At 44.0% G+C, this 57,671-nt stretch carries 51 protein-coding genes and 1 tRNA gene (1 of these 52 cut by a window edge); 24 read left to right on the top strand and 28 right to left on the bottom strand.

The window, feature by feature from the left end:
* Positions 1-366, bottom strand: partial view of a phosphopyruvate hydratase gene (gene eno / locus EO98_RS02760; RefSeq protein WP_048140593.1) — the start only. The gene continues 921 nt to the left of window position 1, outside the view; 366 of the gene's 1,287 nt are visible here — the first part of the coding sequence; it begins with the start codon at positions 364-366; its stop codon lies beyond the left edge, outside the window.
* A 636-nt stretch (positions 367-1,002) separates the two neighbouring features.
* On the opposite strand from eno, the gene EO98_RS02755 reads away from it, so the two are divergent.
* Complete coding sequence (locus tag EO98_RS02755) at positions 1,003-1,392, top strand: transcriptional regulator (protein WP_048140595.1); 390 nt, start codon at positions 1,003-1,005, stop codon at positions 1,390-1,392.
* On the opposite strand, the gene EO98_RS19510 is transcribed toward EO98_RS02755, so the two are convergent.
* The 3 genes from EO98_RS19510 to EO98_RS02745 all read right to left on the bottom strand — a co-directional run bounded on the left by EO98_RS19510 (position 1,360) and on the right by EO98_RS02745 (position 2,775).
* Entirely contained in the window at positions 1,360-1,560 is a 201-nt protein-coding gene (locus tag EO98_RS19510; protein ID WP_156160992.1) for a pentapeptide repeat-containing protein, read from the bottom strand. The two genes, EO98_RS02755 and EO98_RS19510, sit on opposite strands and share 33 nt — an antisense overlap.
* Positions 1,561-1,625: 65 nt before the next feature.
* Positions 1,626-2,081 (bottom strand): PPC domain-containing DNA-binding protein, encoded by a 456-nt coding sequence (locus EO98_RS02750; protein ID WP_048135507.1) that lies wholly within the window; start codon positions 2,079-2,081, stop codon positions 1,626-1,628.
* Between the two features lie 10 nt (positions 2,082-2,091).
* Positions 2,092-2,775: an ABC transporter ATP-binding protein gene (locus EO98_RS02745; RefSeq protein ID WP_048140598.1), complete on the bottom strand. Its 684-nt coding sequence runs from the start codon at positions 2,773-2,775 to the stop codon at positions 2,092-2,094.
* Between the two features lie 26 nt (positions 2,776-2,801).
* Here EO98_RS02745 and EO98_RS18135 point away from each other — a divergent pair, with 26 nt between their 5' ends.
* From EO98_RS18135 to EO98_RS02735, 3 genes are all read left to right on the top strand, one after another.
* Positions 2,802-2,945: a hypothetical protein gene (locus EO98_RS18135; RefSeq protein WP_156160991.1), complete on the top strand. Its 144-nt coding sequence runs from the start codon at positions 2,802-2,804 to the stop codon at positions 2,943-2,945.
* A 194-nt stretch (positions 2,946-3,139) separates the two neighbouring features.
* Positions 3,140-5,284, top strand: coding sequence for a formate dehydrogenase subunit alpha (fdhF, locus tag EO98_RS02740; RefSeq protein ID WP_082098444.1), 2,145 nt, complete (start codon positions 3,140-3,142; stop codon positions 5,282-5,284).
* Positions 5,281-6,483 carry a Coenzyme F420 hydrogenase/dehydrogenase, beta subunit C-terminal domain gene (locus tag EO98_RS02735; protein WP_048140600.1) on the top strand — a complete coding sequence of 401 codons (1,203 nt, stop codon included), beginning with the start codon at positions 5,281-5,283 and terminating at the stop codon, positions 6,481-6,483. Before fdhF ends, EO98_RS02735 begins: the two co-directional genes overlap by 4 nt.
* Here EO98_RS02735 and EO98_RS02730 read toward each other — a convergent pair.
* The 5 genes from EO98_RS02730 to EO98_RS02715 form a co-directional block, all read right to left on the bottom strand.
* On the bottom strand, positions 6,469-7,389 hold the full coding sequence (locus EO98_RS02730) for a DMT family transporter (RefSeq protein ID WP_048140601.1): 921 nt from the start codon (positions 7,387-7,389) through the stop codon (positions 6,469-6,471). The two genes, EO98_RS02735 and EO98_RS02730, sit on opposite strands and share 15 nt — an antisense overlap.
* Complete coding sequence (locus tag EO98_RS19505) at positions 7,344-7,547, bottom strand: pentapeptide repeat-containing protein (protein WP_369799018.1); 204 nt, start codon at positions 7,545-7,547, stop codon at positions 7,344-7,346. The genes EO98_RS02730 and EO98_RS19505 overlap by 46 nt, the downstream gene beginning before the upstream one ends.
* Positions 7,548-7,569: 22 nt before the next feature.
* Positions 7,570-8,547 (bottom strand): DMT family transporter, encoded by a 978-nt coding sequence (locus EO98_RS02725; RefSeq protein ID WP_048140602.1) that lies wholly within the window; start codon positions 8,545-8,547, stop codon positions 7,570-7,572.
* A gap of 171 nt (positions 8,548-8,718) precedes the next feature.
* Entirely contained in the window at positions 8,719-10,386 is a 1,668-nt protein-coding gene (locus EO98_RS02720; RefSeq protein WP_048140604.1) for an adenosylcobalamin-dependent ribonucleoside-diphosphate reductase, read from the bottom strand.
* A gap of 722 nt (positions 10,387-11,108) precedes the next feature.
* On the bottom strand, positions 11,109-11,576 hold the full coding sequence (locus EO98_RS02715; protein WP_048135491.1) for a peptidylprolyl isomerase: 468 nt from the start codon (positions 11,574-11,576) through the stop codon (positions 11,109-11,111).
* 804 nt (positions 11,577-12,380) lie between these two features.
* On the opposite strand from EO98_RS02715, the gene EO98_RS02710 reads away from it, so the two are divergent.
* The 7 genes from EO98_RS02710 to EO98_RS02680 all read left to right on the top strand — a co-directional run bounded on the left by EO98_RS02710 (position 12,381) and on the right by EO98_RS02680 (position 22,330).
* The gene (locus tag EO98_RS02710) at positions 12,381-12,944 is read left to right on the top strand and encodes a hypothetical protein (protein WP_048140606.1); all 564 of its coding nucleotides are present in this window, start codon (positions 12,381-12,383) and stop codon (positions 12,942-12,944) included.
* Between the two features lie 745 nt (positions 12,945-13,689).
* The gene (locus EO98_RS02705) at positions 13,690-14,232 is read left to right on the top strand and encodes a hypothetical protein (RefSeq protein ID WP_235283611.1); all 543 of its coding nucleotides are present in this window, start codon (positions 13,690-13,692) and stop codon (positions 14,230-14,232) included.
* Positions 14,233-14,752: 520 nt separating this feature from the next.
* Positions 14,753-16,267, top strand: coding sequence for a type I restriction-modification system subunit M (locus EO98_RS02700; RefSeq protein ID WP_048140609.1), 1,515 nt, complete (start codon positions 14,753-14,755; stop codon positions 16,265-16,267).
* A 473-nt stretch (positions 16,268-16,740) separates the two neighbouring features.
* A complete protein-coding gene (locus EO98_RS02695) occupies positions 16,741-18,027 on the top strand; it encodes a restriction endonuclease subunit S (RefSeq protein WP_048140610.1) in 1,287 nt (428 codons plus the stop codon).
* The gene (locus EO98_RS02690) at positions 18,027-21,068 is read left to right on the top strand and encodes a type I restriction endonuclease subunit R (protein ID WP_052734518.1); all 3,042 of its coding nucleotides are present in this window, start codon (positions 18,027-18,029) and stop codon (positions 21,066-21,068) included. The genes EO98_RS02695 and EO98_RS02690 overlap by 1 nt, the downstream gene beginning before the upstream one ends.
* Before the next feature lie 60 nt (positions 21,069-21,128).
* The gene (locus tag EO98_RS02685) at positions 21,129-21,857 is read left to right on the top strand and encodes a M48 family metallopeptidase (protein WP_048140611.1); all 729 of its coding nucleotides are present in this window, start codon (positions 21,129-21,131) and stop codon (positions 21,855-21,857) included.
* Between the two features lie 113 nt (positions 21,858-21,970).
* Positions 21,971-22,330: a carboxymuconolactone decarboxylase family protein gene (locus EO98_RS02680; RefSeq protein WP_048140613.1), complete on the top strand. Its 360-nt coding sequence runs from the start codon at positions 21,971-21,973 to the stop codon at positions 22,328-22,330.
* 452 nt (positions 22,331-22,782) lie between these two features.
* Here the strand turns inward: EO98_RS02680 and EO98_RS18695 are convergent, their stop codons facing one another.
* A complete protein-coding gene (locus EO98_RS18695) occupies positions 22,783-23,799 on the bottom strand; it encodes an HRDC domain-containing protein (RefSeq protein ID WP_052734519.1) in 1,017 nt (338 codons plus the stop codon).
* 235 nt (positions 23,800-24,034) lie between these two features.
* Here EO98_RS18695 and EO98_RS02670 point away from each other — a divergent pair, with 235 nt between their 5' ends.
* From EO98_RS02670 to EO98_RS02640, 7 genes are all read left to right on the top strand, one after another.
* A complete protein-coding gene (locus EO98_RS02670) occupies positions 24,035-24,838 on the top strand; it encodes an indole-3-glycerol-phosphate synthase (RefSeq protein ID WP_048140615.1) in 804 nt (267 codons plus the stop codon).
* Between the two features lie 207 nt (positions 24,839-25,045).
* Positions 25,046-26,257, top strand: coding sequence for a tryptophan synthase subunit beta (gene trpB, locus EO98_RS02665; protein WP_048140617.1), 1,212 nt, complete (start codon positions 25,046-25,048; stop codon positions 26,255-26,257).
* 13 nt (positions 26,258-26,270) lie between these two features.
* Entirely contained in the window at positions 26,271-27,086 is an 816-nt protein-coding gene (gene trpA / locus EO98_RS02660) for a tryptophan synthase subunit alpha (protein ID WP_048140689.1), read from the top strand.
* Positions 27,087-27,114: 28 nt separating this feature from the next.
* A complete protein-coding gene (trpD, locus tag EO98_RS02655) occupies positions 27,115-28,227 on the top strand; it encodes an anthranilate phosphoribosyltransferase (RefSeq protein WP_082098447.1) in 1,113 nt (370 codons plus the stop codon).
* Complete coding sequence (locus EO98_RS02650) at positions 28,224-28,928, top strand: phosphoribosylanthranilate isomerase (protein WP_048140619.1); 705 nt, start codon at positions 28,224-28,226, stop codon at positions 28,926-28,928. Before trpD ends, EO98_RS02650 begins: the two co-directional genes overlap by 4 nt.
* Positions 28,915-30,588 carry an anthranilate synthase component I gene (gene trpE, locus EO98_RS02645; RefSeq protein WP_048140621.1) on the top strand — a complete coding sequence of 558 codons (1,674 nt, stop codon included), beginning with the start codon at positions 28,915-28,917 and terminating at the stop codon, positions 30,586-30,588. Before EO98_RS02650 ends, trpE begins: the two co-directional genes overlap by 14 nt.
* A gap of 187 nt (positions 30,589-30,775) precedes the next feature.
* Positions 30,776-31,378 carry an aminodeoxychorismate/anthranilate synthase component II gene (locus tag EO98_RS02640; protein ID WP_048140624.1) on the top strand — a complete coding sequence of 201 codons (603 nt, stop codon included), beginning with the start codon at positions 30,776-30,778 and terminating at the stop codon, positions 31,376-31,378.
* A 132-nt stretch (positions 31,379-31,510) separates the two neighbouring features.
* Here the strand turns inward: EO98_RS02640 and EO98_RS02635 are convergent, their stop codons facing one another.
* The 4 genes from EO98_RS02635 to EO98_RS02620 form a co-directional block, all read right to left on the bottom strand.
* Positions 31,511-32,257, bottom strand: a complete 747-nt coding sequence (locus EO98_RS02635) for a hypothetical protein (RefSeq protein WP_048140626.1) — start codon at positions 32,255-32,257, stop codon at positions 31,511-31,513.
* 762 nt (positions 32,258-33,019) lie between these two features.
* Complete coding sequence (locus EO98_RS02630) at positions 33,020-33,619, bottom strand: hypothetical protein (protein ID WP_048140630.1); 600 nt, start codon at positions 33,617-33,619, stop codon at positions 33,020-33,022.
* Positions 33,620-33,833: 214 nt separating this feature from the next.
* Entirely contained in the window at positions 33,834-34,289 is a 456-nt protein-coding gene (locus EO98_RS02625; RefSeq protein ID WP_048140631.1) for a transposase, read from the bottom strand.
* Positions 34,290-34,583: 294 nt separating this feature from the next.
* Positions 34,584-35,861: a hypothetical protein gene (locus tag EO98_RS02620; protein ID WP_048140633.1), complete on the bottom strand. Its 1,278-nt coding sequence runs from the start codon at positions 35,859-35,861 to the stop codon at positions 34,584-34,586.
* Positions 35,862-36,080: 219 nt separating this feature from the next.
* On the opposite strand from EO98_RS02620, the gene EO98_RS02615 reads away from it, so the two are divergent.
* Positions 36,081-36,980 (top strand): mechanosensitive ion channel family protein, encoded by a 900-nt coding sequence (locus EO98_RS02615; RefSeq protein ID WP_048140635.1) that lies wholly within the window; start codon positions 36,081-36,083, stop codon positions 36,978-36,980.
* A 190-nt stretch (positions 36,981-37,170) separates the two neighbouring features.
* On the opposite strand, the gene EO98_RS02610 is transcribed toward EO98_RS02615, so the two are convergent.
* Positions 37,171-37,533 carry an Mth938-like domain-containing protein gene (locus EO98_RS02610; protein ID WP_048135022.1) on the bottom strand — a complete coding sequence of 121 codons (363 nt, stop codon included), beginning with the start codon at positions 37,531-37,533 and terminating at the stop codon, positions 37,171-37,173.
* 212 nt (positions 37,534-37,745) lie between these two features.
* Between EO98_RS02610 and EO98_RS02605 the strand changes: the two genes are divergently transcribed.
* On the top strand, positions 37,746-38,468 hold the full coding sequence (locus EO98_RS02605) for an AIM24 family protein (RefSeq protein WP_048140637.1): 723 nt from the start codon (positions 37,746-37,748) through the stop codon (positions 38,466-38,468).
* Positions 38,469-38,541: 73 nt separating this feature from the next.
* On the opposite strand, the gene EO98_RS02600 is transcribed toward EO98_RS02605, so the two are convergent.
* The gene (locus tag EO98_RS02600) at positions 38,542-39,354 is read right to left on the bottom strand and encodes a DUF166 domain-containing protein (protein ID WP_048140642.1); all 813 of its coding nucleotides are present in this window, start codon (positions 39,352-39,354) and stop codon (positions 38,542-38,544) included.
* 349 nt (positions 39,355-39,703) lie between these two features.
* Between EO98_RS02600 and EO98_RS18130 the strand changes: the two genes are divergently transcribed.
* Entirely contained in the window at positions 39,704-39,868 is a 165-nt protein-coding gene (locus EO98_RS18130; RefSeq protein ID WP_156160990.1) for a hypothetical protein, read from the top strand.
* Here the strand turns inward: EO98_RS18130 and EO98_RS02595 are convergent.
* Both EO98_RS02595 and EO98_RS02590 read right to left on the bottom strand, forming a co-directional pair.
* Positions 39,851-40,237, bottom strand: a complete 387-nt coding sequence (locus EO98_RS02595) for a 4Fe-4S binding protein (protein ID WP_048135013.1) — start codon at positions 40,235-40,237, stop codon at positions 39,851-39,853. The genes EO98_RS18130 and EO98_RS02595 overlap by 18 nt on opposite strands.
* A gap of 2 nt (positions 40,238-40,239) precedes the next feature.
* On the bottom strand, positions 40,240-41,742 hold the full coding sequence (locus tag EO98_RS02590; protein WP_048140643.1) for an L-aspartate semialdehyde sulfurtransferase: 1,503 nt from the start codon (positions 41,740-41,742) through the stop codon (positions 40,240-40,242).
* A gap of 328 nt (positions 41,743-42,070) precedes the next feature.
* On the opposite strand from EO98_RS02590, the gene EO98_RS02585 reads away from it, so the two are divergent.
* Positions 42,071-42,526 carry an adenylyltransferase/cytidyltransferase family protein gene (locus tag EO98_RS02585; protein WP_048140644.1) on the top strand — a complete coding sequence of 152 codons (456 nt, stop codon included), beginning with the start codon at positions 42,071-42,073 and terminating at the stop codon, positions 42,524-42,526.
* A gap of 72 nt (positions 42,527-42,598) precedes the next feature.
* Here the strand turns inward: EO98_RS02585 and EO98_RS02580 are convergent, their stop codons facing one another.
* From EO98_RS02580 to EO98_RS02530, 10 genes are all read right to left on the bottom strand, one after another.
* On the bottom strand, positions 42,599-43,741 hold the full coding sequence (locus tag EO98_RS02580; RefSeq protein ID WP_048140645.1) for a pyridoxal phosphate-dependent aminotransferase: 1,143 nt from the start codon (positions 43,739-43,741) through the stop codon (positions 42,599-42,601).
* 55 nt (positions 43,742-43,796) lie between these two features.
* Positions 43,797-44,201, bottom strand: coding sequence for a 6,7-dimethyl-8-ribityllumazine synthase (ribH, locus tag EO98_RS02575; protein WP_011032198.1), 405 nt, complete (start codon positions 44,199-44,201; stop codon positions 43,797-43,799).
* A 40-nt stretch (positions 44,202-44,241) separates the two neighbouring features.
* A complete protein-coding gene (gene ribC / locus EO98_RS02570; protein WP_048135006.1) occupies positions 44,242-44,706 on the bottom strand; it encodes a riboflavin synthase in 465 nt (154 codons plus the stop codon).
* A 90-nt stretch (positions 44,707-44,796) separates the two neighbouring features.
* Positions 44,797-45,948, bottom strand: a complete 1,152-nt coding sequence (locus EO98_RS02565; RefSeq protein ID WP_048140646.1) for an alanine--glyoxylate aminotransferase family protein — start codon at positions 45,946-45,948, stop codon at positions 44,797-44,799.
* 328 nt (positions 45,949-46,276) lie between these two features.
* A complete protein-coding gene (locus EO98_RS02560; RefSeq protein WP_048140647.1) occupies positions 46,277-46,840 on the bottom strand; it encodes a CBS domain-containing protein in 564 nt (187 codons plus the stop codon).
* Between the two features lie 578 nt (positions 46,841-47,418).
* Positions 47,419-49,713, bottom strand: a complete 2,295-nt coding sequence (locus EO98_RS02555; protein ID WP_048140648.1) for a CDC48 family AAA ATPase — start codon at positions 49,711-49,713, stop codon at positions 47,419-47,421.
* Between the two features lie 101 nt (positions 49,714-49,814).
* Positions 49,815-50,465, bottom strand: coding sequence for a flavodoxin family protein (locus EO98_RS02550; RefSeq protein WP_048140650.1), 651 nt, complete (start codon positions 50,463-50,465; stop codon positions 49,815-49,817).
* Positions 50,466-50,920: 455 nt separating this feature from the next.
* Positions 50,921-51,241: a winged helix-turn-helix domain-containing protein gene (locus EO98_RS02545; RefSeq protein WP_235282998.1), complete on the bottom strand. Its 321-nt coding sequence runs from the start codon at positions 51,239-51,241 to the stop codon at positions 50,921-50,923.
* Between the two features lie 175 nt (positions 51,242-51,416).
* Positions 51,417-51,490, bottom strand: a tRNA-Val gene (locus EO98_RS02540).
* Between the two features lie 2,403 nt (positions 51,491-53,893).
* Positions 53,894-55,723, bottom strand: a complete 1,830-nt coding sequence (locus EO98_RS02530) for a replication factor C large subunit (RefSeq protein WP_048140653.1) — start codon at positions 55,721-55,723, stop codon at positions 53,894-53,896.
* Between the two features lie 402 nt (positions 55,724-56,125).
* On the opposite strand from EO98_RS02530, the gene mtxX reads away from it, so the two are divergent.
* Positions 56,126-56,983: a methanogenesis marker protein Mmp4/MtxX gene (gene mtxX / locus EO98_RS02525; protein ID WP_048140654.1), complete on the top strand. Its 858-nt coding sequence runs from the start codon at positions 56,126-56,128 to the stop codon at positions 56,981-56,983.
* Positions 56,980-57,573 carry a tetrahydromethanopterin S-methyltransferase subunit A gene (locus tag EO98_RS02520; protein ID WP_082098441.1) on the top strand — a complete coding sequence of 198 codons (594 nt, stop codon included), beginning with the start codon at positions 56,980-56,982 and terminating at the stop codon, positions 57,571-57,573. The genes mtxX and EO98_RS02520 overlap by 4 nt, the downstream gene beginning before the upstream one ends.
* Positions 57,574-57,671 lie beyond the last annotated feature (98 nt).

Raw genomic sequence — 57,671 nt, 5'->3', positions numbered from 1 at the left:
AAGAATTGAGTTGGCTCCGAGGTTTGCTTTATTTTCGGTTTCGTCGAGCTGGATCATCAGCTCATCGATTTCCCGCTGGTTTCGCACATCAAGTCCAAGCAATTCCTTCTGGATAACGGTATTTACGTTCTTGACTGCAGTCTGGACTCCCTTTCCACCGTACCTATTGGGGTCTGCATCGCGCAGTTCAAGGGCTTCGTTCGTACCCGTGGAAGCTCCTGAAGGGACACTTGCTCTGCCAAATCCCTTCGGTGTAAACACATCAACTTCAATAGTGGGATTTCCCCTTGAGTCCAGGATCTCCCGAGCATGTATCTTTTGGATCTTATATTCTCCAGAATCCTGCTGTAAACCGATATACGACATCATTTCACCCTTTCTAAATCTCTGATCTATCTATAGATATATTCTGTTATTTGAACTTGACTTTTACTTAACTTAACCGTTACATGTCCGAATGGTATTTAACTGTTTATCCGGTTTGAATTAATCAATTTGCCTGAATTATACCCGTGTTTTTATAGAAGAGACTCCTCTATTTCACGCTTCCAGTATCCTGTTTATCTTAGAGCAGCAGTATTTAAGGAGTCCCGATTTTAAGGATTTACTCTTTCTTCTTTTAGAGAGAATCTCCCCCTCTTAAAGAATTGAAGGTATCCCTGCGCTCAAAACAGGGTATTTCATTTATCAGAATGGCTAATTTCCAACTTTCAGGAACTTCAATATTCTATATGGCAAAACCTATTCCCTTGTTTCTGGAAAACCTATTTTCTACTTAAAGGATGTTTAATTTCTGCAAACACTTGTTTAAAGGTTTTGGTTATAATAACTGTGTGTATTTTTTTCTTTAGATGAATTCCCACCGTCTTTTATATAAATACTCCAGAAAAAAACCCTTACTAGGGTTAGATGCCTTTTTTACTTACTGACAATACCCTATTTATTTAAAAACTAATTTTATCTACATAAAATATATAAACCTGAAAGTATTATTCATTCTCGATGACCGACGATTCTCCAGTTAATTTAACCGAAAAAGAGTATTCAATTATTGATAATCTCCAGAGCCTGGGACTCCCGAGGACAGAGGCCACTGCAATCGTGTGCTTAAAAGACTGCAGGGAACTCAGATCTCTTCATATCGAACTTGTTTCCGGGCTCAGGCAGCCGGAAGTGAGTGTAGCTATGCGCCCTCTAAGGGATAGGGGCTGGGTGGATGAAAGGTCCGAAAAGAAGAATAAAGGAAAAGGCAGACCTGTGAAGTACTACCAGTTAACAGTACCGTTCCCGCAGATAGTCCAGATTCTCGAAGAGGAATTTTTAAAATATAACAACGAGAAAATGATCGCGCTCAAAAGGCTAAGGGAACTGGAAATTATACTGCAAAATTAAGTTCACAAAAATTAAGTTCACATCAATTAAGTTCACATCAATTAAGTTCACATCAATTAAGTTCACAAAAATTAAGTTCACAAAAAATAAATTTACAAAAAATAAATTTACAAAAAATAAATTTACAAAAAATAAATGTAAGGAAATCTGCCAGATCTGATTTTCCATAAATCGTATTCAGCTTTAATTACTCCAATTGTCGAGCCCTTTTAATGCTTACTTTATTCAATGTGTCATTCCTGATCAGGGACATGCACAAAGCTCACAGGAGCAAAGCCCTGCTCTGCATCCATTATCCTTCTGGCAGAAATTCCTTCCAACTCGAAAATGAATACCTCAACAACCATAAAAACTTCACTTTCACCTCTCAGGCACCCCAGTTTAATGCTATCTCCCCTGGCTGTTCCTGCATGAAGGTGTATTTTGGGCTTTCCGTTTTCCTGGAATATATCTCCGATCCCGAGAATCTCATGGGCATCATTAAAGCCAGACCAGACAGGTTCCGGAGGCCTTCTGTTTTCTTTCGGGCCTGTAACGAGCTTTCCTTTCCTCAGCGCGCCAAGCAGCATAAACACAGCTGATTCGATCTTCTCCATTTCTGCAAGTTTAATAAGTTCCAGGAGAAGGTCATCCCCGTGGTCAACCCTGACAGTAAAGACCCTGCCTATCCTTCCTTTTGAGTACTCTATTATTTCCACCTCACTGATCCGTTATTTTTCCGTCTACAATTCTGATAATCCTATCGGCTTTTCCGGCCAGTTCCTCATTATGGGTTACTACAATAAAGGTCTGGTTATATTCCTTGTTCAGTTTGCGGAGCAGTTCATAGATAAGATCTCCTGCTTTAGTATCCAGGTTGCCTGTAGGCTCATCCCCAAGTACGATTGCCGGAGAACAACTAAGAGCCCGGGCTACCGCAACCCTCTGGTTCTGCCCTCCTGAGAGTTCTCCTGGCCTGTGGTCCATCCTGTCTTCAAGCCCGACCTCTGTCAGAAGTTTTTCGGCAATATCCTTTGCTTCGTCCTTGCTCTTTCCCGCAATCAAGAGCGGCATCATTACGTTTTCCAGAGCAGTGAAATCAGGAAGCAGGTGGTGATACTGGAAGACAAAACCGAGCATCCTGTTTCTCATCCCGGAACGCTCCTTATCAGACATTTTTGTCACGTCATTGCCATCTATCAGGAGGGTCCCTGAACTGGGTGTGTCGAGCAGACCTATGAGATGCATAAGTGTGCTTTTACCTGAACCAGAAGGCCCTACAATTGCAACAAATTCCCCTTTTTTAATATTCAGATTTGCATTGTCGAGCGCGCGGAACTCCACACCGTTTTTATAAACTTTGGTCAGGTTCTTAAGCTCTATAATTGGGCTTCCGTCTGTCATGCTTTTCCTGTATTTTCATAATTTTTATGTTAAAAATAGAGGGCTTCTTAAGTAAAGAGGTTTTGGGCAGAGGGGCAAAAGCCGGGAATAAGGAGAAGCTCTGGAATCCAAAAAGGCTGATCGAGCCCGATAAGATTCCCGCAAAGTATCAGAGACTCCAGATAAACTGAGAATTCACAATACAGTTTCAAATTTTTACCGAACGATCATTTCGGCATCTTTATTCCTGATCCCGTCTTTATTCCTGACCCCATCTTTATTCCTGATCCCGTCTTTACTGCAAGATTAACTATTTTATGAAGGATTAATCAATATTCATGATTAACAGCTTATCAGATCCCATCAGCTTAAGGGGAGGAAGAACATGGAATTGAAATACGTCCCCACAACCTGTCCCTACTGCGGAACAGGATGTGGCTTTAACCTTGTGGTAAAGGACAAAAGGATTGCAGGCATCGAGCCCTGGCACCGGGCTCCTGTCAATTCGGGGAAGCTTTGCCAGAAGGGCAGGTATGCCCACGAGTTCATCCACAGCAAGGACCGGCTTGTAAAGCCGCTGGTCAGGAAAAACGGACAGCTTGCGGAAGCGAGCTGGGAAGAAGCTCTGACCCTGGTTGCAGGGAAGTTCACTACTTTTTTCCCTGAGGAAATTGCCTGTCTCTCTTCAGCAAAGACCTCAAACGAGGACAACTACCTTATGCAGAAATTTGCCCGGGTTGTCCTTAAGACTTCCAACGTTGACCACTGTGCAAGACTCTGCCACTCCTCTACAGTCGCTGGCCTTGCTGCAGTTTTCGGTTCTGGAGCCATGACGAATTCAATTGCGGACCTGGAAGAGTCGAAATGCATCTTCATTATCGGGAGCAATACCTTAGAGCAGCACCCCCTTATAGGCAGGAGGGTAATTCTTGCAAAGAAGAAGGGGGCTAAAATAATCTATGCGGACCCCCGCTTCACACCCACGGCAAAACAGGCAGACCTCTACCTTTCCATGTACTCGGGAACAGACGTGGCCCTCCTGAACGGGCTCATGCACCACGTCATAGCAAACGGCTGGGAAGATTCGGCATTCATTGCGAAAAGGACAAAAAATTTTGAAGCAATGAAAACCGTTGTCATGCAGGAGGCTTATTCCCTGCCGAAGGTCTCGAAAATCACAGGAGTGCCTGAGGAAGACTTAAAAACCGCAGCTGAGTGGATCGCTCATTCAAAGCCTTCTGCCCTTCTCTACTCCATGGGCATCACCCAGCATACGGTGGGGGTAGACAACGTGAAGTCCACGGCAAACCTGATGCTGCTGACCGGAAACCTTGGGGTTCCCGGAGGAGGGGTCAACCCCCTGCGGGGGCAGAACAATGTACAGGGCGCCTGCGACATGGGTTGCCTGCCGGACGTATATCCAGGGTACCGGAAGGTTTCAGGTCCTGAAGTCCGCAGGACGATGGAATCTATCTGGGGCGCCGGAGGACTTCCTGAAAAAGCGGGAATCACGGTCACAGAGCTGATAGAAGAGCTTGCTGAAGGGACATCGCCTGTGAGGTGCATGTACGTTATGGGAGAAAATTTCATGCTCTCGGACCCGGACCTGAACAGGGTCAGAAAAGCCCTGGAACACCTGGACTTTCTGGTCGTACAGGACATTTTCCTGAGCGAGACTGCAAAGTTTGCTGACGTCGTCCTGCCTGCAGCCTGTTATGCAGAAAAAAACGGGACCCAGACCAACACCGAGCGCCGTGTCCAGCGGCTCCGAAAAGCCCTTGACCCGCCGGGAGAAGCTAAAGCAGACTGGCGCATTATCTGCGAACTTGCCGGGAGTATGGGGTACAGGCCGCAGTTTTCCTACCTGAATGAAGCTGAGGTTTTTGAGGAAATTGCAAAGGTTGTTCCCCAGTATGGGGGCATGAGCTACGAGCGCCTTGAAAACCCTGACTCTCTCCAGTGGCCCTGTCCGGACAGGTCCCATCCAGGAACGCCCATCCTGCATACCGAAAAATTTGCCACCCCGGACGGGCTGGGGGAGTTTTCCGCCGTGGAATGGAAGCCTCCTGCCGAAGTCCCGGATACGGAATATCCCCTCATCCTTACCACAGGAAGAAATATCTGGCACTGGCACACCGGGACCATGACCCGCAGGTCAGAAACCCTGGACTCCGAAGTCAGGACCGGCTGGGTGGAGCTTCACCCGAAGGATGCGGAAAAACTTGGAGTCAGTAACCGGGAAAAAGTCCGCGTACTTTCCCGGAGGGGGAAAATCGAAATCCCTGCAATGGTTACGGAAGACATAAAACCTGGGGTTGTTTTCATCCCCTTCCATTTTAAGGAATGTGCGGCCAACCTGCTGACCAGCGGAGCCCTTGACCCCGTGGCAAAGATTCCGGAGTACAAGGCCTGTGCGGTCAGGGTAGAGAAAATAAAGCCAGTAGAACAGGTGGAACCAGTAGAACAGGTAGAGCAAGTAGAACAAGTAGAACAGGTAGAGCAAGTAGAAACGGCGGAGGGAAAACTTTGAAACCTTTGAAAGGAGACAAGTTTTATGTCCGGGCCTGTGGCCGGGAGTTTCTGGAAAAAGGCGAGTCTGGGGGTGCGGTATCAGCCCTTTTGAAGTTCGCCCTGGAAAGCGGAAGCGTGGACGCAGTACTTGGGGTAAGGAAAGGTGCAGACCTCTACGACGCTGTTCCGGTGCTGATCACAGACCCGGCGGAAATTTCGGACATTTCGGGCTCCCTGCACTGTGGGACTCTTCTTCTCTCCAGGCTTTTCAGCAGTTACCTGGGTGGGGCAAAGGACCTGAAGGTTGCAGCTGCCCTGAAAGGCTGCGATGTAATGGGGCTTTACGAGCTTGCAAAGCGGGGAGAGGTCAGGCTGGAAAATATCCTCATGCTGGGGTTGAACTGCGGAGGTTCGGTCAGTCCGGAAATGGCAAGGAAAATGGCTGCAGAAAAGTTTGCATTGGACCCTGATTCGGTTGAAAAGGAAAGGATTTCAAAGGGGAAGTTCATCTTCAGGACTCCTGAAGGGGAATTTTCAGTGCCCATGGACGAACTTGAAGAGGAAGGCTATGGGCGCAGGAGTAACTGCAGGCGTTGCAAGCTGAAAATCCCGAGACAGGCTGACCTTGCCTGTGGGGAATGGGGCGTTATTGGCACGGAAGCAACTTTTGTTGAGGTCTGCAGCGCAAAAGGTGCAGAGCTGCTTGAAAAAGCTGAAGCCTCAGGAGCTATCAAAGCCTCTTCACCCGTTCCGAAAGGGCTGGAGGTCCGGGGTAAAATAGAGCGGTCGATGCTGAACCTGGCTGAGGAATGGAGGGAAAAAGACTTCCGGGCGCTGGGAGAGGGGAAGGCTCGCCTGAAACAGCTAATAAATGAAACTTCCCGCTGCATCAAGTGCTACACCTGCATTGAAGTCTGCCCTGCCCTCCCCCATGCAAAACCCTCCGATTTTACAGTAGACGCTTCCGGAAAGGTCCCTCCCGCTTTTGCGTTCCACACGCTTCGCTATTCCCTTGTTGCGGATTCCTGCATCAACTGCGGGCAGTGCGAGGAACTCTGTCCAATGGACATCCCCAATGCGCTTTTCATGCATTCCTTTGCTGTGGAGCTTCAGGAACTCTACGGGTACAGGGCAGGGGAGGACCTCTCCCTTCCGACGGTTGCACCTCTGGAAGCTTTCTTTCACGAAAAGGGACAGAATAAATCAGGCAAGCGGTGAGGGGAGGGAATCTTCAGGGACTTCTTCTGCGTCCCTGGCCTGGCTCACAAGATAAGCCGCTGTCAGGATGAGGACACAGCCCAGAAAAGTTGAGATATAGAGAGGGTTTCTCAGGACTGCAGTGTCAAAGAAAATTCCCGATACAGGTTCTAGCAGGGCAAGAATGCTGCCTGTCTGCGCCCTTATGCCCGAAATTCCTTTGAGGTAGAGGATGGCTGCAAGTGTAATGGTCAAACCGAAGAGAAGCAGAGTACCGAAGTTTCTAAAGTAGACAGGGATGGGAGTTGAAAGGGCAGACGGCAGCATAAAGAGAAGGCTTATTCCGGTCAGCCAGAAAGTCTGGGATATCCCTGTATAGTCATGCCTAAGGTAGCGGATCGTTATTATGGTGGTGCCAAAGGAGAGCCCTGAAAGCAGGCCGAATAACAGGCCTTTCATAAAATCGGACCCTGTACTCAGGCTTGCCAGGACCTCTCCGGGACGGGTAATAAATAATACCCCTGCAACTGAAAGAAAAAGAGGCAGTAGGCTTTTGCTGTTATTTTTTTCTCCAAGGATTGAAGGAGCAAGCAGATTGACATATACAGGAGCAGTATAAAGGAGCAGGACAGCAACGGAAATTCCGCTGTACCTTATAGCCGAGAAATAGCATATGCCTGTTATCGCATTCAGAAAACCCAGCAGCAGAAGATATTTTTTGTTCCTGCCGGGCCTGAGCTGTTCAAGGCTTCCGCTCATCAGCAGATAAAAGAAAATCATGCATAACCCGAAAAAGAGCCTGCAGAAGAGAATAGACCCTACGGACATGTCCTGGACCCTGTCCAGAAAAACTCCTATAGTGCCATAAATGATACTGCCTGTTATGACCTCGGAGTACGGCTTGAAAGAGTTTCCCTGAACTGGCATATTCGAGAATTAAAAGACTGCAGATATATATTTTTTGGAAAAGGAAAAAACTGGTAGAAATCTGTATGGTAGAAATCTGTATGGTAGAAATCTGTATGGTAAAAATCTGTATGGTAGAAATCTGTATGGAAGAAATCCGTATGGAAGAAATCCGTAATTATAAAAAAGAAAACAGGGTACTTATTTACCCTGTACCCTTAAAAGTTCTTTTTTCCAGAAGGGTATCTTTTTGCTTAATCCCATCTTTTCCCCGAAAATCAACTTCTTCAGGAAAACAGAGTTATCCAGGCTTACTACGACTGCTGCTGCAAGGATAAAGAAGGAACCTATAAGCATCCCGCTGTGAACAGGGCTTCCCAGAACGGTGTGATCAAAAAAGATACAGGAAACCGGCTCAAGAAGGGTGAGGACGCTGCCTGTAATGGCGCTTACGCCCGCAACGCCTCTTATATAGAACACTGCACCTACACCGGTGATGAGGAAGCCGAAAAGCATGAGGACGGGAAGGTTTGCAGCGAGTACCTGTCCTGGAAGGGAGATTGCAAAAGGAGAGAGGAAGACCAGACTGATTACACTCTGCCAGACAAGCTGGGTAAGGCCGTTGTACTCGTCCCTGAGGAAGCGGACAGATATTATGACTCCACTGCTGAAGAGCCCTCCTACGAGCCCGAAGATTACTCCTTTAAGATAGTTGCTTCCAAATTCAAGTTGTTCAAAACCGCCTTCGGGCCTTGTTACGTAGAAGACGCCTATCAGACCCAGGAAAAGAGCAAGAATAGTTTTTCCAGTATTCTTTTCACCTAGAAGAACGGGTGCAAGGAAAGTCAGGTATATAGGATCAGTATACAGGAGAAGGACAGCAGAAGAAGCTCCCAGGTACCGAATTGCAGAATAGTAGGAAAACATCTGCGAAACGTATAGAATTCCCAGAAGAAGGAGGTACTTTTTCTTCCTTTTCAACGAGAGCTGACCGAGGTTTCCGGTAATTGCAAGATAACACAGTATGGCTGAAAGCCCGAAAAGGACCCTGTAGAAAATAATCGAACCTACAGACATATCCTTGAGCCATTCCATGAAAATTCCGACGGTACCATATATAACACACGCAGTGAGCAGTTCAAGGTGGTGTTTGGAGGCAGCAGTCACAGAAACAGTCATATATATTCTGGAGGGACGAATGTATATATATTTTTAGTGAGATAACTATAATTCTGGTAATATAATACTTACTAAAAAAATTAAAGAACTTATTACAAAGGGTATTTTTATTCTGCAGTGGGAGGCCAATACTCCAAAATTACCCTGCCAGAGACAGTTCAGTTTCCGGAATTAGTTTCCTGACTTTTTCAAGTTGAGAACCACATGCTGTCTGCTTCCGGTCCTGTAGATTGTAAGCCCCTTTAATCCCTGCTTCCAGGCGTAAATCAGAGCTTTCTCAATATCTTCCTTTTTGGCATCTGCAGGCATGTTGATGGTCTTTGAGATTCCTGCATGGCAGTGGCGCTGAAAGGCCGCCTGTACATCAATATGAGTCTTCCAGCTAATATCAAGGGCTGACCTGAAGAGCCTTTTTTCATCTTCGTTCACTATTTTCGGGTCTTTTATGTCCTGCAGGGTGCCATGCGTATAGACATACTCAAGGAGCCGGAGGTAATCAGGTTCCGAAAGTTCTGGCTTAAAATGTGCCTCAAAGAGGGGGTGAACAAGCAGGAATTCTTTTCCCACTGTACGGGTCCGCCTGTAAACCCAGCTGAAAACAGGTTCAATCCCTGCAGAACAGTTTGCAAGAATACTGATAGTTCCGGTCGGGGCAATTGCAGTCAATGCGGCGTTTCTCATTGGAAGTTCCCAGGCGGAGTTTTCATGTTCCGGAAAAGGTTCTTTTTCTGCCGCAAGTTTTCTTGATTCCCGGACTGCAGCCCGGCTAATCTGCTCCATAAGCTTTTCTGCAAGCTCGAGAGCTTCTGTTGAGTCATAGGGCAGCCCCAGTTTCAAAAGCATATCATGAAATCCCATAACTCCTAGTCCAATTTTCCTTGTCTTTCTGGTTGCTTCCCCAATCTCCGGGACAGGGTACACATTTATGTCAATTTCATTATCAAGGAAACGGACAGCTTTTCCGGCGGTTTCCCTCAGAGAATCCCAGTTGATTTTTCCGTCCACAACAAAAAGGGAAAGGTTAATGCTGCCCAGGTTGCAAGACTCATAGGGCAGGAGAGGCTCTTCTCCGCAGGGGTTTGTGGCAGTGATGTTCCCAAGTTTCGGGGTGAAGTTATCCCTGTTTATACGGTCATAGAAGAGAACGCCCGGTTCCCCGTTCCTCCAGACCCCATCAACGATTTCGGAGAATATGGTCCCAACCGTTGCACCTGTCCGGGGGTTCCAGACCTCTTCAGTGCTGCCTGCTTCAACAAGCTTGATAAAAGCATCAGGGACCATTACTGACAGGTTGAAATTCCTGAAGTTCCCTTCAACGTGCTTGGCCCTGATGAAAGGTATGAGGTCGTCATGGGAAACGTCCAGGATTCCTATATTTGCGCCTCTGCGCCTGCCAAACTGCTTGATGACTTCCGTTGCCTCGTTGAAGAGCTTCATGAAAGAAAGCGGACCGCTGGCAACCCCGTCAACGCAAAGGGCCTGAGACCCTTTTGGCCTCACCTTTGAGAAGTCAAACCCGGTCCCTCCTCCGGTCTTCTGGATAAGGGCTGCGGTTTTGAGAGCATCAAAAATTTCCTCGACACTGTCCTCCACAGGGACTACAAAACATGCGGCTAGCTGGCCCAGTTCCGTACCTGCGTTCATAAGCGTGGGAGAACTCGGAAGAAAGATTTTACGGATCATAAGGTCTTTGAATTCCAGATATTCTTCTTCACCCGTTGCAATTGCTTTTGCCACCCTTTCACAGATGTCCTCCCAGCCTTTCTCCCCTTCGCGCAGGTACCTGGCCTTAAGAGCTTCGGCAACCAGAGCATCCCATCCTTCCTCAGTATCCAGCACCTAAATCGTTTCTCCCGTGAATCTCCATCAGGTTTCCGTAAGCAGGTTTCGGTGTTTTTCGCTAAAAAGAAATAGTATTCCATAATTATACGGGATTTTTTATCATTTTATCCGAAAACTCGGTTAGAAAGCGTGATAAGAATGGCTGATGAGAAAACATAATCAGAACAAATAGTTAGAATCCATAATTCTAAACATGGTTCGAACAAATAGTTAGAAATGTAATCCTAAAAAGAATTTGAACAAATAAGTAGAATCCATGATCCTAAAAAATCATCCCGAATCCTAAAACGTAATCCTAAATTCTAAAACGTAATCCAAAATCCTTAAACGTAATCTAAAATCCTAAAACGTAATCAGAAATCCTAAAACGTAATCAGAAATCCTAAAACGTAATCAGAAATCCTAAAATCTGAGGATGCAAAACTGAAATCGTCATAGGCCGTTACGGAAATTGATTCCTCACGGAAAAAAAATAAAAAAGTAACTATTCAGCCTACAAAAATCAGTTGATTGATATCGATTTTGATGAAACCGATATATCTGATTATTCACCATGATAATTGAAAAACCGTAATCAATAGCCAACAATCAAATAAAATCATTTTTCAGAAATTTGCCTATTGAATCTTACTAAATATGGCTATTGATGTTGTTTTCCCCAGGCTGAATAGTTACATAAAAAATAAATAATAAGGGTTGACCTGAAGATAGAAAAGTCTTCAGACCAGTTCAGCCTTCACGATTTTCACTTCGGTTTTCGGGCGGTCCTGACGGTCGACCTTTACCTTCCCCATGGCTTCGACAACATCCATGCCTTCTACAACCTTTCCGAAAACTGGATGATTTCTGTCAAGGTGGGTGTTATTTACAAGGTTAATGAAGAACTGGCTTCCGCCTGTGTTCGGGCCGGCATTTGCCATTGAAATCGTGCCCTTGTCGTTCCGGTTGTGTTTCGTAAACTCGTCCGGGATCTCATAGCCGGGCCCACCCATGCCTGTTCCTGTCGGGTCTCCGCCCTGGATCATGAATTTGTCAATTATCCTGTGGAAAATCACGCCGTCATAGAAGCCCTTGTCCACAAGTTTTGCAAAGTTTCCTGCCGTAATCGGCATGTCTTCAAACAGTTCAAGAGTGATATCACCCATAGTGGTGTGCAAAACCACTTTCTTTCCCTTCCATACAGCCATTTCTGTTCCTCTTCCGGTTTTTTAACCTGATTTAACCTTATTTTTATGTGTGCCTGTCTTTTTGTTGGCTTTTTGTGCATTGTATGCTCGCCTTACATGTAAATGCTTCGCCAGCAGAGTTGCGGCTCTGCAGTACGCTGTCCTTTTCGCTGCGCTCAAGAGGACTTACTTTACAAAGCTACAGCCTTTCATTTTCTTTTAGTTGCATTGTGCGGTCAATAGTTCTCAGTCCTTTTCGTTCTTCTCAGGTAGGAGAGAGTTCAGGACTTCGGGCATTTTAGGAGGCAAAAGTCAATGAGGCAAAGTGTCTTAATTACTAATTATTGTTCTTGATTTGACATGCCCGAGTGCTCTATTGATTACGTATTTGAGGAAAATAGTTGAAAAGAAGAGTTTAAAGCCCGATAAAGACTATTCAAGTTGTATTAGTATTGCCACAAAATTATAATTTTGTTGTTTGCAAATATATAAAGTTATTGAATGAGATTGGAGGCTTTTATTTTCTTAGGGTGCAACTTGATACTTTATTTTCTGAACTTTCAGTAGACCGTGGTTTAAATTTTAGGAAACATGAAAAAATTTGTATAAACTCTTCATTATATTGTCTTTTGCGGGCTCTCTACTTACTTGATTATTTTATATAAATACTTACGTTTTTATAGGCAGCTTAGTTTATTTTTTAATAGGGAAGAAAATACATTACGTTCCATTAAGTTCCGTTAAATTCCGGAAAGTTCCGTTAAATTCCGGAAAGTTCCGGAAAGTTCCGGAAAGTTCCAATAAACGATAGTGGGGAAAGTTGTTATGGACAGACACCAGGTTTTTTGCCTGTGGATAGCCGCAGGACTCTTCGTTACTTTATCTGTACTTCCGGCTTCAGCAGAAACAACTTTTGAAGCTGGGAAAATTCTCGGAAATGAAAAAGAGGAACTAAATTTAACAGAATACTCAACGACTTCAGATAACGAAACTGAAGTCGTTGAACAGGAATTGAGTCTGAGTCTCCGTTTTCTCGGATCCATGCTTCGCTTGCTTGACCTCAACCTGAACCTTATAAACGAAACCCTCAATGACCACTCTGCAGAATATCCTTTCCTGCAATCCACAATAGAGGGAACGTCCACAGGGATAGACGCGGTGGGCTCAACGATTATTTATGTGGAAGATCCCACTAACATGAGTAAAGCAAATTCCACTATGCATACCTTCGACGATGCTATTGCGGACCTGAACGCAAGCCTTGTATATCCGCAGGATATGCTCGATGCTGCAAATGCGACCCTCGGACAGCCTGAAAACACAACTCCGATCCTTGAAGATCTGTTCCGGGTGACAAAGGCAATGGTTTCGACTTATGACAACATCTGAGACTGAACCGGGAAGATGGGACCTTTGAGATATTAAGGATTTTTGTGATCAGTTTAAGGATTTTTGTGATCAGTTCCCGGTTTTTTTATTTTTACTTTTAAAAAGCTAAAGCCTTTAATTTTCTTTTAGTTGCATTATGCATTCAAAAGTTTTCAGTCTTTTCACATTTCTCAGGTCGGAGATAGCCCGGGACTTCGGGCATTTCTTGAGGCAAACGATAGGGAAATAAAAATGTTTTAATTCTTGATTACTGTCCTCTATCTAAGATGCCCGAACTATCTAATGATTGCGTATTTGAGGTCATTAATTGAAAAGGATTGTTTAAAGTCCGATAAAGACTATTCAAGTTTTATTAAAATATCTAGATAATTATAATTAAATAGATCGCGGATATATAAAGTTATTGAGCGAGATTGGGGGCTTTTCTTTTCTTACGGTATAACTTACAAATTTATTTTCAAGACATTCATTCTACAGTAGTTTAAATTTTATAAGATATGAAAAAATTTATACAAACTCTGCACTATATTGTCCTTTTATATGACATTTACTTCCAAGATAATTTTATATAAGTCAGTATGTTTTTATAGGCAGTTTAGTATCCTTTTGAATAAGGCTGAAAATATGACAAGTGCCGTTAAGTACTGTTAATTTCTGTTAATTTCTGTTAATTTCTGTTAAGTACCGTTAAATTCCGATCTACAACAGGGGGAAAATTGTTATAAACAGATTTCAGGTTTTTTGCTTGTGGATAGCAGCAGGACTCTTCATAACTCTATCTGTGCTTCCAGTTTCAGCAGAAATAAATTTTGACACTGGAACGATTCTTAAAAATGAATACGCGAAAATAAATCCGATAGATAACTCTACGTCTTCATATAACGAAACTGAAGTCGTTGAACAGGAGCTGAGCCTGAGCCTCCGGTTTCTCGCATCCATGCTTCACCTTCTTGACCTCAACCTGGATCATATAAATGAAACTCTCAACGAACACTCTGCAGAATATCCTTTCCTGCAGTCCACAATAGAGGAAGTTTCTACAGGCCTGGAAGCAGTGAACTCGGCGATTGTTGTCATGGAAACAAGTCCTGAGAACATGAGTAAGGCAAATTTTACTCTGAATACCTTCGATAGTGCTGTTTCAGATCTGAATGAAAGCCTCGTATATCCGCAGGATATGCTTGATGCTGCAAATGCGACCCTGGGGCAATCTGAAGACACAACACCGCTACTTGGAGATCTGTTCGAAGTGACAAAGGCGATGGTTACGACTTATGATAATATTTGAGACTTACTTCCGAAGAAGAGACCTGTGAAATTTTAAGGGTTTTTGTGATCCCGAATTGCGCCTCGCCCGAATTGCGCCTCGGGAGTACGCTGTCCTTTTCGCTGCGCTCAAGAGGACCAATTTATGGGTACAGAGATTTCCGTACTTTCCGCGGTTTCCGTGGTTAGTGAGATATTATTCAGGGGGACCTGAATAACTTCCTCCCGTTTTTATTCCAGAAATCCGGTGCGGCTTGAGTCCAATGGCTTTTCGCGAAAAAATGAAAACTTCAACCGCACTTCCTTAAAAATAAATATAATAATTATACTGATTGTTTTAATGCTTGCGAGAAGAGCTTTAAAGGAGAGTTTTAAAGAAGAGCTTCAATCTTGAAAAGGTAAAACGGAATCGCAAGCTTTTTACTGGATTATTAATAAGAGATTGTCATATTATTCAATTCCAATTCGATTCTAACCACTCCATTTCACATGCAGAATTTTAGGACACAGTGTTCATTCTCACCAGAACAGGACCGAAAAACATGCCTTTAACCCTTAACGAATTAAACACTCACCTTTTCAAAGCCGCAGACATCCTGCGAGGCTCAATTGACAGTTCCGAGTACAAGCACTACATTTTTGGAATGCTTTTCCTAAAAAGGCTCTCTGACCAGTTTGAGGAAAACGTCAGTCGGATTACGGAAGAACTTGTAAAAGACGGCATGCCTGAAGCAAAGGCAAAAGAGATTGCCCTATCCGACCCGATAGAGCACGGAGGAAGCTTTTTTGTCCCTCCCCGCGCCCGCTGGTCCGAACTTGAAAAGAAGTCATCGGACATAGGAGAGGCTATAAACAAAGCCTTTGAAGCCCTGGAACACGAAAACAGCTCCCTTGAAGGCGTGCTGATTGCTATTGATTTTAACGACAAGGAGCGCATATCCGACGCCGTCCTCCAGAAGCTTATCACCCATTTCGGGAAATACAACCTGGCAAACCATTCCCTTGAAAATAAGGACATGCTGGGCAGGTCCTACGAATACCTGATCAAACACTTTGCAGACGATGCCGGAAAGAAAGGCGGGGAATTCTACACCCCCGAAGAAGTGGTCAGGCTCCTTGTAAAGCTGATCAAGCCCGCCGAGGATATGCGCATCTGCGACCCCACATGCGGCTCAGGCGGCATGCTTATCGAATGCATCCACTATTTGCAGGAACACGGCAAAAACCAGGACAAAATCTCCCTTTTCGGGCAGGAAAAAAACCTCAACACCTGGGCCATCTGCAAGATGAACATGCTCCTGCACGATATTCTTGAGGCAAAGATTGAGAAAGGCGACACGATGGCCGATCCCAAGCTGCTGGACAACGGCGAACTGATGGTTTTCGACCGCGTTTTAGCCAACCCGATGTGGAACCAGAAAGAATGGTCCCGTGACTGGCTCGCCAAAGGAGACCCCTATTCCCGCGTGAAATATGCGCTCCCGTCCGCCTCTTCAGCCGATTGGATGTGGATTCAGCACATGACTGCAACCCTGAACTCGTCGGGCGTGCTTGGAATTGTGCTTGACAACGGTGTCCTCTTCCGCGGCGGGCAGGAGAAAGTCTCCCGCCAGGGCTATGTTGACGATGACCAGATCGAAGCTGTCCTAGCCCTCCCCCAGAACCTATTCTATAACACAGGCAGCCCGGGCACGATTTTAATTTTCAACAAAAACAAACGCCCCGAAAGAAAAGGCAAAATCCTTTTCATCGACGCCTCTTCCGAATATGAAGAAGGAAAAGCCCAGAACTTCCTGCGGGACAACAATGTTGAGAAGATCGTCTCGGCTTTCGACGGCTTTGCAGATATTGAAAAGTTCTGTGCAGTTGTCGGGAAAGAAAGCATTGTCGAAAATGATTACAACCTGAACGTTTCCCTCTATGTGGACACCTCAGAAGCCGAACCTGAAATTGACGTGGCAGCGGTCAACGAAGAGTTAAAAGAGCTTATCAGGCAGAGGGATGTGTCTTACAGCGAAATGCAGGCTTATTTGAAGGACCTCGGGTACGAGGAATGAAGAGGAATGAGAAATCTCTCAATTTTGGGCTCACTTTGGAAAATATTTAATTGGTCACTCACTGCGTGGCCAATTGAGAGAAGAGCGCATGGACACTTTAAAATTATAAATTCACCAAGCACTGCTTGACAAATTCAAGAGGAATAACTTTTCCGGGGCAGCCTGAATAGCTTCTTCCGGTCGTTCTTGTCACGCGCCTCAGCGCGGCTGGAACAAAATGACTTCGAGAAGATAAAAACGAAAAAATTAGAAGCCCTGTAAAGAAAACATCAAAAAATAAAGAATTTACTGACAATTCAGCAGTTAACAATCTATTAAGAATTAAAGATGAAGGGTAGCCAGCTTTGTAAGTTTTTAAATTCATCACGCACTGCGTGACGAATTAAAGAAAAGCAACAGTTAACTTAGTGAATTTTTAAATTCGCCAAGCACTGACTGGCGAATTCAGATTTGAAGTGGAAAAGGGTTTGTAAATGACAAAAAATGTTTCAGTTCCTGAAGGGTATAAGAAAACGGAATTGGGAATGATTCCGGAAGAGTGGGGAATCGTTCAAATCGACCAACTCGCAAACATAAACAGAGAAAGTAGAGATCCAACAAAGAATTCTGAAGAGTCCTTTTATTATATAGACATCGATGCCGTAGAAAATGGAACCGGTTTAATCAAAAATCCAAAGCGACTGTTTGGAAAAGAAGCTCCTTCAAGGGCAAGAAGGGTGATACATAAAGACGATGTAATCATGTCAACAGTGAGACCCTATCATAAAGCATTCGCTTTAGTTCCTCAACTTTACGAGAATCAAATTTGCTCTACCGGATTTGCTGTACTAAGTTGTGGGGGAAATTTAGATCCAAAGTACCTTTTACAATTCCTGTTTTCAGATAAAGTCATTGATCAATGCACCTCAATGATGGCAGGAGGACAATATCCTGCACTTAATACAACCCAAGTTTCAAAAATAAAAATCACAGCTCCTTCTCTTCCTGAACAACAAAAAATCGCCTCCATCCTCTCAAAAGTCGATGAACAAATCGAACAGACAGAGCAGATTATTGAGAAAACTGAAATCTTAAAAAAAGGTCTGATGCAGAAACTGCTTACAAAAGGTATTGGGCATACGAAGTTTAAGAAAACTGAGCTTGGAGAGATACCGGAAGAATGGGAAATAAAAAGATTTGATGATGTCATCGAAAAAAAACAGTTAGGAGTAAATATAAAAGCTTCAACAAAAAACGAAGGTACAATTCTAATAAAAATGGGTAATTTAAATTTAGGCAGTTTTAATTTTGAGAAGTTAGAAAAAATTGACGAGACTGACATCGAGAAATACAGGGACTACAAATTGAACTATGGTGATTTTTTATTTAATACGAGAAATACTCCTCAATTGGTTGGGAAGTCAGCCACTTGGAAATTTGATGAAATTGTAGCAATTTTTAATAGTAATATTATGAGAATTTATTTTAAGCCAATTTATGACAGTTTTTGGGCTAACTATTATTTTTCATCAACAGAAGGTTGGAAATCCTTAAAAAGTATTTCTAAGGGTACTACTAGTGTAGGAGCGATATATTCGAAGGATTTAGTTCGGCTGACAATTCCAGTTCCTCCTCTTCCCGAACAACAAAAAATCGTCTCCGTCCTCTCAAAAGTTGATTCCCAGATTCAAGACAACCAAAACTACTTAAGCAGGCTTCAAGAACTTAAAAAAGGACTTATGCAGGATCTTCTTACTGGAAAAGTCAGAGTGTGCGTATAATGGCAGACGAATCCCAGCCCCAGTTAGATGAATATACCCTTGTGGAAAAACCGGCTCTTGACGTATTTGACAAGCTGGGGTACAACTACATTGACGGAAAAAAGCTGAAAAAAGAGCCGCAGCAGTTCTTTTTGCTGGACATCCTGAAACGGAAGATTCAGGAGATAAATCCCTGGATTGATGAGGTCGGGCTGAACAAGGCGGTCAGGGAGATTACTGTTGTGCAGGCGGCGTCTTTAGTTGAAGCTAATGAGCTGCTGTATTACAAGCTGGTCAACTATACCAGTTTCAAGCAGGACCTGGGGTTCGGGAAGAAGTCGCAGACTGTCAAGTTCATTGATTTTGACGAGCCTGGGAAGAACGAGTTTACGGTTGTCAACCAGTTTTATGTTAAGAATAACGATTTTACGATCATTCCTGACCTTGTGGTTTTTGTAAATGGAATTCCGCTGGCTGTGCTTGAGTGCAAAAGCCCGAATCTTCAGGAGCCGATTGATGAGGCAATTTCCCAGCTTTTCGGGTACAGGGAGAAGAACGAGCAGTTCTTTTACCCGAACCAGCTCCTTGTTGCGCTTGCGCGGTACAGGGCGACTTATGCTTCCACTTTTTCTCCTGCAAAGTACTTCCTTGAGTGGAAAATGCCTTATCCACTGAATGAGAGGGATCTTGCGGTTTTTATTGGAAAAGAAGGGCAGGAACTGCCTGCACAGGATATTCTGCTGTACTCGCTTTTTTCAAAGGAGAATTTCCTGGATATTCTCAGGAGTTACATTGTTTTTGAAACCGAAAACAACGGTGTGAATAAAAAGCTCTGCCGGTACAACCAGTACATTGCAAGCAACAAAATTCTTGAACGGATGGCAGAGGGCAAAGGCGGGGTAATCTGGCATACGCAGGGGAGCGGAAAGTCGCTTACCATGACCTATACGGCTCTGAAAATCCGCAGGATTGAAAAAGTGCCGGGGACTTCTCTTGAAAATCCCTGCATCCTGATTGTAACGGACAGGAATGACCTTGATTCTCAGATTTCAGGTACGTTTAAGAATTGCAGCTTCCCGAATCCCGTACCTGTGGAAAGCGTAGAGCAGCTAAAAGATGAGCTGAAAACCCCCACTGGAAAGACTCTTTTTACCACGATCCAGAAATTTACCTCGAAAAACGGCGAGACTTACCCCGAACTGTCCCGCTCCGAAAACATCATCGTCTTTGCTGACGAAGCCCACAGGAGCCAGTACGGGAAAGCGGCTGCGAAGGAAAACAGCAGCAGTCTGGGCTGGGCTCTGAATATGCGGACTGCAATTCCTAATGCCTTATTCATCGGCTTTACCGGCACTCCGATTGATAAAAACGACAAATCCACGCGCAGGGAGTTTGGAGATTATATTGACAGATACCTGCCGAAACAGTCCATAGCTGACGGGGCAACCGTCCAGATCAAATATCAGGCAAGGCTTCCGAAAGTCCATATCCTGGGAAGTGAGCTTGATGTTGCTTTTGATTCCGAATTTGCTGATTACACTGACCTTGAGCAGGAAGCCATCAAGGAAAAGGCCGGAAAATACAAAACGATTGCCGAAGACGAAGACAGGATAAGGGTCATCTGCAAAGATATTCTCGAACACTACATAACTGCTGTCAGGCCCGAAGGCTTCAAGGCGCAGATCGTGACCCCATCAAGGGATGCAGCCGTTACCTACAAACGGATTCTGGACGAACTCGGGGCTCCTGAATCGGAAATCATCATTTCCTCAAGCCCAAAAGATGACCCTCACGCCGAAATCCGGAAGTACTACAGGACAAAAGCCCAGCAGAGGCAGATAATTAAAAAGTTCCGGAAACCGTTTGATGAAGATAATAAACTGGCTTTCCTGATCGTCTGCGATATGCTCCTTACCGGCTTTGATGCGCCAATCGAGCAGGTCATGTACCTTGACAAGCCGCTCCGGGAACACAATCTCATGCAGGCAGTTGCAAGGGTGAACCGCCCCTACACCGAAAACAAGACATACGGCCTGATTATCGACTACTGCGGGATTTCCAAGCGGCTCAAAGAAGCTCTTGACATCTTCAACGAAGGGGATATTGCAGGCTACCTTGAACACCTTATGGATGATGTCCCGAAAGCCGAGCAGGCGGCAAACAAGGTAAAGAGGTTCTTCAAAGACGTGCCGACAACCTATGATTCCGCTGAATACGTGGACAGATGCGTGCTTGATGTCCTGAGCGCAGAAGACACGCGGATCAGGTTTGAAAGGGCTTTCAAGGAATTTGTCGCCCTTGTAAACAACATCATCCCTAACCCCGAAGCAAACCGCTTCAGGCAGGACATCTATCTCTACGGCAGGGTCTATAATGCAATGCGGACAAACTACAGCATAAAAGCCCCGAGTGTGCTTGAAGCTGTCCCCAAAGCCAAAGCGCTTATCCACGAATACCTTGAATCAAACGGCATCAAGGTCTTCCATGACCCTGTTTCCATTTATTCCTCCGAGTTCAATGACATCGTCAACAAAAAGACCTCGGCAAAAGCAAAAGCAAGCCTTATCCAGCACAAGGTCAGGACCACAATCAGCAACCTTCTTAACACAAATCCTATTTACTATACTTCCCTCCGCGAAAAGCTCGAAAAACTCATTACAGAGCATGAACAGGAAATAATCTCCACCACAGATTTCCTGACCGAACTTGACAATATCAAAGACGAGCTTGATGTCGATGTTGTCGCAAGAAAACACGGCATGAGCAGGGAAGAATTTGCAGTTTTCCAGATGGTCAGGGCTGCTTATATCCAGCTTCAGGCCGGAGCCGAAAAAGCTTCCGTGCACCTTACAGAAGAGGCCGAGATAAAACTCGCAAGGGTTTCTCTCCCACTTTTTTCAGCCTTAAATGGGCTTGCAGTAATTGACTGGAGGCAAAAACCCGAACAGCAAAAGATAATGCTCAAAACGATCAAAAGGGAATTATATAAAATTGATTTTGACATCGAAACAGCTGAAAGGGAAAGCCATAATATTCTCAACCTTGCCAGGAACCTGCTGTAAATGGGACCGAGAATAAAAGAATTAATGAGACAGAGATTGAAATAAAAAATGGAATAGAGAATGGAACAGATAAAGATCGGAAACACTCTCGTTGACTACCGCTTAATCTATTCTTCCCGGCAGAAAACCATTGAGTTAGTAATTGATCTGGAATCCGGGTTTACAGTCAAAGCCCCTGGAAGCATGAGCAAAGAAGAGGTTGCCTTAAACCTTCGACGGAAAGCCAGCTGGATTATAATCAACCTCGATAAAATGAACGAGGTTATAAGAAACGAGACCCGGAAAGAATTCGTAAGCGGAGAGAAATTCCTGTACAAAGGCAAGCGCTACAGGCTGAAAGTAGTACAGGAAAATGAAGAAATAGTCCCATCCCTGACCTTTACCCACAGCAAGTTCATAGCCCATGTACCTGCAAGCGTCCCGGAATCTGACTATCCTCGCATCATACAGCCCTTGTTCATCAATTTTTACCAAGAAAAAGCGGAAAAGGTCCTCAACCAGAGGGCCAGAATGTATTTGAAATACTTTGAAGAGAAACCGTCTCTTATCAAAGTTCAGCCCCTGAAAAACAAGTGGGGAAACTGCTCAAAGACAAATCAGTTGAGGTTCAACTGGCGGGTTGTTATGGCTAAAATGTCAATTATTGACTATGTGGTTGTCCACGAACTCTGCCACACAAAATATAAAGACCACTCAAAGGCTTTCTGGAATGAGGTGCAGAAAATCCTGCCGGACTATGAAAAAAGAAAAGAGTGGTTGAGGGTGCAAGGGGATCTGTTGAAGATATGAATTCCACTTGTAGTTGAAACTCACCATTTTAGGGCCTATCCGAAAAGTCAGATCCATGAAAAGTTGTAAAGATATTGTTTTATCCGATTATCTCGTATTGAAATAGGATAATTATGGGGAAGAATATTCACGAAATCAAGGAAATAAAGGGCTTTGCGCCCAGGTCTGTTGTGTACGCTGAAAAGATAAATGAGGATTTTGGCGAAGGGCTTGCAGGCTTTTATAAAGCTATATGGGCTGAGAGAGAAGGCGGACTTTCCATTAAGCAGAAGCATCTGACTGTCTTTGCTATTGCCTGTTCCAACAACAACACAGACAGCGCAGTCAAAATCTTGCAAAAGCTTCATCAATTCGGAGCTACCAGAGCAGAGATAACTGACGCCATGATGATGGCTGCCTGGACCGGCAGGATTCAGAATTTCACGGATATTAGTTCAGTGATACTCAAAGAAATGGAGAAACATGGCTATTAACAGCCCTACGGTAACAGTCAATAATGGAATAGTTAAGAGTTATAATAGATATATAGTATCCGAGTAGACGTTCCGGTTATTCATATGCCATTTGTAAAGGTCAGTAGGTCACAGCACTTTTCGGATAGGCTCTTAGAGCGTGTCTTAAAATTGAATTTGATTCCACAATTGGGATAAGACTTACGCATTTGAACTGAAAAATGGTGGCATTAAACCGTTAAATGTCCAAAATGTAAATTTAACCCCTAATGTTTACTGTACTTGATTTTATGCATCGAATGCGTATGATCCTGTGGGATAAAGTACATCCTTAAGGTCAATATGTACTTGAATTTCGGAAAAATTTACTATCCGATTTTAAAGTTAACGTTACAATTATCCAATTGTAGAAATGGTTTGAATTTTAAGACGGCCTCTTAGTGAATTTACCTTGTAAAAGTAAAATCCATTTGTTACAAACCATTTTTAAAGCATTGATAACACACAGGTTTTTCTTTAGAAGTATCTGTCGGTTTGCCGCATTTATGACAATACTTTTCCTTATACTTTGGATTTCCAAATCTAGCCCATGAATTATAACAATCGCTACAAAACGGTTCATTTGGATTAGACCTTATTTTTTCCCCACAACGAATGCATGATCCAGAATCACTGATCAGGTCCTTTTTATAGTAGTTTGCAATTTCCCGGAGAAAAGCAGATCCATACCTCTCAAGTTTCTTTTGCCCCACTCCTGTAATACTTAAAAACTCGTTAGAGTTCTTTGGAATTTTAAAGCATATTTCTTCAAGAGTTTTATCCGTAAATATATAGTACGCAGGTACATTTTCCTGTTCTGCAACTTTACTTCGAAGTATTCTCAATCTCTCGAAAAGATTCAGGTCATTTGAATTACTATCATAAGTTGTTATTTCTTTTTCTTTTTCACTTTCGATTTTCTCTTCTGCTTTCAATTGCCCGTTTACTTTTGATAGTTCGTTTGATCTTGAAACCCTATCACCGATCTCACTATCTCTAGGTGCTACTTTTTCAACTGTTACTTTAATTTCTTCACTTATCCTGAATAACCTTCTAGCTTCATCATAAATATCTGAATATAGTTTTGAGTCTTCATCTTTTGTCACAGATATTCCCATTTCATAATTATTGATCTGTGAATACTCGTATAGATTCATTGAGGTGACAATTGCCTCACTTTCATTTAAATAGCATTTAGCATGTAAGTCCTTACAAAAACCGGTACGAACGGAATTAAGTTGTTTCAGCCAGTTATTCTCATCAGGCTGCAGTTCATTTTTTCCATAAACTATTTTTACATCAATTTTCATTCTGTCTTTATCTTCAATTAAATCCTTAATCTTATGGCTTATCTTCAAATATGGGCTTATTATAACGACTTCCTTCGTCGCGTTTTTGATGATTTTTGTCAAATAATGAGTAGTTGCTTCGGTATCCAAAAATTCAGCCATTTCCTTCCCCCAGTTACTTCGATTACACCCCGTGACTGAGTAAATTTAATTAATATGTATACTTACTCACTTTTTTTATTTAACCTTGTCTACAGACATATATTTAAATAAAACTAATATTATATAATTGTTCAAATATTATCAAATCGACAACCGTTTGTCCTCATCCAAAACCTTTTTATAACAAGTATTGTATTAGACATTGTTGTACATAATTATACGTCAGTGGTTACAAATGCACGACTCGATCCTCCACATCCTCAACACAACAAAGACCCGGATCCAGGCTTTTGGGGCCGATGTCCACAAGGAAGACCCGCAGCCGCAGTTCCAGAAAAGGGACTTTATTGCCGCTGTGACAGCTGTAAGAGCAGACGGGCGGGTGCCGGTAATTGCGGAAGTCAAGCCCGCATCCCCTGGAAAGAGCTTCAGGGATATACCCCCGGCAGTGGCTGCTGAGCTTGCATGGGAGATGGAGGAAGCCGGAGCTGTTGCAATTTCGGTCCTTACTGAACCAGGAGTGTTTCGGGGCTCACTTGAAAACCTGAACGCCGTCAGGAAAACAGTCTGTTTACCGGTTCTGAGGAAGGACTTCATTATTGACAGGCGGCAGCTTGAGGAAGCGGAAAGTGACCTCATACTCCTGATTGCAGGCATCCTGGGAAAAGAGCTGGACGCCTTTGTTGATCTTGCTCTTGAAAAGGGCTTTGAGCCGCTGGTTGAAGTTCACAACAGGGAAGAGCTTGAACTTGCGCTGGAAACCGGCACAAAGCTCATCGGGATTAATAACCGGAACTTTGAGACACTTAATATCGACCTGGCAACCACTGAAGAGCTTGCACCCCTCATCAGGGAATACGACCTGGACCACGGGACCAGCCATATCATTATAAGCGAGAGCGGGATGAACAGTCCCGAAGATGCCAGGCGCGTGATGCAGGCAGGGGCAGATGCTGTGCTTATAGGGTCTTCACTTATGGAAAGTGACTCCGTTTTTGAGAAAACTAAAGAATTCGTCCAGAGTTTTTGCTGGCGTTAACAACTGCTTTTCCTTGACTTTCAGGAACTTTCGGCCTGTGGAAATTAAGGTCGAAAAATCCGCTTTCATTTCAAAACTAAGGTAATAATTCTGTTTCATAAAATCAGGAATCACAAATCAGGAATCACAAATCAGGAATCAAGAATTCAGGAATTAAAAATTAAGGAATCACAAAATCAGAAATCAAGATACAAGGGAGTAATCAAATTGACAGGAACTGAAGTTTCAGAATCTCAGGTAAAAGGAAAGTACGGGAAATTCGGAGGGCAGTACGTACCCGAAGTCCTCATGCCGGCCCTGGAAGAACTTGAAGAGGGGTATGAGAAGTACAAAAACGACCCTGAATTCCTTGCAGAGCTTGACCATTACCTGAAGGACTTTGGGGGCAGGGAAACTCCTCTTTACTTTGCCCGGAACCTGAGCAAGAAATACGGGACAAAGGTCTATCTCAAACGGGAAGACCTGGTGCATGGGGGCGCCCACAAGCTCAACAACGCTCTCGGACAGGCCCTGCTTGCAAAGTTCATGGGAAAGACCAGGCTGATCGCCGAAACAGGTGCCGGGCAGCATGGGACTGCAACTGCCATGGTGGGAGCGACTCTCGGGTTTGAGACTATCGTCTACATGGGGGCAAAAGACGTCAAACGCCAGCAGATGAACGCATACAGAATGGAACTCATGGGGACCGAGGTAAAAGCCGTACAAACCGGCTCAAAAACCCTCAAAGATGCAATCAACGAGGCAATGCGGGACTGGGTCACCAACATAGGAAACACCCACTACCTGATCGGTTCAGTGGTCGGCCCCCACCCCTACCCGATGATCGTAAGGGATTTCCAGAGCGTGATCGGGCGTGAAATAAAGGAGCAGGCAATGGAAAAAGAAGGCAGGCTGCCTGACTCTATCATCGCCTGTGCAGGCGGCGGGAGCAATGCAATGGGGAGTTTCCATCCCTTTGTCGAAGACAGGGAGGTAAAGCTGATTGCCGTAGAAGCCGGGGGAAAAGCCCTGAAGTGTACGGAAAAAGCAGCTCTCCACTCAGCTTCTCTCTGTGCCGGAGAAGAAGGAATCCTGCACGGGGCCAGGACAAAGGTGCTGCAGGACAAAAACGGGCAGATCCTTGAGTCCGAATCCATATCAGCAGGACTTGACTACTCAGGAGTAGGGCCGGAACTGGCTTACCTTTCGGAGAGCGGCAGGGTTACAGCCCGCTATGTCACAGATGACGAAGCGCTTGAAACTTTTCACGAACTGAGCCGGCTCGAAGGAATCATTCCTGCCCTTGAATCCTCACATGCTCTTGCCTACCTTAAAAAAGCTGCCGAATCCGGGGAACTTGGAGAGTTTGTGGTTGTAAACCTTTCTGGAAGAGGGGACAAGGACCTGGAAACCGTCCTGAGCCTGAAGAGAGGGATCTAAAATGGAAAGGCAAATGGAAACTGAACTTAGAAGGCAAAGTAGAAGGCAAAAAATTTCAGAAAAATTCGGTGAACTCAGGGAGAAAAAAGAAGGAGCCCTTATCGGCTATGTGATGGCAGGAGACCCCTCCGCAGAAGCAACCGCCGGGGTTGTAAAAGCCCTGGCAAACGGGGGCGCGGATATTATCGAACTCGGTTTCCCGTTTTCAGACCCCGTGGCTGACGGGCCAACCATCCAGGCAGCAGGACAGAGGGCACTTGCAGCCGGCATGGATATTGAACGTTACTTCGAGCTTGTCAGAGCCCTTGAGGTTGAAGTCCCTCTTGTGTGCATGACCTATTACAATCCGGTGTTCAGGTACGGAGTGGTAAAATTCGTAGCCCATGCCGCAGAAGCAGGGATAAGCGGACTGATCATACCCGATATCCCGGTAGAAGAAGCAGCTGACCTGAAGAACAGCTGTGAGAAACACGGACTTGACCTGATCTTTCTGGTCGCACCTACAACAACCGATGCAAGAATCCTGAAGATACTGCAGAGAGGCTCAGGCTTCATTTACCTGGTTTCAAGGCTTGGAGTTACAGGAACCAGGGCGGACGTTTCAGGTTCCACAAAAGAATTGCTTTCCAGGGTAAAAACCAATATTCCGAAAGCCGTGGGCTTTGGGATCTCAACCGGAAAGCAGGCTGCAGAAGTTATAAAAGCGGGGGCGGACGCTGTAATTGTCGGCTCGGCTTTTGTCAGGGTCATCGAAGAAGGAAATGGCGTAAACGAAAAGCTGGAAACCCTTGCAAGGGAACTCAAATCCGGCATACTTGAAGCAAATTGAAACAGAAAATTCCAGAGGGGGCAGAAGAATGCAGGGAATGAAAGTATATATTAAAAAATTGGACGAAGGCTGCGACCTGAGTTCAGAAGAAGCCGAAGCTGCACTGGGCGAGATTCTGAGCACATCAGGGGATGAGGAGATTGGGGCATTTCTGCTAGCCCTCAAGGCAAAAGGGGAAAAACCCGAAGAAATCACAGGCTTTGTAAAGGGAATGAAGAAAGTCGCCAATATGATCCGGCCGGACGTTCCTTTCAGGCTTGTGGACGTCGTTGGAACAGGAGGAGACGGGCTTAACACCATCAATGTCTCAACAGCAGCTGCAATTGTGACTGCAGCAGTCGGAGTCCCTGTAGCCAAACACGGAAACAGGGCCGCCACCTCAATGTCCGGAAGTTCGGATGTGCTTGAAGCCCTCGGGATCAAAGTGGAGCTTGCCCCGGAACTTGTCAGGAAGACTATAGAAGAGATAGGCATAGGGTTCATGTTTGCCCCGGTTTTCCACCCTGCCATGAAGCGGGTTGCAGGAGTCAGGAAAAAGCTTGGGGTAAGGACGGTTTTCAATATCCTTGGACCCCTGACCAATCCGGCAGGAGCAAAAGGGCAGGTCGTAGGAGTTTTTGATAAAAGCCTCTGTGAGCCGATAGCTTATGCTCTTGCTGAGCTCGGGACCGAACACGCTCTTGTGGTGAACGGAGACGGGATGGATGAGATCTCAAACGTGAGCGAGACCTACGTTGCCGAATTAAAGGACGGAAAGGTTTCCACATACACTCTGACTCCGGAGGCTCTGGGCATGCTGCGGGCAAAGCCCGATGAAATCAAAGGCGGTTCCCCGAAAGAAAATGCCCGTGACCTCCTCTGCATTTTTAAGGGACAGAAAGGGCCCAAGAGGGATCTTGTTATCCTGAACGCAGCCGCAGCCCTGTATGTGAGCGGGATAGTGGGCTCAATCCGGCAGGCAATCCCCATTGCCGAAGATGCGATTGACAGCGGGAAAGTAATGGTCAAGTTCAACCAGTTCCGGAATTTCACTGCCGAAATTTCCAGGCAGGGCAAAAAAGAGAGATCTAGCTCGGGAAAAGCGCTTCTTGCCTCTTCCGACACGTCTGTGTTAAGCCCGGCTTCCGGGGAAAGGGCATGAAAACATGCCCGAAAACCCGGGTAAAAATCTGCGGGATCCGCAGTCCTGAAGATATGGAACTTGCAGCCCTTTACGGAGCTGATGCCGTGGGTTTTATCACGGAAGTCCCTGTGGAAAGCCCGAGGAAACTCGATTCGGACACCGCTGCTGCCCTTGTCTCAAAAGTTCCGAAATTCCTTGATTCGGTAATGGTCATAATGCCTGAAAATTCCACCTGCGCCCTGGAACTTATCGATAAAGTAAGGCCGGACATAGTGCAGATCCACTCCAGTCTGCCCCTTATCGAACTTGAAGTCATAAGGGAAAAAACAGACATCCCCATCATAAAAACCCTTTCTGTGCCTGCCGGTCGGGGAGCTTCTAAACTCCAGGACCTTGTAAAGCGGCTTCTTGAAGAGGTCCGCGAGCTGGAAGAAAGCGGAGCTGTGGACAGCGTGCTTCTGGACTCAGGGGTTGCCGGAAAAGCCGGCGGTACAGGCTTTGTTCATGACTGGGACCTGAGCCGGAGAATTGCAGAAGAAACAGAACTTCCCCTGATCCTTGCCGGCGGGCTCAAACCCGAAAACGTGCAGGAAGCTATCAGGGCAGTTTCCCCCTATGCTGTGGACACGGCTTCAGGGGTAGAGACCTGCGGAAAAAAAGATGCTGTGAAAATCAGGACGTTTATTGAAGAAGTGAGGTGTGCCGATGCTTTCCTTTGACCTTGGAAAAGATGAATTTCTGGAACTTGTCTCCGGGCTCGAAAGGCCGGGCCTGGTCCAGCTCTTTGCAAAAGTTGAGGCTGGATGTTCCCCTGCCTGCTCTCCCCTCGAACTTTACGGGGCCCTGCGGGTTTCAGGGACAACAGGCTACTCCTACCTGCTGGAGTCCGTTGAAAAACAGGAAAGCAGGGCAAGGTACTCCTTTGTTGGAAACGACCCCGATGCCGTGCTGAAAATAAGTGACCGAAAAATTTCCCTTGAGCTCCTTAACCCAAAAGCTTCTCCTCTCTTTGAAGCGATCTGCGCAAAGATGGAGGAAGTCTGCGGCCCGGAAACCGCAGAGAATAAAGAAGCGAAGAAAAATGAAGGTCCGGAAAAGTTTACAGCTGCAATTCCAGAGGGAAAAGATGTTTTCGATGCCCTTCGCCTGGCTTTTCCTCCGGCAAACGGGATAGAACTTATTAATTCCAGACGTTTTGAGAGGCAGACCTTCCTGGGAGGGGCTATCGGCTATACAGCGTACGATGCAATCTATGACAGCTGGCTTGGGGTCGAGAAAGGCTTTGAGTCCGACATCCCCGAACTTCAGTACCTGCTCGTTTCAAAAAGTTTTGTCTTCGACCACCTGACTGAAGAGGTCTACATAGTTGTCACCCCCTTCGTAAGCCCGGAGTCGGATGCAGGAAAAGTGTACGAAGAAGCGCTTTCAGAGGCAGAAAGGCTCTGCTCCAGAATTAAGGGAGCTCACCTGCCGGAAGATATAGCAAAAGCATCAACCGAAAAAGCAATTGTTTCAGGAGCAAAAGTTTCGAGCCCATCGACGGCATCAGGTCCACGCGTACAGGTCTGCAGCGTTGACCAGGCGGGATTTGAGGAGTCCGTACTCCAGGCGAAAGAACATATTTTTGCAGGGGATATTTTCCAGGTAGTCCTTTCCAGGGAATGCGAGTTCGAACTGGAGCAGTCTTCGTTTGAGCTTTACATGCAGCTCAGGGCAATCAACCCCAGCCCTTACATGTATATCTTTGAGTTTGGAGACCTTGCAATTGTAGGGGCAAGCCCTGAGACCCTGCTGACCGTACACAAAAGCACTATTATAATAAATCCCATTGCAGGCACTTGCCCGAGGGGAAAGTCCGAAGCTGAGGATGAAGCCCTGGCTTCACACATGCTCAACGACGAGAAGGAAAGAGCAGAACATGTAATGCTTGTTGACCTCGGACGAAACGATGTCCGGATGGTTTCGGAAAGCGGCTCGGTAAAGGTTTCCGACTTCATGAAAGTCCTGAAGTATTCCCATGTCCAGCATATAGAAAGTACGGTTTCGGGAACCCTGAGGCCCGAGTGTGACCAGTTCGACGCTTTCAGGGCGGTATTTCCGGCAGGGACGCTTTCAGGGGCTCCGAAAATCCGCGCAATGGAGATTATTTCCGAACTTGAAACAACTCCAAGAGGAATCTACGGCGGTGGGGTCGGGTACTACAGCTGGAACGGGGATGCTGATTTTGCAATCGTTATCCGGACCGTGCTTGTACAGGGCAAAAAGGCTTCAGTGCAGGCAGGGGCAGGCATTGTTGCAGATTCCGATCCTGCGTATGAGTTCAGGGAGACCGAGCGAAAGATGGCAGCAATGCTTGCGGCTATCGGCGGAGAACTCTGAGATGAAATATATGAAAGTTTGAGACATATGAAAGTTTGAGACATATGAAAGTTTGAGATATATGAAAATTTGAGATGAGATATATGGAAATACATTTAATGAGGGAGATTTCAGGGCAGGGAAATTCAGGGAAAAGAACTCCGGGAAGTAAAAATCCGGAAGAAATAGCTTCAGGAGGTGTTTTCAAGTGAAGATTGTTTTCATTAACAACAAGGACTCCTTTGTGTGGAACCTGGTAGATTACATTTCGTATTTTGAAAAAGATACCCTGGTCCTTCCCAACACAGTAACCTTAGAAGAACTCAGAGAAATAAAGCCTGATGCCCTGGTAATTTCTCCCGGACCCGGAAATCCTTCGGACCCGAAGGACATAGGAAACTGCCTGGAGATCATCAGGGAAATGGGCAGGGAAATCCCTCTTCTGGGAGTCTGTCTGGGGCACCAGGCAATCAACGTAGCCTTCGGAGGACCTGTAGGGAGAAGTAAAGTGGGACCTGTACACGGAAAAAGTTCAAGGGTCCTGCACATTGAATCGGCGCTCTTTACAACACTTAAAGAGCAATTTGAAGCAGGTCGCTACCATTCACTTGAGATTGGGAAACCGGCTCCCGGAATAAAGGTTACTGCACGAGCAGAAGACGGGACCATCATGGCAGTCGAACACGCAGAATATCCTATCTACGGCCTGCAATTCCACCCTGAGTCCGTGCTTACTCCCGAAGGGTTGAAAATAATAGAAAGATTTCTGGAAATATCGAAGAACTTTAAAAAAAGACAGCAGGCTGTTTAAAACAGCCCTAAATTTTTTCTGCCCGGCCTGTATTATTTAGCTGATAATTCTGTTAGCTAATAATTCTGTTAGCTAATAATTCTGTTAGCTGATAACTTTGCTAACCCACTGGTAGTCTAACCCACATAGTTGTTATTTTTCCTTTTCAGAAGCTCCGGCTTCAGGTTCTTCTTCCTCGGCTTCTTCTTCGAAAAATTCATCTTCTGTGAATTCCTCATTGGGCCTGCCTTCGTAACCTGCGGGCTGAAGGTTCTGAAGCTCTGCGAATTCACCTACTGTCTGGGCGATAAGCTGAGGATACTTTTCGATCTGTTCCCTTGTAACGAACTTCCCTTCCTCCGAGGCCTTTATAATTCCTTCTCTTGCAGTTTTTGCCATGTTGCTGAGGTCTTCGAGCTGCTGCCTGTCTGCCAGGTAACTCATCTCCTCAAGTACCAGGGTAGTCCAGAGGGTTACAACTTCCATTCTCTTTGCAACGGCCCCTGATCCTATAGCTTCGAGTGCTTCCACTGCATTTTTTGCAGGTTCAAGCATCTGAAACTGCACTGCCCCTTTCCCTATCTCCTGCACAGCTTTTGAAAAAGACCACATGGCATTTGAAAGGTTTTTCTCAAGCGTAGGTTCTGCAAGGCTTTTAAGGACCTGTATCGTATTAGTTGCAACGGTATCAATCTTCTTCTGGACGGCTTTATTACCTATATTCCGGAGTGAGATTATAGCCCTTTTTAAATCTGTCTCCAGGTTTGCCATTATCAGCTCTTCGCTGAATTCCCGAAGGTACTCAATATACTGGAGTGCGTCATATTCATTTTGTTCCCTTACAGCTTTTTCTCCAGATTCTCCAAGTTCAATAGCTTTTTGTTCGTTCAATGAGAACATGTTAAAACCCCTTTCCAGTCAAATCCTGTTATAAATGCCGGTTTTAATAATTAAATTATTTATATCGGTATACTCTGATATTAGTCTTCCTATATTTTTGGAAATTTATAAAGAGTTTTCAGGCGTTTATTTCTTTTGACCGGCTGCCAGGCAAGCTGGTGGAGGTGTCCTATAAACTATAGATTTAAATACGATTTTCGGGGTCAAGAGAAATACTGATCTGGGTGGAAGGCCGGCTTCAGCTCTGCAAAGCGCAGGAAAAAAGACATGAGGTGCCTTTACGGATATTCCGAATTATATTGACCGACTAATAAAAGACTGAATATTTATTTAAAAGTGAGGCAATAACTTTATTTTATATACAAATGATTTTAGAGAGTCATTGGCTTTTATATATGGTTTATCTATTCGGTTCTCTGAAAAGATATCGGACTAATTAATCCAAACAGTCCTACATTATCATTAAAGGAAAAGAGTTAAATACATTTCTTACATAATATATATCATACAAATAAAAAACTCATCCGGGATTCTGGCATATTTTCCCGTGTGAGTACAAACAACATAACCTCCATGGCAGGGGAAAGGGTTCAACTCCTTACCTTTCCCCTATTAGACTAAATTATTTTTGTACCGGGATCTAAATAATAATGTATTGGGTAGGCATTAAAAACGAAAGGAGTATCCTCTGTATTTAGTCCGGATTTAAAAACGAATAAAGAGTTTCTTTTACAGTATCTAGATAAGATCTTTTAGAGTAAATTAAAAATCTTCCATCAGGGCTGCGGCATTTATTGCAGCTTTTTCAAGACCCTCATCTGCAGCGCACCTTCCAATATCCCTGATTAAAGAAAAAAAATCTTCATTGAAGGTTTCAAATTCATTTTCCGAGCCTATGCAAGAATTATGGAGTTCTTTTAAACAAAACTGGCTTTTTATAGCCTCATTTTCCATTCCTTGCCTGACCGCCTCTTTTCCGACTTCTTTAAGGGAGATAGCTATCAGCCGAAGAGAAAAAATCGTTTCCATGTAAGCTGTTTTTTCCCCCAGAGCTTTAAGAGCAAGAGCAGTCTCCAGCACTGCTTCATTAGCCCCGTTTCTTGCTGCTTCCTGCCCGATCAGCCCGAGGGAAGCTGCCGCGTTAAGAACACCATCTGTCATATTTTCCTCAGCCGCAGCCATCCCCAGGGATTTTATGCACGCGATTGTCTCGCCTGTTACCCCTTGCGAGAGCCGACCTGAAAAAAATCTCATCCCAAGCTCACCCAATTCATCTATTACCCTGAAAAGCTGAGCCTCTTCTCGAGCCCTAACAGCCTCAAGTCCAGGCTCAAGCAGAAGGAATTCTTCTGTTAAAAGCAAATTTAGCCTCCAGTTTCAAGCCGTTATTACAATTTATGAACCCACAGGTTATTACTGTTTCGTATTTTACCGGTACATATTCATTAAATTAAAAACCGGACTGCAAAAACTGTAATTGGAATAAAAATCTTGTTTAATAATATTTGATTTGAAATGATATGAACTCATAAAGGGAATACAAAATAAGTTAAAGAAAAGAAGTATCTATTCAGGGTTAGGGAGGTACATCTTCAATCGCCGCATGAAGTAAACTAATAACAGGCATTTTATTTTTTATTAGTGTAGATATGTATCCCCTTATTCTACAGAATACATCCGTACCATATTGTTTTCTAAAATTTCCTGATATTTTTTGTTGAATTGTTATCATCCTGAGATCTCTTTCTGCCTGGTTGTTGCTAAAAGGAACTCTCAGATCCATAGCAAACCTCAAGATCTCTTTTTCATACTTTGCAAGTCTATCAAGAAGATTTTTTGCCTTACTCTGCGCTTGTCTTCCTCTTTTAACCTCATCGTCTTTTGATATTTCAGGTGGAGGATTGTCTTCAAATCCTTTTATTAGTATTGAATGATACTTTTCTATGAATGTTTTGATCGTATCTTCATCTATTTTAGTACCCTGTTTTCTGGCACAATCAGCGTGTTCTTTAATTTCATATAGGAGATCCACACAAAACAACGAAGGACCTAAATACAGATATTTCTGATCCGTACAACCGTATTCGCTCTACCGAAATGTCTTGTCACACTCGACGCAGAATAGTGGTCTTTTCTGCAGAAAAGGAAAAGAAGAGGAAAGCCAGAAATAAACACAACAGGAAAAAAGCAAAACCTAGAAGAGATAGAAAATTAGATTGGGAAAGTAATTTGTGGTCAATGGAAGTATTTCTCAGGTAAGGGGGATTTCTCTAAAAATCCCCTATAAAATTCAGGTTCTCCTGATAATAGTATAAATTCTTGAATTTCAGGGCAGGAATTGAATTTTTACGCTGCTGTCAATTACGGTCACACTGGACTGAAGCTCTTCTTCTCTACTTTTAAGTTCTTCCTTTAAAACAGTCAATTTCTTTTCGGTACTTTCAACTTCTTCTTCAAGCAGGCGGGCTCTTGCCAGCAGTTCTGCCTCCTTGTGTTCAAGGCCGGCAAGTTTTCCGGTATCCGAGCTTGCGAGTTCGGCTTTTTTTGCTTCAAACGCTTTTTGAGCTGCAACATATTCTTTTTTCTTCTCATCAAAGCCCGAAATTGCGGATCTGACCTGTGCCAGGGTTTTTTCTTTCTTCTGGGTTTGTATGTCAAGGGCAGGATCCTCAAAAACCTTCTGAAGCTCCGGGAAAAAAGAAGGGTCAAGGTTTACAGGAGCTTCAAGGCAGATATCAAGCTGCTGCTTTACCTCTGGCTTTAAAGTATACCTGCTGCTTTCATGGAGTTTTTTTATCTTTGAGAGGTTGCCTGAAAAAGGAATGACAAGGGAGTTCAGGCCTGTTTCGGCTTTTTTGAGCCTGTCTCTGGCAATATCTAATTCTCCCTGAAGGCTCTGCAGATTTTGCCAGGCTTCTCCCTGTTTGAAATCTTCGAGAGCCTGACCGGTTCTGGCAATTTCATCTTTTAAAGTCTGGATTTTCCGTTTTTTAGATTCGATTTCCAGGTTTTCAGCCTCCATTGAGGCAGATAATTCCTGAATATCTTTCATGCCTGTAGAAGCTGCTTCAATAGCTTCCATTTCCCTTTTATGTCCCCGAATCGTTTCCCTTAGCTCATTAAGGACCTGACCCAACCTGCCAAGGCTTTCAGTAACGTCTTTTGACTCCTGAGGAAAGACAGCCCTGGTGTATCGGAAACTCTGGTTCATATGTTCAAGACAGGTGTCCAGATTCTGCACAGCTGCTTCATGAAACCCTTTAAGGGCCTTGAAATCCGTATTTTCCATAACTCCTAATTTATCTATGAAGACTCCAACCTGTTTTGTTACATTTTCCCGGTTGCTCTTTGCTCGTTTTACAGCCCTTATGTCAAAATCTCCCTCAACTTTTGCTTCCAGAAGCCTGGAATTGCTTTCTTTAAGCTCAGAAATCGCAACTTCAAGCTTTCTGAAAAGGCCCGAGACATCCTTTTCTATTTCAGAAGATATTTTTTGAGAACTCTCTTCCAGCAATGCGGGCAGTTCATCAAAACTAACTTCACTGAAAATAATTTTCTCGTGAGAGCTTTCTTGTTTTCCGAAGAGCTTTTTGATCCACTTCAATTTAGGCCTTCCTGAATTTGATGAGTTTAATAAATATATGCAGCCAATAAATCTATAGATTAATAATTTTATACGGTTTAGAACTCGTTAGGGTTTAATACTTAAAATAATTAATAATTTAATAGGATAAATAATTTGGTAAAGTTAATTATTTGACGCAGTTATTTGGGGTATATTTCTTAAATCCCTATATGTGTTAAAAAGCGAGGGAAATAAAAAATGGGTGATGGAATAAGCAATGGAATTGATGGAATAAGCAATGGAATAATAGAACAGATGATTCCGTATACTGATATAACAGTATCCAGGCTGATTTTCGCAATAATAGTGCTGATTGGAGGATTTATTTCAGTAAAATTTCTTGTTTATATTTTCAGGAAAGGAATACAGAAAACAAAACTACCTGACCTTACGACTCAGTTTCTGGCACATTTTCTGAGCATCCTCCTGTATGTGATAGTTATCCTGGCCTTTTTGAAGAGCCTGAGTTTTGATGTGGATAGTTTTGTAGTAGGGCTTTCTGCGATAATAGGTCTGGTTCTGGGCCTGGGGATGCAGGACACCCTTACGAACTTATCAGCCGGAGTATGGGTTGCGGCAATCAGGCCTATTGACATGGGAGAGATGGTAATAGTAAACGGACAGACGGGGAAAGTAAAAGCAGTTGGGATTATGTCGACAGAACTCCTGACCCCTGACAACCAGCTTATAACAATCCCGAATAAGCTTGTCTGGGGAAGTTCCATTGTCAATATGACCCGCATGCCTACAAGACGGGCTTCCGTGGATGTGGGCATAAGCTATTCATCAGACATTGAAATAGCTATCAAGATAGCTCTCGACCTTATGAAAGGGCACCCTCTTGTACTCCCGGATCCTGAACCTGCGGTGGTAACTACCGAGCTTGCTAATTCTTCCGTAAATTTGCAGCTCAGGGCCTGGACAAAAACCGGGGACTTTGCGGCTGTAAAGAATAATCTGACCGCCGGGGTCTTTGAGGCTTACAGAAGAGAAGGAATTGAAATTCCCTTCCCTCAGATGGATGTACATGTAAAGGAAATAAAAACGGAAATAAGTGAAATTCAGGCAAAAAGCATTGGAATAAAAGCATTTGAGTAATTATAACCGGATAAAATACAGAAAAAATGCAGATAGCTGGATAAAAGGCCAAAAAAATTCAAATAATTGGATAAAATGCAGAAAAAATACAGTTACAGGAATTTACCGTAAGGCAGGGCTGCTTCAGCAAAAATCCAGACAGCCCGGCCTTATTTGTTAAAATTGCCTGTCAATTGTCGGTCTTTGTTTCTCAGCAGGTTATATGGAACACTGCAGAGACTCTGCCTTCGATTTCATTCCAGCGTTCAACTGCCCAGGGAGTCGGGAAAAGCTCTATTCCGCATTTTTTTCCCGTGAAAAAGTCTTCAGCTTCCTCCGAAAGTTTCACAAACCCTGTCTGCCCGGTCCCTATGATGATTTTTTCTGTCCCTTCCTCATAAATATGCTCTGCTTCTTCAAGAGATATTTTATGAGAGGTTCCGTACTTTTCTTTTGAAAGCATTTTCTCCCGGTTTTCAACTCTGCCGTCGAGGCGGATGAGAATATCGTAATCAAAAGTCTCTCCTTCTACAGTAATCGAACCAAAACTTGTGGAATCAATCTTTGGTTTCATGGCTACCTCCTGAAATTAAAACTGAAAACGAGATTTTATATTTTACAATTGTTTAGCACGCTTCATATAAATAACAGGAAGTTTGCTCCGGATACATAAACTCACATCAGTTTAGTTGAAAGGAATACAGGAATACTTATTTATATTTATTAGAAAATATTAAACATTGACACAATAATAAAAATACAAATATGACCAGAGGTGAAAAAACGATGGGAAGCCATTCGTTAGAAGATTTTATCAAAAACACAGGAAAAAGAGCCCCTGGGCAGGGAGTTTTTGAACTGGAAAGAGAACACCTGCTAGAGGTAAACCTCAACGGCATGGTATGGACAAAAATGGACTCCATGGTAGCATACACAGGAGACATAAGGTTTATGCGGGAAGGAGGCCTTGAACACGGGCTTGGAAAGCTCGTGAAAATATCCCTTGCAGGAGAAGGTATCAGCCTCATAAAAGCAGAAGGACGGGGAAAACTCTACCTTGCGGACAAAGGGAAGAAGGTCTCAATTCTGAAACTTGAAAACGACTCCATCTTCGCAAACTGTAACGACATCCTGGCTATTGAAAACTCTATCAACTGGGATATCAAGATGATGAGAAAGCTCTCAGGAGTGATGGACAATGAGATTTACAACGTAAAACTTGAAGGAACCGGTATGGTTGCCATCACCACCCACCATGATCCTCTGACCTTCAGGGTAACTAAAGAACGTCCGGTCTTAACTTCCCCCAGCGTCACAGTTGCCTGGTCAGGAAACCTTGAGCCGGAGATAAAAACCGATATCTCCCTGAAAACTCTCATTGGAAAAAGCAGCGGAGAATCCGTCCAGATGGTTTTCAGAGGAGAAGGATTTGTAGTTGTCCAGCCTTATGAAGAGGTATATTTCCAGGCGCAGCCCGAAAAAAGAGTTTCAAACGTAATTTACACCTAACCCAAACCAGATCCTTTACTCCGGAAAATAAGAAAGGGTAAGGAAAAAATTGTGCCTTTTCTTCTTTTCCGTATTAATTTTCAGAAGCCAGGGCTTGAACTTCATCGCCACAGGTTGTCGAAAGCCTGTCCTTTTCTATTTTTGCACATTCCATTGCGTCTTCCACAGCCTCCCTGATGATATATCCGGCTTTGTGCAGGATAGTATCCCCTATCTGGGGGTCTTTGTCCATGCTTCCGGTACAGGGATAGGAGTGATGGGCTCCTGAGACGGTTTCTTTGTATCCCGAAAGATCGGTCCAGCCGAGCTTTTTTGCGACAAACCAGGTTGAGCCGCAGGGGGCATCCCGGATTACGCCTGCTCCTATGAACATCTTCCCGTCAGGGCTCATCTCGATCCTGAGCACCGGCCTTCCGAAACCAAGGTCCACAAAAGCATCTATAATTGGCTTTCCGGTCTTTTCAAGGGCACAGAAGGGTTTTGGAGCCTCGAATTCAACACCTGTAGCTTCGAGTTCTTTTCTGAGCTGCTCAAGGACACCGGTAGGAGTCTTCTTTGAGTCTTCAGCAGGTGCAATTACGGCTTTTGCCCCCGTTTTCTGCACGACTTCCGGAAGGGCTGCAAGGAGGTCGGGGTGGATCCCTATAGCAAGGATCAAATCACACTCCGGAAGCTTTGGAGGCAGGAACTGGGCGGGCTCTTCAATAAATGAAGGCAGGTCGTCCGGAAACTCATGGATTCCCACAATCAGGTTTGCATAAGATTTCCTTGCCTGGCGGCAGTGGTTGCAGAGCTCACCGCACGACACGCAGAAACTTGACGGATTTATCAGATTCTGGATAACTTTTTTTCCGAGTTCGCCTGTATAAAGTACAAGGATTCTCATAGGTTTGCTCCCCTTTTTCAAGGATTCCAAAGGCACTATGCAAATTCACTTTCTTTGTAAAGATTCCCCCGCCTGTTTTGTCTCTCAGAATGAAAAAATACAGAGAAAAAATCTGCTTTTGCGGGAGTTGCTGATATGCTTTTAAAATGCAGTTCTGACGGAAGGTGCTTGAGACAGCATATACTTCCAACAGCAGATGACTTTCACCTGTAATCATCTTACTATACATCATAATTATTTGTTTCAATCTATAAATAAGGAGGGTTTCAAAATAGATATCGGTATCCACAACTATACTCCTGTATGAACGCTCTATGCCGGATAAAAAAAGCTGAAAACCGGGGGAAGGATGAAAAAGGTAGAAAAAGAGGAAAAGGTGAGGAAAAAAGGAAAAGATAGAAAAAAAGGAAAATCGAAGGAAAAAGGAAAAGATAGAAAAAAAGAAAAGGTGAAAAAAAGAAGAAAAAAGAAGAAAAATCCGCGGATCGGTTTTCTTTCATTCTCCAAGTTTTAAAGCCCCGTGCGGGCACATCTTGATGCACATGCCGCACTGGATACACTTCTTTTCGTCCACGCAGAGGCCCCAGGTCTCATCAAAAGCATAAACCTTCATCGGGCAGACGGAGATGCAGGCTCCGCATTCAACACATTCCTCCTCATCCCTGTGAATGGGCCGGTCCAGAATTGCAACTATTGCCCCTCTTGATTCGAGAGCATTTTTAATCTTGTCGAACCTGGAATCTTTCACATCTGCAATCAGTTCTCCGTAAGTCGAGTCGATATTAGCGACCATGATATTAAGCAGGATTCCTGTTTCGATAATGGACTCGGAGATAATGGGATTATGGATCCTTTCCGTAGGGATGCTGATCTTTATTTTCACGCTCAGTACCTCCTTGCAAGAAGTTTGCTTATATTGTCACTGGTGATTATTCCGAGGACTTGTCTCTGTGCATCGATAACAGGCATTGCAGAAACGCCGTAGCGGTCCAGCCTGCGAGCTGCAAGATCTACAGGTTCGTTCGGGGCACAGGTAAGGACTTTTTTCGTCATGACACTTTCTACGGAATCAAATCTGTTTTCGGCGACGGCTTTTGAGATATCCCATGCGGTCAGGATTCCTACCAGTTCACCTGTATCCGAAATCACAGCAAGGTGGTTGAAGGAGTTCTCCCAGATTTTCTTTGCAGCGTCCTGAACCGTCTGGTTCTTTTTGATTGTTACAATAAAATCGGACATGACGTCTTTTACGAGAGGTACTGCCTGAGTCTGTTTCATGGATTTTGCCGAGCCTTCACAGCAAATCCTTTCCACAGGCATGCTGACAAAGAAGTTCCCGTGCTTTACCCATTCCTTAAGTTCATTTGCAATCTTTCTTGCGTTCTTGAAGCTTGAGAGGGAGGAGGTCGGAACATCCTTTCCATCAATCTGCACCGAGCCTGATCTGAGATCGGCATAGTTTACCTGCTTTATCACAGGCTTATCCCTGCTGCCCACAGCATAGTCGAGGACACTGGTCATAATGTCCACGTCACGCACTGCAGTTGAGGCTGCAAGTTTTTCATTAAGAATAGGGATCGGAATTCCAATTCCCATATAAAGGGTTGTCCCATAGCCTGTAAAAGAAGCAGCCCTTAAATAATCAGGATTCATTTCCTTCAGGTTCCCTTTAAGCATGAGGGTCCCAAACCCGCCGGAGGGGGAGTGCTGGGTCCCGTTTCCGATAATGTAGCCCTGGGCTCCGCCCATAAAAATCCTTGTACCCATCCCGATAGTTTCATAGCTGGGGTCATTTGAGAGAGGAGAAAGCACTCCAGCTCCGGAATAGGTTACATTCCCGAAGTTGGGAAGAAGCTCTCCCATATAGGTGTTCAGAATCCTTTTTGAACTGTTTGTTGCAGCAGCATATTTCTGGTAGGCATTCCTGGGGTTGAGAAGGACTGCCTCGTTCAGGTCATTAAGGGTGATTGTCGTATCAAGTACTTTCCTGGGGTAACAGTCTGTCCCATAGGAAGTTGCATGCACATCGATTTCTTTTCCCCTCAGCAGGTCTTCAATAACATGTGCTCCACCATACTGTATCCCGCGTGTGTCCGAGATCTGGGCAGCTCCAAGGTAAGCGTCAACAGCAGCAAGCCCGCTGTATGCCTCCACATTATTGAACCAGACTTTCTGAATTTTGATTGGAGGTTCAGAATGACCTAGATTAAGCATCAAACCTGAAGAGCACATGGCTCCGAAAGTGCCTGTAGTGACCACATCCACTTCTCTTGCGGCACCTTCCACGCCAAGGTTTTCAACAATCCCGACCATTTCCTCGGCTGTGACTACATTGACGCTTCCATCTTCAATTTTTTTATTGATCTCATGAACCGATTTTTCAACCATGCGGGTTTCCTCTTAGTACAAATTTATCTAGATGGTAATTTTTGCCAGAATTATATATTACTTGTGATAATCCCGGAGTAACAGCCACTTCCGGAATAGGTGAAAAGTTCTGGCTTTGCATCATTTATTTTAAGACTATCGCTGTCAGATCTTCATTCCAATGATCGATAGTCATAATCGAGAGTCATATATATTACTTATGGTAATTAAGACTATATTTCCACAAAGGCTATTTCTTAAAGTAGCAATAATCGTTCACACCATATACAGGTTGAATAAAATGTAATTCTTAAAGTCAGGAAGTGGGGTTATTTTCAGTAAGTTTCTTATGCTTGCAGGATATTACCCGAGATCAGGTGATTTATTGACACGTGTACTTGCTACCGGAACTTTTGACATTTTGCATCCGGGACATGTTTATTTCCTGACCCAGGCAAGAGCTCTTGGAGATGAGCTCTTCGTCATTATTGCCAGGGATTCCAATGTGACTCATAAGCCGAAACCAATAATTCCTGAGGAGCAGCGGTTTGAGATGGTAAATGCACTTGGAACGGTGGACAAAGCCCTTCTTGGCAGTGAAACAGACATGTTCGAACCCCTGAAAGAGATAAAGCCGGACATAGTTGCCCTGGGTTACGATCAGTATTTTGATATTGAACCTCTGGAAAAAGAACTTACTAAAAGAGGTCTCCCTGCAAAAGTAGTAAGGGTTCCATTTTCAAAGGAGTGTCCCCTCTGCAGTACCGGCGCAATCATAAAAGAGGTCCTTAAACGGTATGGGTAAATTTACCCATACCGTCTTTATTAAGAAAACGTTTTTTGATCTCTTTTAAAAAGGTTGCTTCGGAATAGTGTTTTATGTAAATATCTTTTCAAGCCTGTCAAGAGCTTCCCGGATTCTATCAATGGATGTTGCGTAGGAAATCCTGATAAAGTCCTCTCCGGAAGACCCGAAAGCAATTCCCGGGGTCACTGCCACATGAGCTTCCTTCAGGAGCCTTTCAGCAACCTTGGTCCCGTTTCCAAACTCGCTCACATTGGCAAAGGCATAGAAGGCCCCGTCTGGCTTTTTGCACTCAAGTCCTATTTTATTCAGCCCGTCGATGAGGATATCCCTGCGCATCTTAAAGCGGTCAACCATTGCCTGGACTCCTTCCTGAGGGCCCTGAAGGGCTTCAAGCCCACCGTACTGGACAAAGGTAGTGGCGCTGCTTACGGAGTGGGACTGGATCTTCTGTAGAAGTTTAAAGATATCAGGGGGAGCTGTAAGGTATCCAAGCCTCCAGCCAGTCATTGCATATGCCTTGGAGAAACCGTTTACAGTGATGGTTCTCTCCTGCATTCCGTCAAAACTGCCAATACTGATATGTTCCCGGTCATAGATGATTTTCTCATAGATCTCATCTGAGACTACCAGAAGGTCATGGTCAATTGCAAGATCGGCAATGCACTTGAGGGTCTTTTTCCCGAATACTCCGCCTGTCGGGTTGCCCGGGCTGTTTACAACAATGAGCTTTGTTTTATCATTTATGTAATCGGCGAAATTGTCCGGCAGGAAACCTTTCTCAGGAACCGTAGGAACCCAGACAGTTTCTGCTCCTGCAAAACGGATGCAGGCGTCATAAGTTACCCAGGCAGGATCAAAGAGAAGGGCCTGATCCCCGTCGTCGAGGGCCCCCATCATCACTTCGAAAATCCCCTGCTTTGCGCCCGGGGTGACCAGCACATCTTTTTCGGCCACATCCAGATTATTTTCCGTCCTCAGTTTTTCGGCAATAGCTGCCCTTAGCTCCGGAATGCCTGCAGAAGGAGCGTAGTGGGTTTTTCCCTCATACATAGCCTTTGCTGCAGCATCGCAGATGTTTTTAGGGGTGTCGAAATCAGGTTCGCCAAGGCTAAAATTGATAACGTCTGTACCCTCTTTAATCATTCTGGTTGCAATGTTGGAGATCCTGATCGTTGCGGATTCTTCTACACGCTTGAGCCTTGCGGATGTCATAGGAATGGTCCTGCTTTGTTACTTTTTTGCTAGCTTATTGAAGCATCAAGGAACTTCACAGCCGCCGCACCAGCTTTACTGCAGCTTCTACTGCCCTTTTAGCATAGTCGACACGTTCATGAGCAGCCATCCTGGTCATACCCGGACCCGGAATTCCAAGAGTTACTGGCTTGTTGAACTCAAGGGAAAGATCCATGATCTTCCTTGCGGCGTGCTGCATAACCACCTGGTCGTGGTCGGTCTCACCTTCGATTACCGACCCTATGGTAACCACTGCATCAATGTCTTCCCTCTGGCAGAGCTTCTTGATTGCAAGGGGCATGTCAAAGACTCCTGGCACGAGAATTGTCTCTTTAACTGTTGCCCCCAGGAATTCCGCATGCTCTCTTCCAAGCAGCTCCATCTGGTAGGTCAGATCCCTGTTAAATTCAGCTACAACAAATCCTAGGCTAATAGTCATCTAGTAAGGTCTCCAGTCTTGTTTTTAACTTAAAGTCGCTTCACATTCTCAAAGGACCTGCGTCCTCAAAACCCTGCCTCTGACCGGTACCGGCCTCCCTGACCAGTTTTTCCGGCTTGAAGAGCAGTTTTATCACGTTTAAGGCGTGTTCCCGGGTCCGCTTGTCCATGAGAAAAGCGAGTTCTTTTTCGTCTTTTCCTTCATCCTCATGGACAAAGACCTCGATAATATGGGTATTGGTCATGAGCTGGGCCATGATAAGGCCCTGAGAGGCTTCATGAGCGCACATTTTGTCTTTTTGCTCCCTGCCAGGCATTCCAAGGGCCATTACGATATCGCAGCCTTCTTCTTCAATAAGCTTTTTGGCTGCTACCGGAAGGTCCTTTATCCCAGGCACGGTTACCCTTTTAATCTTTACGGATACGTTATTCTGTATCTCGTCGATTGCTGCACGTCCCATATTATAGCGCGCAAACGTGGTATCTGCAATTCCTATTGTGGGCATGTGAATCCGATCGGAATTTAATGGTTAATATTCTTCTGGTTTTCCTGAAACGTTTATAAACTTTGGTTATGAAAGATTTTTTAAATCCTCTCATAACCTATCAATAACGCGTGTTGCAGCTTCTGTGCCTGCTCCCACGCTGTCAATGTAACCCCGCTTCTTCAGCACGATTTCCATCTGCTGGATAGTGGAAAGAACATCCCTTGCAGTTACATTCCCCATGCTTCCAATTCTGAAAATCTTGCTCTTCAAGCGTTCCTGCCCGCCAGCTATAATAATGCCCCGCTTCTTCATGTCATTTTTAATGTCTTCCCCATCAATCCCTGCAGGAGATTTCATTGCAGTGATGGTGTTGGAGTACTGGCTGTACTCGTTAAGCTGAGGGAACATCTCTATGTTCATTGCGCCGGCTGCTGCCCTTACGGCTTCGGAAAGAGTCGTGTGCCTTCTAATCCTTGCCTCCATGCCTTCTTCTTTAACGATGTGAAGGGCTTCCTGAAGAGCATAAAATAGAGGAATAGCAGGAGTGTAAGGTGTTTCCGGCTTGGGTTTATCCCCGCTCTTTTTATATGCCTTAAGGTCATTATAGTAGGGCCTCTTCTTCATGCCAGTTATAACCTCAAAGGCTTTTTCGCTTACGGAAACAGCTGCCATTCCCGGTGGAGCTGCAAGGCATTTCTGAGAACCAACTATTGCAATGTCAACGCCCCATTCATCGACTTTGACTACATCTCCCCCAAGGGAGGTTACGCCGTCCATAATAAAAAGAGCATCGTGTTTTTTTGCAAGTTTGCCTATTTCTGCAGCAGGATTCATGATACCTGCAGAGGTCTCGTTGTGGACAAGGGTGATGGCTTTTGCTCCTTCTTCGAGCTTTTCCTTAACCTGTTCAAGGTCAACAGGAAGACCCCATTCAAACTCCAGGGGCACCACTTCGGCATAGAGGGATGCAAGGTCTTTGAAACGCTCTCCGAATTTTCCGTTTTCTATAGCAATAACTTTATCCCCTCTTCCGGCCACAGACCCGACTGCAGCTTCCATTCCCGCAGTCCCGGAACCACTGAGCAAAAAGATGTCGTTTTTTGTCTGAAAAACGTCAGCAAGAATTTCCCTGCAATCAGTATATATTGCGGCAAATTCAGCACTCCGGTGGTTGATCATCGGTTTTGACATTGCTCTAAGGACTCTGGGTGCGACAGGTACGGGACCAGGCATCATGAGAAGGGTATCTTCCAGATCCATTTATATAAGACTCCACACTTTTTCAAAGATTTAATCGGTTTTTGTTTTCTATATATAAAGGGAATTTATGTAAACTCTATAATTTTCAATCATGTAGTCCTGAAATAATTCAGGGTTATATCTTTATGATACGGTGTGCCAGGATGGCTCTGCAGTATCTCATGCCCTGATACCTTTTCGACAGCATTTGCCATGTTTATTCGGCCATTTCAGACAGGTTGAGCACTGAATTAGATTAAGGATTCAGGTTTAAATGAATCCTAGTATATAATTCATGTGCTTTCCACGTTCGGTCTCAGATTTCGGCTTAAAGGAAAACGGATTCCGGTTATTGTTCCTGAAGGAGCTTCATCACGTCATGTTTTGTTACAACGCCAATGACTGTTCCTTTTTCTATAACAAGTACAGCAGGGTTTCCTTCCAGTATATGCGAAACTACTGAGATCGATATTCCGGGAGATACTGTAGGGAACGCCTCCCCCATTATCCCTGAAACTTTCAACTGAGAGATGGATTTTTTCTTGCTCTCGCCCATCAGTTTTATGATCATATCTTCCGAAACACTTCCAACCGGAATACCCCTTTCAAGCACGGGAATCTGTGAAAAACCATGAATATGCATAAGGTTTACCACCTCTTCTACCGAGTCTTCAGGAGAAACATGAATTGCAGGGGAATGCATCAGGTCCTTTATGATGATCTGCTGCTCCTTTTCAGCCTCCTCAAAAGCATTAAGGATTTTCCTGACCGTTGAAAGCCTGGGGTCTACATCTCCCGATTCGATACGGGCTATAAGAGGCTGACTGACACCTGCCCTTTTAGCCAGGTCGCTCTGGGTAAGCCCGAGTTCATTTCGTCTTTTTTTAAGATCTTCGGGTGTTGGAAGCTGCATATATATTACCGATAGTAATTATGGTATTTAATGTCATTGGTTAACATTATTTAAAGAGTAGATATATAAATTGCTTTCGGGAACACGAAATACCAATCAGAAAAAACCTGTAAAATAGGTTTTAAAAAAAGAACAAAATCTAAAAAGGATCAATTTTAAACAATGAACAATGCAAAGACAGTAAAAGAATATTAAATAGAAAATAAAGAAAAAAGAACTATAAAATAAAATCAATATAAAATCAATATTAAAAAGGGAACTATTCAGTGCATAAAAATCAATATTAATCGGCATCTTATTAGATATAATATGAGCAAAAGTCGTTGACTCCATTTTATTTAATTGTTGATTATTGATTGTGTTTTTCAGTTTTACAAAAGGTGGTATGTTCATGTATTAAAAATATTAAAATCAATATCAATAGAATAATTTTTGATGTGCAATGAATATATTCGAAAAGATTAAAAATAGAAAGCAAAAAAGAATAAAAGAGAAAATGATAAAAAAGAATAAAAGAGAAAATGATAAAAAAGAATAAAAAGAAAATGATAAAAAATAGATATGTTATATTTTCATTTTTAGATATAAGATGGATTTTCTATTTCCTTGGACTTCTTGGTTCTCAGTTCGCCTTTAATAGCTTCATAATATTTCATGGTATCCGGAGTAACTGAAGGCCCTGTATCTGCAATCGCTTTAAGGAAATGTTTCTGTTTGACGTTTTTTGCATGGATTTCTTCGCGCAGGGCATACCTTCCTGCCTTTTTGCATATGGCTGCGAGATCTGCACCTGTGTACTGGTCAGTCAGGTCAACGAGTTCTTCAATATCCACATCCTCTGCAAGAGCCATCTTCTTTGTATGGACCTTGAGGATTTCCCTCCGGGCCCCTTTATCCGGGATAGGCACAAGGATAAGCTCATCAAAGCGCCCTGGACGGATCAGGGCCGGGTCTATGATGTCAGGACGGTTGGTTGCGCCAATCACCACTACACCCCGGAGCTCTTCGAGCCCGTCCATTTCGGAGAGGAGCTGATTAAGGATCCGGGCTGTAACCTGAGGCTCTCCTGCGGAGATCCCGCGTATGGGAGCAAGAGAGTCAAGTTCGTCCAGAAAGACAATGGAAGGAGCAACCTGTCTTGCCCGCATGAAGACCTCGGCAATCCTCTTTTCGGACTCCCCGTACCACTTGGAGAGGAGGTCGCTTCCTTTGGCTGTGATGAAGTTGGCGTCGGATTCATGGGCAATGGCTTTTGCAAGAAGAGTCTTTCCAGTGCCCGGAGGACCGTAGAGGAGCACGCCTTTTGGAGCTTCCACTCCTATGTCCCGGTAAGACTCAGGGTTTTTAAGTGGCCATTCCACAGCTTCTTTTAAGAGGCATTTTACATCTTCCAGGCCGCCCACATCGTTCCAGCTGACATTGGGGATCTCAATAAGAATTTCCCGGATGGCTGAGGGCTGGACTTCTTTCATGGCTTCTTCGAAGTCTGCTCTTGTGACCTGCAGGGTGTCCAGGAGTTCCTTTGGGATCTGGGGTTCTTTCAGGTTGAGCTTTGGGAGGATACGCCGAAGAGCACTCATGGCAGCTTCCCGGCAGAGTGCCGCAATGTCAGCCCCCACAAACCCATAGGTAATCTGGGCGAGATCCCTGAGGTTTACGTCCTCGGTAAGAGGCATACCCCTGGTATGGATCTGGAAAATCTCAAGCCTGCCTTCGGTGTCAGGGACCCGGAGTTCTATTTCCCTGTCAAACCGGCCTGGGCGGCGCAGTGCAAGGTCCAGGGCTTCGGGGCGGTTTGTTGCACCTATCACGATCACGTTCTTGCGGCTTTTTAAGCCGTCCATCAGGGAAAGAAGCTGGGCGACCACCCTTCTTTCTACTTCCCCTGTGACCTCTGCTCTTTTTGGGGCAATGGAATCTATCTCGTCCAGAAAGATGATTGCAGGGGCATTCTTTTCGGCATCATCGAAGAGATCACGGATCGCTTTTTCAGATTCCCCGTAGTATTTGGACATTATTTCCGGGCCGTTGATGGAAATGAAATAGGCATCAGACTCATTTGCAACTGCCTTTGCAAGCATGGTCTTGCCCGTCCCGGGAGGACCGTGGAGCAGCACCCCTTTTGGAGCGTCAATCCCAAGCCGGTCAAAAAGTTCAGGGTGTTTCAGAGGGAGTTCTATCATTTCCCTGACCTTTGTAATGGCATCCTTGAGCCCGCCCAGGTCTTCGTACATAACAGTGGGAATGGTCTGTTCCGGAGGAATTTCCACGGCTTCTGGAAGGAGTTCGATTTCGGTCATGTCCGTGATCTTTACGATCCCCGAAGGGGAAGTGGAAATAACCTGCAGCTTGATTTCCCCAAGCCCGAACGAGGGGCCGAAACCCTGTCCGAAAAAGTCCTGGAAAAAGTCATCGAACATGAGCCCCTTGCTATAAGTGTCCCTCTCCCTGGACCTCCTTAAGCTGGTGGTGGAGATAAAGTCCCCCTTTGAAACCGTACGGTTCATGAAGACCGCACTGAGGGTCTCACTGGGAGCATAGATTTGCATGCCTCTCGTAACGGGAGACAGGGTCACATGCTTTGCTTCTTTCCATTCAGCTTTCCGGATTTCCACATATTCCCCTATACTTGTCTTTGCATTGGTACGGATAAGTCCGTCCATACGGACAATATCAAGCCCGGCATCACTGGGATAAGGACGGCCTATAAGGGCAGAAGTTGATTTTCCACCTTTGATCTCCACAACATCAAAGGGTTTCAGACCCAGTTTCTCCCTGTATATTTCGTCAATTCGGACAATTCCTTTTCCGACATCCCGTTGATCGGCTTCCGCAACCTTAAGTTTTACAATCGATTTATCTCCCTCAGTCAAATAACACCCTCCATCTCCATAGTAAAATATTCCCCTCTGTAAAAGTATACGGCTTTTTGAAAAAATAAGATCAATGTGTGACTTTTCAGGCTGGTTTGGCTTCAGTCGCTTACCCTCTCTGCCTCCTCATCCAGCTTTTTTAAGTTTGTAGGGATAGGGTTTTCTTTGAGAAGCCTGGCGAAGTACACAAGATTATGTGCCATGTATCTTACTGTCCGATTCGTGTAAAGGTGCTTTTCCCCTCCGGCTTCGATGTAACTGGGTCCTGGGCCTGCATCACCAACCCAGTAGCAGTCAACATTGGGAGGCACAGTACATCCGAGGTGGGTCAGGTTGAAGAGTGTGGTTGCAGCAACATTGTGCGCTCCATCTTCGTTGCCGGTGACTATAACCCCTGCCACTTTCCCATAAAGGGGATACTGCCCTGTTACGGGATTCCCATCCATATACGTCCCGTCCAGCCTTTCAAGGACCATCTGGGCCACCGAAGAGCGTACGCCGAACCAGATGGGAGATGCTATTATCAGGATATCACAGGCTTTTATTTTTTCAAGTATAAAGGGCCATTCGTCTCCGTTTCCTTCATCGGAGGAAATCCCGAAAGCTATATTGTAGTCAACAACCCTCATGACCTCACTCTCAACACCAAGTTCTTTAAAAATAATCACAGCCTTGTCAACAAGAGCACGGGTGTTCGATACCTGAGGTGATTTTTTCAGTGTGCAGTTCAAAAAAAGCACCCTCATCGCCATAGTATCATCGCCATAGTATATATGTTTCCAAATGCCGTTATATATACGGAAACGTATAAATGTTCAGAAAGATTATTACTTCACCAAACCTTATTATGGATTTACTGCCAGGATACCGGTTTCCTTCTGGAGTCATGATTCATCTTTTATTCTCCTGGAGGGGGACGCTACTTAGTCTTCGATAAAAAGAGATGAGAAAATAGACTCATAGATTAAGGAAAATAGAAAATTGGAAAACGGAATAGTAGAATAAAAAGAAAAAAGATGAAAACAAAATAAAATCCTATATAGGAATTACGCAGTTGAACTGAAAAACAAAAGCGGAAACCATTTAACGGTATAAATCACAGTAATACTGATAAGGTCATATGCACATGATTGCTGATAAAACCATATGCACATGATTTCATATATCAAGTGCGTAAATCCTGATAGAAATGGAAAAAGGAAAAATATTAGAGTTTAAGTTCTTTAGCCATTTCCTGGAAAACTTTTCCTTTATCAGTTGTGATGAAAACACCGTTTTCGTGTTTTATAAGCTCTTTTTCTTTCAACATTTCCAGATATTTCTGAGCAATGTTAAAGTTAAGATTTACCTCATAAACGATATGTGTTTTCTTTGCCCCATTCATTGCTACTCTTAGAATATCTACTGCAATATCTGTCCTGCTCCTTCTCTTCAATACTGACTCCTCCCCCACTGTAGATTCAGAATAATCTTTGTAAGAATCAACGCTTTCAAAATATATTAAAGCGTATCTTTTTGTAGGTAACAAAGATTCTAAGTCTTTATCGTTTCCCTTTCTATATAACAATATCAGTATTATATAAAGTATTAAGTTATAAATCGAAAAAATAACATACGGTTAATACACAATTATACAAACATGAACGTTACTATATAAAAAAACTACCCAGTTTTAAAATCTGAGTAAACTTAAAAAAGATTAGTGGGCCCGCTGAGATTCGAACTCAGGATCCCCGCCGTGTAAAGGCGATGTCATGACCGACTAGACCACGAGCCCAGTTTGCTACATTTACATCATTTAAATGCTTGCCTTACAAGCAGTTGCTTGAAATGCAGAGTCAACAAGTCACTAGTAATATATATGTCTTTTGTTCGGAGAAGGGTTTGAAAATTTATTTAGACGGATGATATTTATATACACCTATAATTTCACAATCTCTAAGGTTGGATGCCCATTACTTCAGTTAAGGAGGGATTCCGTCAACTTTCTGGCATTTATTCCACTTTATTGGATTTATTCACTCTGATTTGGAAACGAGTTTCCGTAGCAAGTAACACGGTTTTGGAAAAACGTCTCATCTTGTCAATGTTGGACATGCTTCTTGTGTGTAACACGTCGCCCCTACCTCTCAGGACTTTTGATTTCAGACTTTGGCTGATCAATCAAGGCTTGCGGAAACAGGCCTCCCACTTTAGGGGGATTATTGACCTATATTTTTCGGAGAGAGAACTGGAAACAACTGAAATGGAAAATATAAAGTTACTGCTTTGAAAGTATGAAAATCCCCACCGTTTACAGGTATTCTTTCGGCATTTTTTGTATCAGAATTCATACAAGCAAAATATATTTATACGAGATTAACATGATGTAATATGTGAGCGGGTCTCTCTTTTGTAAGATAACCCCAACCCCCCAACACCCCAATTCATACTCCCCAACCCGCTCATACGAATTATATTGCTACCTGTTTATGTGATCTTATCATATTATGCTATCATCAGGATACTGTCAATAAGATACTATTATCAGGATACTATTGATAGGCTTGTAAAAAATGACCATAGAAGTCAAGCCAGTTTTGCAGGGCGATTCAGGCGTATTTCAGGATAATACCAGGTAATACTCTATTTTAAACTCTATTAATAAACTCTATTAATAAACTCTATTTTAAACTCTATTAATAAACTCTATTTTAAACTCTATTAATAAACTCTATTTTAAACTCTATTAATAATGGAAATGCTGTCACGGAAATAAGATAATAAATCAACCTCCGACCGAAAAGCATTGTTAATTGCCCGTAAATTAATCTGCTTGAACGAGCCAGACTGTCCAACAATTACTACAAGTAATAACTTAATTTACTCTTTTTGTTAAAGGCTTTATATTTCTTATTTTGCACATATTTTTACCCTGAGACCCATTATCTGACTGCACAGGTTCCAGAAAAACATTATTGAGAAGAACAGTTTGAGAAATTAGTAACTATAAAACTGTAATTATAAATTATAATGTATATTATAGAAAGCTATTTATAGGATGTAATATTACTCATGCTAAGTGAGCGGGCCTCTTTTCCATAGTATAACCCCAAACCCATATCCCCCAACTATTCCCCCAACTATTCCCCCAACTCCCCAAGCCCGCTCACAAACTTTTCTCACGATTTTTTCTCTCAACTTTATTTAAAAATAAGATAATTATCTTAACAGTTCTTAACTTTTTTAGACTTTTCTTAACTTTACCATATGTGATCTCAATAAGGCCTGCATTATCTCAATTTATCTTAACTTATCTTAACTTATCATAACTTATCCCAGCTTATCTCAATTTATCTCAACTTATCTTAACTAATCTTAACTGTTATCATACGGATTACAGGTTTAATACCTGGGAACCTTTTGAAATAACTGTAACTCGAAAGAATAAAATAAAAAGAGTTTTACATGTAAAGGAACACTGAATCAGGCAGGCAAGAGAATATACTAAATATATTAAATAAGTATTTATAACTAAAGTTGTATACTTGCATTTGTGAGCGGATTCCAATCCAAACTTCCCAAACACACCAACAACTTCTTCTTTAATTCAAAGTCAACCCAGTTGGTTCCGCTCACATAAAACCTCAGTTCCTCTTTTGCAGTAGCCAGGATTGTGTATTTGTTTAGTCGGGTTGTTTATTTGTGTATGGTTGCTTATTTGTGTATAATAGTTTCAAATACACATGCTGTCAAACCCACAAAAAACATGTGTCGGCATCCTTTTGAAACTGAACGAGATAAAGTACCCGACCTTCCGCAGATGTCTTCAAAAAAATAACATTTTTCTTGATATCGTTTTTAGAGAATTATTCGAAAATCTGCAGTTATTATCTCAACTGAAACTTCGGAAAATGGCTGCTGGAAGTTTTCAATGAAGGCAAAAGGTTGAAAACTTTGGAAAATTTCAAAAATACGTGTTTGAGTAACTAAAGCGGTTTTCAGAAAAACGAGAGCAGGAAAAATTATGAAAAATGAACAGACATCTGCGGAAAGTGGGAAGTACGAAAATTCGGCATACATAAACCGACTGTCAGAAGACCTGAAAATTTAAAAAATATTTAGGGGAAATAAAAAAGAACTTTTCTGGATTGGGAAATCCAGAATGGAACAAAATGAACGATTCACGCTCTACAAAAATTTAAAAGTCGAAAAGTGTTTTCTGGGTTTTAGGCTCAGCTTTTTTCAAAACCTCTCCCGTATTATCCTGAGTGCCTGTGGAGGACGAAATTTCGTCAGATATCCTTTGGTCAGATATCCTTTGTTTTGATAGGTCGCTGTTAGTCGTAACTTTCTTTTTTGAAGGTATAGAGGAAGCTTCCTTCTCTACAGATTCAGAAAGGGATTTATTTTCAGGCAGAGGAGCGGAAAAAGAGAATAAATTATTTTCTACAGGTTCCGGCCAATCAGACAGTATCTTTCCTGAAGTCTCTTTTTTTTCGGGAATCTCTGGCTGTGTGTCAAATCCCATGATAAGGGTTTTCTGCTTGTCTTCCGAAGGATGAGAATCAGAAGCTTCAGATTTGCAGGCGGGAACCTCCTTTTGAGTCTCCTTTTGAGTCTCCTTTTGAATCTCCTTTTCTTCCTCCGGAATTATTACAGGGCAGCTGAGGGTTCTCTGCTTATTGTCTAGTGCAGGGGCAGAGACCTTAAAAAATTCCGGCTTTCCGGTTTTATTTCTTCTTTCATCGAGAAGTTTCTGTGCATCGTCGTAAATTTTCTGCAGCTTTTTACTTGCCTTTGCGCTTCCTGAGAGGTACATCAACTCTTCAAGCTCAAGCTCGAGATTTGCAGTAACTTCAACTGCAGATTCCTCATCTTTCAGCATTCGCGAATAAAACCCGAGAAGGTTGTTCCTCGAATAATGCATTGATTCAAAGCTGTGCTCCCCGATTTTTGAAGCGATATTGTCCCGCATGTCCCGCTTCGAACGCGTCTGCCCGAGCCTTCTCCAGAGTGATGGCTGCTGGTATTTGATAAAGCCGGGATACGGTCTTGTCTTTGAAAGGGCAGCTCCGCAGACCATAAGCATGCTGGCATACCTCCACATCCTGTAATTCTGGCGCTTTTTTACACGCCCCAGATAAAGGTCAGCCTTTGAAATATATTCAAAACCCGTCCTTATATCTTCAAGGTCACCGTCCTTGCGGGCATACTGGATAGGCAGGTTTTCATCGATCCAGTGCACGAGATCTTCAGGGCTTTCATCAAGCCCGCGTGCAGATTCAAGAGCCCTTTTACAGTCAGTGCTTTTAAAGATCTTCTGCATCGCCTTAAAGATGTTCTCCTTGACATCCCTGCCTGCAGTACCGATATCCTCAACTTCGAGCGCTTCTTTCCCGCTCGCTGCAGCCTGGAGATCATTCATGGCACTCCTGAAATCTCCACCCGCATTTTCTGCAATCTGCAGGACAGCTTCCTGGCTGCAATAAATTCCCTCAGCCTCACAAACCTTCTTCAAAGCAGGGACCATTGAACGGCTCTGCACGGACCCGAACTTAATTTCCAGGCACAGGTTCCTGATTGTGGGTGTTAGCCCGTAAATGTCATTTGCAATAAGCACGATCGGCTGGAGTGTGGCCTTTATGATCCCGGCAATAGCCCTCATTCCGCCCCTGTCCGAAGTCCCATGTATATTGTCCGCCTCATCAAGGATAATAAGACGCTTTCCACCAAAAAAGGTATTCATTGACGCTGCAGAGCCAGCAACCTTCTCAATAACACCTGCAGTCCTCTGGTCGCTTGCATTGAGTTCAATAACCTCCCAGTCCATGTTCCTAGCAAGTGCATGAGCACTTGAAGTCTTCCCTATCCCTGCAGGTCCATAGAGAATAACTGCCCTTCTCTCAGGGGTCCCGGATTGCCATTCCTCAGCCCATGCCCTGAAATCCTGCACTGCCTTCTTGTTCCCCACGACATCTTCAAGGGTCCGGGGTCGGTATTTTTCAGCCCATTCGATCGCCGACATCATCTTAAACCATACCAATAAAAAAGGAACTCATTATTAACTTTATATGTTTTAATTTTTTTAATGAGTTCCCCGCCTGTACTCCTACAATTTTTCCCAGCACCCCTTTTTAGAATAAAACATCACTCATAAATCAGTCCCCCTATCTAAACAACGTTAATTGCCCATAAGTTAGTTTGCTTGAGCGAAGCTCAGCTAAAACCCATCAAGTAGTCCTCTTGAGCGCAGCGAAAAGGACCGCGTACTGTTGCACTTGCAGTGCAACTCCCAGAAAATCTCCGATTTCCTGAGATCCCGAGGCGCAATTCGGATGGCGCAACTCGGGCGGGTAGGGCAAAATTAATTAATGTGTGTGTTTGTTTTTCTTTGAACTACTTCAAATCTTACATAAAAGTCTGGATGGATATGGAAAAGAACGGCATGTACGCCCTCCTTGAAGCTATCGAAGCAAGAGCCCGGACGAACAGGGCAAGGGTAGCTATGGGAATAAGGGAACCGAATCCCAAAACTCTTGAGAGTGCCTGGAAAGCCCAGGAACTGGGATATGCACAGGTTGTCCTTGTAGGGAACAAAAAAGAAATTGACGAGATCGGGACAGAACTTGAGGTTGTGGATACCGACGACCCCGAAAAAGTCCTTTCGGAACTCCTGGTTTCAAGAAAGGTGGATGCAGCTATAAGAGGCACTGCAAAGGCATCAGGAACTATCTCAAACCTGAAAGAAGCCCTTGGCATGAAAAGGGTTTGCAGACTTGCCCTCCTTCTGACAGCGGACGGCACACCTTTCTTCCTCGCTCCTGTTGGAATCGATGAAGGAAACACGATCGCAGATAAGCTCCGTATGATTACCCTTGGTGCAGAGTATATAAGGAGGTTAGGAGTCGAGCCTGTAGTCGGAGTGCTTTCCGGAGGCAGGATAGGGGATATAGGAAGAGACAGGCGCGTGGACAGAACCCTCGCAGATGGGGAATTTGTAACAGGACGAGCTCTGGAGCTCGGAATTGATACCAGGCACTATACCATTCTTATTGAAGACGCCATAAAAGAATCGAACTTCATTGTTGCCCCTGACGGGATATCCGGCAACCTTATTTTCCGGACCATTGCCTTCCTTGGCGGAGGTGACGGACTCGGAGCTCCGGTATTAATGGACGATTATGTGTTTGTAGACACATCAAGAGTAGGCGGGCATTTCACAAAAGCTATCATGCTTGCAAGTGCACTATCCTACCTTCACAAGGAAAGAAAAAAGGTGATTCACTGAAGACCATTGCAGATAGCTGGCCCCCTTTAAAAGGGGACTACGTCACAGGAAAACCGGATTCCAGGATCGCAGTCGTAACCCTTGCAAGCCACTTTGATGCCTGCCCTGATGCTGCCATCTGGGGGAGTTCAAAGACCGAAAACCTGGGCGTAGAAAAAATAATTGTAAATGTAATTTCAAATTCCAATATCCGGTATGTCCTGATCTGCGGGACCGAGTCAAGGGGACATCTGGCAGGCCACTCCCTGCTTGCAATCCACGCAAATGGGATTGACGAAAAAGGCAGGATCATAGGTTCGCAGGGTGCAATTCCCTTTATAGAAAATATCTCCAGAGACGCAGTCGAACGCTTCCAGCAGCAGGTTACACTCCTGGACAGAATTGGGTTGAACGACACAGAAGAGATCCGGAAGCTCGTTGAAGATTATAAGGATAGGGGAGAAGCATACCCTGAAGAACCCATGGTTGTCTGTGCCCCGAAAAAGAGGCAGTCCTCTTTTGCAGTTCCCACTTCAGGAGATGTAATAATCTCAGGAGAATTCGTAATGGATTCAATGGCAGGAATTATCTGCCTGGCAGAAAATCTCTGATCCTTCAATCCGAGATATATTGATTTGAATATATATTTAGAATCAGTATGTTTTATATGGATGTTTCATAATTAAGAGATTCAATTCGAATCCTGAAA

Origin of the sequence: Methanosarcina sp. 2.H.T.1A.6 (assembly GCF_000979455.1) — an archaeon.
In the GTDB taxonomy this organism is placed as follows: Archaea; Halobacteriota; Methanosarcinia; order Methanosarcinales; family Methanosarcinaceae; genus Methanosarcina.
The sequence above is the reverse complement of the archived record's forward strand: the minus strand, read 5'-3'. Positions and strand labels throughout refer to the sequence as shown.

What these genes read in the sequence shown, in the direction of transcription:
- EO98_RS02755 (WP_048140595.1), top strand. Translation starts at nt 1,003, where the DNA reads ATGACCGACGATTCTCCAGTTAATTTAACCGAAAAAGAGTATTCAATT.
- EO98_RS19510 (WP_156160992.1), bottom strand. Translation starts at nt 1,560, where the DNA reads ATGGAAAATCAGATCTGGCAGATTTCCTTACATTTATTTTTTGTAAAT.
- EO98_RS02745 (WP_048140598.1), bottom strand. Translation starts at nt 2,775, where the DNA reads ATGACAGACGGAAGCCCAATTATAGAGCTTAAGAACCTGACCAAAGTT.
- EO98_RS18135 (WP_156160991.1), top strand. Translation starts at nt 2,802, where the DNA reads ATGTTAAAAATAGAGGGCTTCTTAAGTAAAGAGGTTTTGGGCAGAGGG.
- fdhF (WP_082098444.1), top strand. Translation starts at nt 3,140, where the DNA reads ATGGAATTGAAATACGTCCCCACAACCTGTCCCTACTGCGGAACAGGA.
- EO98_RS02730 (WP_048140601.1), bottom strand. Translation starts at nt 7,389, where the DNA reads ATGCCAGTTCAGGGAAACTCTTTCAAGCCGTACTCCGAGGTCATAACA.
- EO98_RS02725 (WP_048140602.1), bottom strand. Translation starts at nt 8,547, where the DNA reads ATGACTGTTTCTGTGACTGCTGCCTCCAAACACCACCTTGAACTGCTC.
- EO98_RS02715 (WP_048135491.1), bottom strand. Translation starts at nt 11,576, where the DNA reads ATGGCTGTATGGAAGGGAAAGAAAGTGGTTTTGCACACCACTATGGGT.
- EO98_RS02710 (WP_048140606.1), top strand. Translation starts at nt 12,381, where the DNA reads ATGGACAGACACCAGGTTTTTTGCCTGTGGATAGCCGCAGGACTCTTC.
- EO98_RS02700 (WP_048140609.1), top strand. Translation starts at nt 14,753, where the DNA reads ATGCCTTTAACCCTTAACGAATTAAACACTCACCTTTTCAAAGCCGCA.
- EO98_RS02695 (WP_048140610.1), top strand. Translation starts at nt 16,741, where the DNA reads ATGACAAAAAATGTTTCAGTTCCTGAAGGGTATAAGAAAACGGAATTG.
- EO98_RS02690 (WP_052734518.1), top strand. Translation starts at nt 18,027, where the DNA reads ATGGCAGACGAATCCCAGCCCCAGTTAGATGAATATACCCTTGTGGAA.
- EO98_RS02685 (WP_048140611.1), top strand. Translation starts at nt 21,129, where the DNA reads ATGGAACAGATAAAGATCGGAAACACTCTCGTTGACTACCGCTTAATC.
- EO98_RS02680 (WP_048140613.1), top strand. Translation starts at nt 21,971, where the DNA reads ATGGGGAAGAATATTCACGAAATCAAGGAAATAAAGGGCTTTGCGCCC.
- EO98_RS18695 (WP_052734519.1), bottom strand. Translation starts at nt 23,799, where the DNA reads ATGGCTGAATTTTTGGATACCGAAGCAACTACTCATTATTTGACAAAA.
- EO98_RS02670 (WP_048140615.1), top strand. Translation starts at nt 24,035, where the DNA reads ATGCACGACTCGATCCTCCACATCCTCAACACAACAAAGACCCGGATC.
- trpA (WP_048140689.1), top strand. Translation starts at nt 26,271, where the DNA reads ATGGAAACTGAACTTAGAAGGCAAAGTAGAAGGCAAAAAATTTCAGAA.
- trpD (WP_082098447.1), top strand. Translation starts at nt 27,115, where the DNA reads ATGCAGGGAATGAAAGTATATATTAAAAAATTGGACGAAGGCTGCGAC.
- EO98_RS02650 (WP_048140619.1), top strand. Translation starts at nt 28,224, where the DNA reads ATGAAAACATGCCCGAAAACCCGGGTAAAAATCTGCGGGATCCGCAGT.
- trpE (WP_048140621.1), top strand. Translation starts at nt 28,915, where the DNA reads ATGCTTTCCTTTGACCTTGGAAAAGATGAATTTCTGGAACTTGTCTCC.
- EO98_RS02635 (WP_048140626.1), bottom strand. Translation starts at nt 32,257, where the DNA reads ATGTTCTCATTGAACGAACAAAAAGCTATTGAACTTGGAGAATCTGGA.
- EO98_RS02615 (WP_048140635.1), top strand. Translation starts at nt 36,081, where the DNA reads ATGGGTGATGGAATAAGCAATGGAATTGATGGAATAAGCAATGGAATA.
- EO98_RS02610 (WP_048135022.1), bottom strand. Translation starts at nt 37,533, where the DNA reads ATGAAACCAAAGATTGATTCCACAAGTTTTGGTTCGATTACTGTAGAA.
- EO98_RS02605 (WP_048140637.1), top strand. Translation starts at nt 37,746, where the DNA reads ATGGGAAGCCATTCGTTAGAAGATTTTATCAAAAACACAGGAAAAAGA.
- EO98_RS02600 (WP_048140642.1), bottom strand. Translation starts at nt 39,354, where the DNA reads ATGAGAATCCTTGTACTTTATACAGGCGAACTCGGAAAAAAAGTTATC.
- EO98_RS18130 (WP_156160990.1), top strand. Translation starts at nt 39,704, where the DNA reads ATGAAAAAGGTAGAAAAAGAGGAAAAGGTGAGGAAAAAAGGAAAAGAT.
- EO98_RS02590 (WP_048140643.1), bottom strand. Translation starts at nt 41,742, where the DNA reads ATGGTTGAAAAATCGGTTCATGAGATCAATAAAAAAATTGAAGATGGA.
- EO98_RS02585 (WP_048140644.1), top strand. Translation starts at nt 42,071, where the DNA reads ATGCTTGCAGGATATTACCCGAGATCAGGTGATTTATTGACACGTGTA.
- EO98_RS02580 (WP_048140645.1), bottom strand. Translation starts at nt 43,741, where the DNA reads ATGACATCCGCAAGGCTCAAGCGTGTAGAAGAATCCGCAACGATCAGG.
- ribH (WP_011032198.1), bottom strand. Translation starts at nt 44,201, where the DNA reads ATGACTATTAGCCTAGGATTTGTTGTAGCTGAATTTAACAGGGATCTG.
- ribC (WP_048135006.1), bottom strand. Translation starts at nt 44,706, where the DNA reads ATGCCCACAATAGGAATTGCAGATACCACGTTTGCGCGCTATAATATG.
- EO98_RS02565 (WP_048140646.1), bottom strand. Translation starts at nt 45,948, where the DNA reads ATGGATCTGGAAGATACCCTTCTCATGATGCCTGGTCCCGTACCTGTC.
- EO98_RS02560 (WP_048140647.1), bottom strand. Translation starts at nt 46,840, where the DNA reads ATGCAGCTTCCAACACCCGAAGATCTTAAAAAAAGACGAAATGAACTC.
- EO98_RS02550 (WP_048140650.1), bottom strand. Translation starts at nt 50,465, where the DNA reads ATGGCGATGAGGGTGCTTTTTTTGAACTGCACACTGAAAAAATCACCT.
- EO98_RS02530 (WP_048140653.1), bottom strand. Translation starts at nt 55,723, where the DNA reads ATGATGTCGGCGATCGAATGGGCTGAAAAATACCGACCCCGGACCCTT.
- mtxX (WP_048140654.1), top strand. Translation starts at nt 56,126, where the DNA reads ATGGAAAAGAACGGCATGTACGCCCTCCTTGAAGCTATCGAAGCAAGA.